The sequence below is a fragment of the Streptomyces sp. NPDC043867 genome, assembly GCF_056435845.1.
On record NZ_JBWKDS010000001.1, the window covers coordinates 345,348 to 403,018 of the forward strand.

The 57,671-nt window shown below is 71.9% G+C and carries 47 protein-coding genes and 1 riboswitch; of the genes, 12 read left to right on the forward strand and 35 right to left on the reverse strand.

The genetic code is table 11. The features are described from left to right. The first annotated feature begins 196 nt into the window (after positions 1 to 196). The 3 genes from AC069T_RS01745 (at position 197) to AC069T_RS01755 (ending at position 2,992) form a co-directional block, all read left to right on the forward strand. Complete coding sequence (locus AC069T_RS01745) at positions 197 to 745, forward strand: DUF6668 family protein (protein WP_478780787.1); 549 nt, start codon at positions 197 to 199, stop codon at positions 743 to 745. A gap of 126 nt (positions 746 to 871) precedes the next feature. Beyond that, positions 872 to 2,263, forward strand: a complete 1,392-nt coding sequence (locus AC069T_RS01750) for an amidase (protein ID WP_478780788.1) — start codon at positions 872 to 874, stop codon at positions 2,261 to 2,263. A 129-nt stretch (positions 2,264 to 2,392) separates the two neighbouring features. Continuing rightward, positions 2,393 to 2,992 (forward strand): flavodoxin family protein, encoded by a 600-nt coding sequence (locus AC069T_RS01755; protein ID WP_478780789.1) that lies wholly within the window; start codon positions 2,393 to 2,395, stop codon positions 2,990 to 2,992. A gap of 60 nt (positions 2,993 to 3,052) precedes the next feature. Here AC069T_RS01755 and AC069T_RS01760 read toward each other — a convergent pair whose 3' ends face one another. From AC069T_RS01760 to AC069T_RS01780, 5 genes are all read right to left on the reverse strand, one after another. Then, positions 3,053 to 3,949, reverse strand: a complete 897-nt coding sequence (locus AC069T_RS01760) for an ABC transporter permease (protein WP_478780790.1) — start codon at positions 3,947 to 3,949, stop codon at positions 3,053 to 3,055. Continuing rightward, the gene (locus AC069T_RS01765) at positions 3,936 to 4,901 is read right to left on the reverse strand and encodes an ABC transporter ATP-binding protein (protein WP_478780791.1); all 966 of its coding nucleotides are present in this window, start codon (positions 4,899 to 4,901) and stop codon (positions 3,936 to 3,938) included. The genes AC069T_RS01760 and AC069T_RS01765 overlap by 14 nt, the downstream gene beginning before the upstream one ends. Before the next feature lie 43 nt (positions 4,902 to 4,944). Then, the gene (locus AC069T_RS01770) at positions 4,945 to 6,177 is read right to left on the reverse strand and encodes a LolA family protein (protein ID WP_478780792.1); all 1,233 of its coding nucleotides are present in this window, start codon (positions 6,175 to 6,177) and stop codon (positions 4,945 to 4,947) included. Positions 6,178 to 6,422: 245 nt separating this feature from the next. Next, a complete protein-coding gene (locus AC069T_RS01775) occupies positions 6,423 to 7,370 on the reverse strand; it encodes a CHRD domain-containing protein (protein WP_478780793.1) in 948 nt (315 codons plus the stop codon). Positions 7,371 to 7,612: 242 nt separating this feature from the next. Then, positions 7,613 to 8,623 carry a polyprenyl synthetase family protein gene (locus AC069T_RS01780; RefSeq protein WP_478780794.1) on the reverse strand — a complete coding sequence of 337 codons (1,011 nt, stop codon included), beginning with the start codon at positions 8,621 to 8,623 and terminating at the stop codon, positions 7,613 to 7,615. A 334-nt stretch (positions 8,624 to 8,957) separates the two neighbouring features. On the opposite strand from AC069T_RS01780, the gene AC069T_RS01785 reads away from it, so the two are divergent. Next, on the forward strand, positions 8,958 to 10,991 hold the full coding sequence (locus AC069T_RS01785) for a CocE/NonD family hydrolase (RefSeq protein ID WP_478780795.1): 2,034 nt from the start codon (positions 8,958 to 8,960) through the stop codon (positions 10,989 to 10,991). Between the two features lie 489 nt (positions 10,992 to 11,480). Continuing rightward, positions 11,481 to 11,640: riboswitch (cyclic di-AMP (ydaO/yuaA leader) on the forward strand. Positions 11,641 to 11,646: 6 nt separating this feature from the next. Further along, positions 11,647 to 12,381 (forward strand): LysM peptidoglycan-binding domain-containing protein, encoded by a 735-nt coding sequence (locus tag AC069T_RS01790; protein ID WP_478780796.1) that lies wholly within the window; start codon positions 11,647 to 11,649, stop codon positions 12,379 to 12,381. Between the two features lie 48 nt (positions 12,382 to 12,429). On the opposite strand, the gene AC069T_RS01795 is transcribed toward AC069T_RS01790, so the two are convergent. Beyond that, positions 12,430 to 13,308 carry an HAD family hydrolase gene (locus AC069T_RS01795; protein ID WP_478780797.1) on the reverse strand — a complete coding sequence of 293 codons (879 nt, stop codon included), beginning with the start codon at positions 13,306 to 13,308 and terminating at the stop codon, positions 12,430 to 12,432. 350 nt (positions 13,309 to 13,658) lie between these two features. Here AC069T_RS01795 and fahA point away from each other — a divergent pair, with 350 nt between their 5' ends. Then, a complete protein-coding gene (gene fahA, locus AC069T_RS01800) occupies positions 13,659 to 14,912 on the forward strand; it encodes a fumarylacetoacetase (protein ID WP_478780798.1) in 1,254 nt (417 codons plus the stop codon). Between the two features lie 44 nt (positions 14,913 to 14,956). Here fahA and recQ read toward each other — a convergent pair whose 3' ends face one another. The 15 genes from recQ to AC069T_RS01875 form a co-directional block, all read right to left on the reverse strand. Beyond that, complete coding sequence (gene recQ / locus AC069T_RS01805) at positions 14,957 to 17,041, reverse strand: DNA helicase RecQ (protein WP_478780841.1); 2,085 nt, start codon at positions 17,039 to 17,041, stop codon at positions 14,957 to 14,959. A 273-nt stretch (positions 17,042 to 17,314) separates the two neighbouring features. Then, the gene (nuoN, locus tag AC069T_RS01810; protein WP_478780799.1) at positions 17,315 to 18,964 is read right to left on the reverse strand and encodes an NADH-quinone oxidoreductase subunit NuoN; all 1,650 of its coding nucleotides are present in this window, start codon (positions 18,962 to 18,964) and stop codon (positions 17,315 to 17,317) included. Beyond that, positions 18,961 to 20,547: an NADH-quinone oxidoreductase subunit M gene (locus AC069T_RS01815; RefSeq protein WP_478780800.1), complete on the reverse strand. Its 1,587-nt coding sequence runs from the start codon at positions 20,545 to 20,547 to the stop codon at positions 18,961 to 18,963. The genes nuoN and AC069T_RS01815 overlap by 4 nt, the downstream gene beginning before the upstream one ends. 6 nt (positions 20,548 to 20,553) lie before the next feature. Next, on the reverse strand, positions 20,554 to 22,509 hold the full coding sequence (gene nuoL, locus AC069T_RS01820; RefSeq protein ID WP_478780801.1) for an NADH-quinone oxidoreductase subunit L: 1,956 nt from the start codon (positions 22,507 to 22,509) through the stop codon (positions 20,554 to 20,556). 14 nt (positions 22,510 to 22,523) lie between these two features. Then, a complete protein-coding gene (nuoK, locus tag AC069T_RS01825) occupies positions 22,524 to 22,823 on the reverse strand; it encodes an NADH-quinone oxidoreductase subunit NuoK (protein ID WP_006133113.1) in 300 nt (99 codons plus the stop codon). Continuing rightward, on the reverse strand, positions 22,820 to 23,635 hold the full coding sequence (locus AC069T_RS01830; RefSeq protein WP_476753521.1) for an NADH-quinone oxidoreductase subunit J: 816 nt from the start codon (positions 23,633 to 23,635) through the stop codon (positions 22,820 to 22,822). Before AC069T_RS01830 ends, nuoK begins: the two co-directional genes overlap by 4 nt. Next, complete coding sequence (nuoI, locus tag AC069T_RS01835) at positions 23,632 to 24,273, reverse strand: NADH-quinone oxidoreductase subunit NuoI (RefSeq protein WP_478780802.1); 642 nt, start codon at positions 24,271 to 24,273, stop codon at positions 23,632 to 23,634. Before nuoI ends, AC069T_RS01830 begins: the two co-directional genes overlap by 4 nt. Continuing rightward, positions 24,266 to 25,642: an NADH-quinone oxidoreductase subunit NuoH gene (nuoH, locus tag AC069T_RS01840; RefSeq protein ID WP_478780803.1), complete on the reverse strand. Its 1,377-nt coding sequence runs from the start codon at positions 25,640 to 25,642 to the stop codon at positions 24,266 to 24,268. Before nuoH ends, nuoI begins: the two co-directional genes overlap by 8 nt. Continuing rightward, positions 25,639 to 28,143 carry an NADH-quinone oxidoreductase subunit G gene (locus tag AC069T_RS01845; RefSeq protein ID WP_478780804.1) on the reverse strand — a complete coding sequence of 835 codons (2,505 nt, stop codon included), beginning with the start codon at positions 28,141 to 28,143 and terminating at the stop codon, positions 25,639 to 25,641. The genes nuoH and AC069T_RS01845 overlap by 4 nt, the downstream gene beginning before the upstream one ends. Continuing rightward, the gene (gene nuoF, locus AC069T_RS01850) at positions 28,140 to 29,516 is read right to left on the reverse strand and encodes an NADH-quinone oxidoreductase subunit NuoF (RefSeq protein ID WP_478780805.1); all 1,377 of its coding nucleotides are present in this window, start codon (positions 29,514 to 29,516) and stop codon (positions 28,140 to 28,142) included. The genes AC069T_RS01845 and nuoF overlap by 4 nt, the downstream gene beginning before the upstream one ends. Beyond that, positions 29,516 to 30,349, reverse strand: coding sequence for an NADH-quinone oxidoreductase subunit NuoE (nuoE, locus tag AC069T_RS01855; protein WP_478780842.1), 834 nt, complete (start codon positions 30,347 to 30,349; stop codon positions 29,516 to 29,518). The genes nuoF and nuoE overlap by 1 nt, the downstream gene beginning before the upstream one ends. Before the next feature lie 29 nt (positions 30,350 to 30,378). Further along, positions 30,379 to 31,719: an NADH-quinone oxidoreductase subunit D gene (locus AC069T_RS01860; protein WP_388788050.1), complete on the reverse strand. Its 1,341-nt coding sequence runs from the start codon at positions 31,717 to 31,719 to the stop codon at positions 30,379 to 30,381. Further along, on the reverse strand, positions 31,716 to 32,462 hold the full coding sequence (locus AC069T_RS01865) for an NADH-quinone oxidoreductase subunit C (RefSeq protein WP_478780806.1): 747 nt from the start codon (positions 32,460 to 32,462) through the stop codon (positions 31,716 to 31,718). The genes AC069T_RS01860 and AC069T_RS01865 overlap by 4 nt, the downstream gene beginning before the upstream one ends. Continuing rightward, positions 32,459 to 33,013, reverse strand: a complete 555-nt coding sequence (locus tag AC069T_RS01870) for a NuoB/complex I 20 kDa subunit family protein (protein ID WP_010041554.1) — start codon at positions 33,011 to 33,013, stop codon at positions 32,459 to 32,461. Before AC069T_RS01870 ends, AC069T_RS01865 begins: the two co-directional genes overlap by 4 nt. Positions 33,014 to 33,026: 13 nt before the next feature. Next, positions 33,027 to 33,386: an NADH-quinone oxidoreductase subunit A gene (locus AC069T_RS01875; RefSeq protein ID WP_007383963.1), complete on the reverse strand. Its 360-nt coding sequence runs from the start codon at positions 33,384 to 33,386 to the stop codon at positions 33,027 to 33,029. Positions 33,387 to 34,102: 716 nt separating this feature from the next. Between AC069T_RS01875 and AC069T_RS01880 the strand changes: the two genes are divergently transcribed. After that, the gene (locus AC069T_RS01880) at positions 34,103 to 34,933 is read left to right on the forward strand and encodes a C40 family peptidase (protein ID WP_478780807.1); all 831 of its coding nucleotides are present in this window, start codon (positions 34,103 to 34,105) and stop codon (positions 34,931 to 34,933) included. A 222-nt stretch (positions 34,934 to 35,155) separates the two neighbouring features. Here AC069T_RS01880 and AC069T_RS01885 read toward each other — a convergent pair whose 3' ends face one another. Continuing rightward, a complete protein-coding gene (locus AC069T_RS01885; protein WP_476753528.1) occupies positions 35,156 to 36,490 on the reverse strand; it encodes a geranylgeranyl reductase family protein in 1,335 nt (444 codons plus the stop codon). Between the two features lie 49 nt (positions 36,491 to 36,539). Between AC069T_RS01885 and AC069T_RS01890 the strand changes: the two genes are divergently transcribed. Beyond that, a complete protein-coding gene (locus AC069T_RS01890; protein ID WP_478780808.1) occupies positions 36,540 to 37,046 on the forward strand; it encodes a GNAT family N-acetyltransferase in 507 nt (168 codons plus the stop codon). A 70-nt stretch (positions 37,047 to 37,116) separates the two neighbouring features. Here the strand turns inward: AC069T_RS01890 and AC069T_RS01895 are convergent, their stop codons facing one another. From AC069T_RS01895 to AC069T_RS01920, 6 genes are all read right to left on the reverse strand, one after another. Beyond that, positions 37,117 to 39,021, reverse strand: coding sequence for a hypothetical protein (locus tag AC069T_RS01895; protein WP_478780843.1), 1,905 nt, complete (start codon positions 39,019 to 39,021; stop codon positions 37,117 to 37,119). After that, a complete protein-coding gene (locus AC069T_RS01900) occupies positions 39,012 to 39,620 on the reverse strand; it encodes a zinc ribbon domain-containing protein (RefSeq protein ID WP_478780809.1) in 609 nt (202 codons plus the stop codon). Before AC069T_RS01900 ends, AC069T_RS01895 begins: the two co-directional genes overlap by 10 nt. A 145-nt stretch (positions 39,621 to 39,765) precedes the next feature. Beyond that, entirely contained in the window at positions 39,766 to 40,461 is a 696-nt protein-coding gene (locus tag AC069T_RS01905) for a demethylmenaquinone methyltransferase (RefSeq protein WP_358850971.1), read from the reverse strand. Between the two features lie 73 nt (positions 40,462 to 40,534). Then, the gene (locus tag AC069T_RS01910; RefSeq protein ID WP_478780810.1) at positions 40,535 to 41,926 is read right to left on the reverse strand and encodes an acyltransferase family protein; all 1,392 of its coding nucleotides are present in this window, start codon (positions 41,924 to 41,926) and stop codon (positions 40,535 to 40,537) included. Next, positions 41,923 to 44,238: a bifunctional polysaccharide deacetylase/glycosyltransferase family 2 protein gene (locus tag AC069T_RS01915; RefSeq protein WP_478780811.1), complete on the reverse strand. Its 2,316-nt coding sequence runs from the start codon at positions 44,236 to 44,238 to the stop codon at positions 41,923 to 41,925. Before AC069T_RS01915 ends, AC069T_RS01910 begins: the two co-directional genes overlap by 4 nt. A gap of 18 nt (positions 44,239 to 44,256) precedes the next feature. Continuing rightward, positions 44,257 to 44,646, reverse strand: coding sequence for a hypothetical protein (locus tag AC069T_RS01920; protein ID WP_478780812.1), 390 nt, complete (start codon positions 44,644 to 44,646; stop codon positions 44,257 to 44,259). 307 nt (positions 44,647 to 44,953) lie between these two features. Here AC069T_RS01920 and AC069T_RS01925 point away from each other — a divergent pair, with 307 nt between their 5' ends. Then, positions 44,954 to 45,985, forward strand: coding sequence for a chitinase (locus AC069T_RS01925; RefSeq protein WP_478780813.1), 1,032 nt, complete (start codon positions 44,954 to 44,956; stop codon positions 45,983 to 45,985). Positions 45,986 to 46,034: 49 nt separating this feature from the next. Here the strand turns inward: AC069T_RS01925 and AC069T_RS01930 are convergent, their stop codons facing one another. From AC069T_RS01930 to AC069T_RS01940, 3 genes are all read right to left on the reverse strand, one after another. After that, positions 46,035 to 46,481 (reverse strand): imidazolonepropionase-like domain-containing protein, encoded by a 447-nt coding sequence (locus AC069T_RS01930; protein WP_478780814.1) that lies wholly within the window; start codon positions 46,479 to 46,481, stop codon positions 46,035 to 46,037. Between the two features lie 7 nt (positions 46,482 to 46,488). Next, entirely contained in the window at positions 46,489 to 47,688 is a 1,200-nt protein-coding gene (gene mqnC / locus AC069T_RS01935) for a cyclic dehypoxanthinyl futalosine synthase (RefSeq protein WP_478780815.1), read from the reverse strand. A gap of 71 nt (positions 47,689 to 47,759) precedes the next feature. Then, positions 47,760 to 48,500, reverse strand: a complete 741-nt coding sequence (locus AC069T_RS01940; protein ID WP_478780816.1) for a prepilin peptidase — start codon at positions 48,498 to 48,500, stop codon at positions 47,760 to 47,762. 224 nt (positions 48,501 to 48,724) lie between these two features. On the opposite strand from AC069T_RS01940, the gene AC069T_RS01945 reads away from it, so the two are divergent. Then, positions 48,725 to 49,195 carry a hypothetical protein gene (locus AC069T_RS01945; RefSeq protein ID WP_478780817.1) on the forward strand — a complete coding sequence of 157 codons (471 nt, stop codon included), beginning with the start codon at positions 48,725 to 48,727 and terminating at the stop codon, positions 49,193 to 49,195. Between the two features lie 13 nt (positions 49,196 to 49,208). Here the strand turns inward: AC069T_RS01945 and AC069T_RS01950 are convergent, their stop codons facing one another. Both AC069T_RS01950 and AC069T_RS01955 read right to left on the reverse strand, forming a co-directional pair. Next, the gene (locus AC069T_RS01950; RefSeq protein WP_478780818.1) at positions 49,209 to 51,014 is read right to left on the reverse strand and encodes a serine/threonine-protein kinase; all 1,806 of its coding nucleotides are present in this window, start codon (positions 51,012 to 51,014) and stop codon (positions 49,209 to 49,211) included. A gap of 66 nt (positions 51,015 to 51,080) precedes the next feature. Then, on the reverse strand, positions 51,081 to 51,929 hold the full coding sequence (locus AC069T_RS01955; RefSeq protein ID WP_478780819.1) for a menaquinone biosynthetic enzyme MqnA/MqnD family protein: 849 nt from the start codon (positions 51,927 to 51,929) through the stop codon (positions 51,081 to 51,083). A gap of 355 nt (positions 51,930 to 52,284) precedes the next feature. Here AC069T_RS01955 and AC069T_RS01960 point away from each other — a divergent pair, with 355 nt between their 5' ends. Beyond that, positions 52,285 to 52,488, forward strand: coding sequence for a cold-shock protein (locus AC069T_RS01960; protein ID WP_006138897.1), 204 nt, complete (start codon positions 52,285 to 52,287; stop codon positions 52,486 to 52,488). A 105-nt stretch (positions 52,489 to 52,593) separates the two neighbouring features. Here AC069T_RS01960 and AC069T_RS01965 read toward each other — a convergent pair whose 3' ends face one another. Next, positions 52,594 to 54,489: an AMP-dependent synthetase/ligase gene (locus tag AC069T_RS01965; protein WP_478780820.1), complete on the reverse strand. Its 1,896-nt coding sequence runs from the start codon at positions 54,487 to 54,489 to the stop codon at positions 52,594 to 52,596. 236 nt (positions 54,490 to 54,725) lie between these two features. Continuing rightward, entirely contained in the window at positions 54,726 to 56,033 is a 1,308-nt protein-coding gene (locus AC069T_RS01970; protein ID WP_478780821.1) for an acetyl-CoA C-acetyltransferase, read from the reverse strand. Between the two features lie 85 nt (positions 56,034 to 56,118). Between AC069T_RS01970 and AC069T_RS01975 the strand changes: the two genes are divergently transcribed. Beyond that, positions 56,119 to 57,435: a 3-oxoacyl-ACP reductase gene (locus AC069T_RS01975; protein WP_478780822.1), complete on the forward strand. Its 1,317-nt coding sequence runs from the start codon at positions 56,119 to 56,121 to the stop codon at positions 57,433 to 57,435. The last annotated feature ends 236 nt before the right edge of the window (positions 57,436 to 57,671 follow it).

The following is a 57,671-nucleotide window of genomic DNA, read 5'->3' on the forward strand; positions in this document are numbered from 1 at the left end:
GCCGGTGCGCGGTTGTGCGCCGTCGGGAACCGGTCGCCTCGAGGCCCGATCGCGTACCTGTGGTTGAGTCTCCCGGCCCACTCCCGTTTCCTGGGTCACCAGGGCGTCACAGGCTCGTCCCAGGACCCCGCGCCGCGACTCCGGGACCACCCCGGGTGACGGGAGGACCGACGGACGACGATGGAGGGGAATGGCGATGCAGGGGATCGCAGGGCAGGGGCCGCAGGGCCCCGAGGTGTGGATACGCGGGCCGGTCGCCGGACCGGACCAGGAGCTGCCGCAGCCCGCCCAAGGCTCCGTCACCGCACGCCGGTTCGCCTGGGTGGCCACTCACGGCGGCGCCGGCGCCAGCACGCTCGCCACCGTCTTCGGCGGCCATGACGCGGGCCGCAACTGGCCGCGGCCCGAGCAGGGCGACCCGGCTTCGCTGCTCCTCGTGGCGCGTACGCATGCCACGGGACTGCGGGCCGTCTCGCACACCCTGGACACGTTCCGGCGCGGAGACGTGCCGCCGGGACTCGACCTCGACGCCGTCGTCCTGGTCGCCGACGCGCCGGGCCGCCTGCCCCGCCAACTCGCCCAGCACGTCAAGGAGCTCGGTGCGACGATCGACGTCTACCAGGTGCCTTGGGTGCCGGCGTGGCGGGTGGGCGACCTCGGCGGGGAACCGCCGCGCGAGTGCGAAGCGCTGGCCCGTCTGACCGGCGCGGCACCCCCGTCCTCCGGCAGACGGGGCCCCCGCTGACCCCCACGGCCCGGAACACCCGAACACCATCGGACCCACCAACCCACCAACCCACCAGCACTCCGGACGAGCAGCCCGATAGGCCCGCAGACCGGCAGACCGAAGGAGTCCGTCCCCCGGCAGCCCATGGAGATCGACACGTACCGGTCCCTGTCGGCCGAGGACATCGCCATGGCCGTACGAGCGCGCACCGTGAGCGCCGTCGAGGTGGTCACGGCCTGCCTCGCGCGGCTGGAGGCGGTGGAGCCGGTGCTGTGCGCGTTCACCGAGGTGTGGGGCACGGAGGCGCTCCGCCGGGCCCGCGAGGTGGACGCCCGGGTCGCCGCGGGCGAGCGGCCGGCCCTCGCGGGGGTCCCGATCGGGGTGAAGGGGCGCCACGGGCTGCGTACGGCGGCCGCGCTGGTCGCCGCCGGGTGCGTACCCGTGGGGGCGACGTCCGTGCCGGGTCCGGGGACGCCCTGGCAGACATGGGGGCTCGGGGCGCACGGGCGGACCGTCAACCCCTGGCGGCCCGACCGGACTCCGGGCGGTTCTTCGGCCGGATCGGCGGCGGCGGTGGCCGCGGGCGTGGTGCCGATGGCGACCGGCAGCGACGGCGCCGGATCCGTCCGCATCCCCGCCGCGTGGTGCGGTGTCCTCGGCCTCAAGACCACCAACGGCCGCCTCCCGTCGGCGGATCGTACGGGGCTCACGGCGGCCGGCGTCCTCACCCGGCACGCGTCCGACCTGGCGGCGTACTGGCGGGTCGTGTCCGGCGCCCCCGCGCAGTCCGGCCCCGAGGACCACACCTCGCCCCCACGCCTCTTTCCGCCGGCCGGCGCGGCAGACCCGCCCCCGCGCCCTTCCCCCGAACGCCGTGCGGCGTATCCGCGCCCCCTCCCGAGAGCCCGCGCCGCGCACCCGCGCCCGCGCACGGATCCGGCCAGCCTTCCGGCCACCGACCCGCCCCGCGGACCGGCGGGAGCCCCCGATGCCCCGGCTGCCGTCACCGCCGTCTGGTCCCCCGGCCTCGGTTTCGGCGGCACCGGCGCGGAGGCGGGCGCCCTCGCGGCCGTCGCGTACGGGGCGGTGGAACGGCTCGTCCGCGCCGGGGTCGTACGGCTCGTGCCCGGGGACGTACGGCTGGTGGATCCCGGTCCCGCCTGGCTGGCGCTGCGCACGCCCGGGGCCGGTCCTGACGTCGCGCGGCCGGTCCGGGAGGAGAACGACCGGCGGCTCGCCGGGGTCTTCGCCCGGGCCGAGCTGCTGCTGACCCCGGTCACCCCGAACGCGCCGCACGGCCACGACGGTCCGGGCGACCGCTACTCCACCGCCCTCACCTGGGCGTTCAACCTCAGCGGTCACCCCGCGACGAGCGTGCCCGCGGGTTTCGGTCCCGACGGCTGCCCGGCCGGCCTCCAGCTGGTGGCCCGGCACGGCGGTGAGCCCCTGCTGCTGGCCGTCGCGCGTGCCGCCGAGAGCCGGGGCGGCCTCCGCTCCCCCGTGCCCCCGGCCGGAGTCACGCTCCCCGACGCCTGACCGTCGACGGCACGCACGGCACGCACCCCCACCTGCCCGTTGCCGCCACTCAGTGACATCATTTCTTGCGCATGCATATACTGCGTACGCATGTAATTGTCGTACGCCGAGCATTCGGAGGGCCGCCCCATGTCCCGCTCCTTCCTCTTCCTTCTGGGCAGCAGCCGCACCGACGGCAACACGGAACTGCTGGCCCGCCGCGCCGCCGAGCAGCTGCCCGCCGACGTGGAGCAGCGCTGGCTGAGCCTCGCCGACCACCCGCTCCCCGACTTCGAGGACCAGCGTCACGACAGCGATCACGTCCGGCCCACCGAGGGCGCGGCGGCCCTGCTCCTCGACGCCACCCTCGCGGCGACCGACATCGTCATCGCCTCGCCGCTGTACTGGTACACGCTGTCCGCACCGGTCAAGCGCTACCTGGACCACTGGTCGGGCTGGCTGCGCACGCCTGGCGTCGACTTCAAGAAGACGCTGACCGGCCGCACCCTGTGGGGTGTCACGGCGCTGGCGCACACGGAGGAGGTGGTGGCCGAGCCACTGGTCGGCGCGCTGAACAACTCGGCGGCGTACCTGGGCATGCGCTTCGGCGGGGTCCTCCTCGGGAACGGCAGCAAGCCCGGTGACGTACTGAACGACTCCGCGGCGCTGGCCCGGGCCAAGACGTTCTTCGCGCGGGAGGCCCCGCTCGCCCGCTTCCCCTACGAGGTGCCCGGGGAAACGGCCGCCTGAGGGCGGGTCCGGCCTACGCCGTGACGCCCTACGCCGTGAAGTCCTGTCCTACGTGATGCCCTACGCCGTGATGTCCTTCGCCGTGAACCGCGCCCAGGCCGCGGAACCGAACACGGCCGCGTACAGGGCCTGCAGTTCGAGATTGCGGACCATGTCGTCCCAGTACACCGGCTCCCGCATGAGGTCGGCGAAGGACAGCCAGTAGTGGGAGAAGAAGTAGGGCTGGAGGGCGTGCAGCTGGGGGATCTGGTCGAGGATCTGGACGGTGACGAGAAGGCCGACCGTCGTCGCCATCGCGGCGATGCCGCTGTTGGTCAGCGTCGAGACGAACAGGCCGAGCGCCGCCGTTCCGGTCAGTGAGGCGGCGACGGCCAGCGCGATGAGCAGGGCCCTGCCGATGCCCTCGGCGAGGCTGATCCGGGTCCCGGAGATCGTCGTCAGCTCCCCGAGCGGGAAGAGGAGGGCGCCCGCCGCGAGCGCCGAGACGGCCACCACGAGGGTCGCGGCCAGGCAGAACGTCAGCACCGTCGCGTACTTGGTGACCAGCAGGCGGGTGCGGCCCGCGGGGGCGACCAGCAGATAGCGCAGGGTGCCCGCGTTCGCCTCGCCGGCGACGGCGTCGCCCGCGACGACACCGACCGCCATCGGCAGGAAGAAGGGGAGCGTCGCGGCGAGCGCCGTGAACACCAGGAACAGGCCGTTGTTGGTGATCTGCGAGATGAACGCCGGGCCCTCACCGCCTCCGCCGCCCGCCGCCGAGCCGTCACCGGTCTCGATCTTGACGGCGACACCGATGAGGACGGGCACGGCCGCCAGCACGGCCAGCAGCGCGATCGTCCGCCAGCGCCGGAAGGTGGTGACCAGCTCGCTGCGGAACAGTCCGAGCGTCCACAGCGGGCCCGGCTTCCGTACGGTGCGGTCGCCGGCCGCAGGGGCCGCCACCTCAGCCCGCGACATCGAAACCCTCTCCCGTCAGCGCCACGAACGCGTCCTCCAGGGACGCCCGCTCCACCCCGAAGCCGCGCACCCGCACGCCCGCCGTGACCAACGCGGCGTTCAGTTCGGCCGGTTCACGCTCCGGCGGCTCCGCGCTCACCCCCGTCTCCGTCACCACGAGATCCGTGACGCCCTGTTCCTTCAGCACCCGCGCCGCCTCGCCGGTGTCGGGGGTGGTCACCACGAGGCGCCCTCGCGCACCCGCCGCCAGCTCCGCCACCGGACCCTGGATGATCAGCCGGCCCCGGGCCATCACGGCCGCGTGCGTGCACACCTGCTCGATCTCGTCGAGGAGGTGCGAGGAGAGGAAGACGGTGGCGCCGTCGGACGCCAGCTCCCGTACCAGGGAGCGGATCTCGCGCATGCCCTGCGGGTCCAGGCCGTTGGTCGGCTCGTCGAGGACGAGCAGCCGCCGGGGCTGCAGGAGCGCGGCGGCGAGTCCCAGCCGCTGCTTCATGCCCAGGGAGTACGCCTTCGCCTTCTTGCCCGCGGCGGCGGTGAGGCCGACCCGGTCGAGCGCGGCCGCGACGCGGGTGCGCCGGGTGCGCGGGTCGGCGGTCGGGTCGGCGGCGTCGTACCGCAGGAGGTTGTCGCGCCCGGACAGGAACCCGTACAGGGCCGGGCCCTCGATGAGGGCGCCCACCTGCGGGAGCACGGCGCGCGCAGCGCGGGGCATCGGCTGCCCCAGCACGCGCGCCGTGCCGGACGTCGGGGCGATCAGGCCCATCAGCATGCGGATGGTGGTGGTCTTGCCCGAGCCGTTCGGCCCGAGGAAGCCGAAGACACTGCCCGCCGGGACGCTCAGATCGAGACGGTCGACGGCGAGCTGTCCGCCGCGGTAGCGCTTGGTGAGCGCGCGGGTGGCGATCACCGCGTCCACCAGCCCGGGCTCCGCGGCGGACGGCTCCTCCATGCGTTCCCTCGATTCGTCGGTCCCCGGCCCGCGGGACGCGGACCTACTTCACGGCGGCGTCGGCCGCCTTGACCAGCGCTTCCTTGGTGACGGCACCGGCGTACACCTGGCCGTCGTCCGTGATCAGCGCGTTGACCAGCCGGGTCGAGAAGACCGTGCCCGAGCCGAACTTCCCGCTGACGTGGTCGCCGAGGGAGTTCAGGAAGCCGGAGACGTCACCGTTGCCGGAGGACTCCGAGGGCATGCCCTGACCGCCCGTGTCGAACCGGGCGATCGTGGTCCAGCCCTCGCCGATGGTCTTCAGCCCGTCGAGGCCCTCGGCGAGGTCCTCGTCGGACTCCGGGGAGGACTGCGGGGAGGACTTCGGCGCGGAATGCGGGCCCTTCGAGCCGGCCCCGGTGTCGCCCTCGGTGACCTTCGCGCCCTTCGGCGGGGTGAAGTCGAAGGTCGACGCGGCCGGCTTCGCGAAGTCGACCTGGGTGAAGCCGGCGTCCACGACCGCCGAGCCGCCGCTCGCCGGGGTGAGCGTGAACTTCAGCGGCGTACCGGTCTTGGCGTCGACGGCGACGGTGATCGCGCCGACCGTGGAACCGGACTGCTTCGGCTTGACGACCAGCCGGTACGCGTCCCGGCCGGCGACCTGCGCGGTGCCGTCGACGGTCACCGACGTGGTCTTGTCGACCGCCTTCAGCGCCTCCTCGGCCAGGTCCTGGGGCGTGGCCGGGACGTCCTCGGGCGCCTCGGACTTCTTCATGCCCTCGGGAGCGGTCGAGTGGTAGACCTCGTTCGACTTGCTGTCGTAGGCCCAGACGTCCGCGCCGTTGTGGATGACGCTGTACTCGGCGGCCTTGTCCAGCAGCGAGACCTTGCCCTTGTCGGGGCCGTCGGCCGCGACGCGCAGGGTGTGCGTGCCGGAGGCCAGCTCCATGAGCTTGGACGACGGGTCGGCGGAGGAGCCGTCGCCCTTGCCGGCCGCCCCCGGGGCGAAGCTGCTCTCCAGACCGCCCAGGTCGGGCAGCCCGAGGTCGGTGCTGATCTTCACCGTGCCGGACAGCCGCTGGGTGTCCGACTTCGCGATCCTCTCGATGAGTTGCTGAGCGGTGATCTTCGGCAGGTCGGGGTCGCCGGAGTCGGCGAGCGCCGGGACGAGCCCGATGGTCGCCGCCGCCACCCCCACCACCGCGACCGGGACGACGTACCGCGCGGCCTTGCGCCGGCCCGCGCTCACGTCGTCGGCCTCGTGGGCCAACGGGTCCTCGGATGCGTACGGTGTCATGTGTGCCTTTACCTCCGTCATCGGCGGCGGCCTTCAGTCACTGTCCTCGTCCACCCCTGCGCCGCCATTCTCACCCGAATTGATGAGGAGTGGTGCTTTCCATCTGACCAAATCCGCCGGGAAGAAGCGTCAGACCCCGGGCTCAACTCCGTGTACTGCTGCGGTATGACACACAGGGGCGGTGTCTCCCCCGACCCGTAGGGGTCGTGTGGGGCGGACACCGCCCGTGGGACCGGGACTCGCTGTCAGCGCTGCACGAACACGTAGTCGGCCCGGTAGGGGACCCGCGTGATCGCGCCCGGTGTGCAGGACCCGGCCGGGGCCACCCCGCCCACCGTGTTGAGGCGCAGGATCTCGGCGGTGCCGGCCAGCAGTCCGCGCGGCTTTCCGGACGGGGTGGCCTTCAGGTCCAGTTCCGGGATGTTCCCGGCGCCGTTCGGCGTCCTGGCGAGCACCGCCCCGGTGACCGCGCTGCCGTCGGGCGCGACCCACTGCGGCGTACCGGAGTCGGGCGCCACGAACGAGTGCGCGATACGGCCGCCGAACACGGCGCTGACGTCCCGTTGGGCGAAGGCGTGGCCGCCGCCCTCGACCGGCTTGCACGCGTAGATCTGCTCGCCCCTGACCACCGTCGCCTGGAAGCTGTCGAACGCGTGGCGGAAGTCGAAGGCGGTGGTGACGCGGTGGAGCTGTCCGCGGAGCGCGCCGCCCGGGAACTCGGCGGTGTGCAGATCGGCGTGGAACGCGCCCGGGTCGTTGGTCAGCCGCTGGAGCAGGGCGGTGTCCTCGACCACGGCGGTGCCGGTGGCGCGGTGCCGCCCGCTCCCGCTCAGCCGCTCGTTGAAGTCCACCCGCACGGCGCCGTGGGTGCCCCTGGCTCCCTCGTGGAGGTGGAGGCGGATCGGCCTGCCGGTGCCGCGCCAGGTCACGGCGACGGACACCCGGTCGCCGTCGACCTCGATGAATTCCAGGGCCGCGCCTTCCTTGTCGCGGATGGCCGGACCGCCCGCCGCCGGCACCTCGCCCGCGCCGCGCAGACTGGCGGCGAGGATCGTGCCGCCGCCCGGCGGGACGGCTCCGCTGTCGGCGACCGCGGGAACGGTTGCGACGGCGAGCGCGGCGGCCGAGGCCACCGCGACACCGGCCAGGGCCAGGCGCCCGCGGCGCGCCGCGCGTGTGAGGTTCGATCCCATGATTCCGTCGTCTCCCCGTGTCCCGGCCGCGCCCCCTGGCGTCGGCCTGCGAACGGGACTACGGAGTGGAAGGAGTTCCGCACTCAAAGTGAGTATGTGACCCACGTCACAGTCGCTCGGGTGCGTCCGGCGCCCAGGTGCTCAGGCGCGTCCGGCGCGCAGGGACGAGCGTGCAGCGTGGAACGAGGGCGCAGCCCGAGGCGCGGGCGGGACCCTCGCCGGCCCGCGGGCGGGCGGGCCGGTCAGCCGGCCCGGTGCACCACCGCGTCGCACAGCTCCAGGAGCGCCGCCTTGGCATCGCACTCCACCAGCGGCGCCAGCGCGGCCCGCGCGTCCTCGGCGTACCGCACGGTGTCCCGGCGGGCCTGCTCCAGCGCGGGATGCGCCCGCAGGCGGGTCAGCGCCTCGGCGTGCCGGGCGTCGTCCGTGAGGTCGGAGTCGAGCAGCTCGCACAGGGCGATGTCCTCGGCGAGCCCAAGGCGCTCCACCCGCTCACGCAGCCGCAGCACCGGCAGCGTGGAGATCCCCTCGCGGAGGTCGGTCCCCGGCGTCTTGCCGGACTCGTGCGAGTCGGACGCGATGTCCAGGACGTCGTCGGCGAGCTGGAAGGCGACGCCGAGCCGCTCGCCGTACTGCGTGAGCACGTCCACGACCGTGTCGTCGGCGCCCGACATCATCGCGCCGAAACGGCAGGCCACGGCGACCAGCGAGCCGGTCTTGCCGCTGAGCACGTCGAGGTAGTGGTCGATCGGGTCGCGCTCGTCACGGGGGCCGGCGGTCTCCAGGATCTGGCCGGTGACCAGGCGCTCGAACGCCTCGGCCTGGACCCGGACGGCCTCCGGGCCGAGGTCCGCCAGGATGTGGGAGGCGCGGGCGAAGAGGAAGTCGCCGGTGAGGACGGCGATCGAGTTGCCCCAGCGGGTGTTGGCGCTGGGCACCCCGCGGCGCACCTCCGCCTCGTCCATCACGTCGTCGTGGTACAGCGTCGCGAGGTGGGTGAGCTCGACGACCACGGCCGAGGGCACGATGCCCGGCGCGTAGGGGTCCCCGAACTGGGCGGCGAGCATCACGAGCAGCGGCCTGAACCGCTTTCCGCCGGCCCGCACGAGGTGCTGGGCGGCCTCCGTGATGAAGGGGACCTCGCTCTTGGTGGCTTCGAGCAAGCCCTCTTCCACGGCCGTCAATCCGGCCTGGACATCGGCTTCGAGAGCCTGGTCCCGCACGCTCAGCCCGAAAGGCCCGACGACGGTCACGAGAGGTTCTCCTGTCTGCTGACGATCACATGGCGAACTCGGTCGATCATTCGGTCGATGACACGGTTTGTCGATGTGTCGCTGCCATCACTCAAGTCAGCGTATCCGGTCACGTTTCGATCACCACGAGCGCCCACCGCCCCCGTCTACGACTTCCCTCCCCCAGCGGGCGCAGTCATGCCCGGGCGATACGGCATCACGGGCGGTATGTTCTTGATCACCTGATACGTCCTGACCTGTACCGAACCCACCGGAAGGCTCTCGTGCCGTGACGCGCCGCCGCCACCCGGCACGCCACGCGGCCCGAGGCACTCCACTCCCCGAGGTCACCGTGATGAGCACGCACATCCGTACGTCGTTCCCCTACGAGACGGCGCACGAGGACGTCCTGATCCCGCTGCCGGACGGGACACGCCTGTACGCGCGCGTGTGGCGGCCGGTCACCGACGAGCCGGTCCCGGCGCTCCTCGAATACCTGCCGTACCGCCTGACGGACTGGACCGCGCCCCGCGACTGGCAGCGCCACCCCTGGTACGCGGGGCACGGCTACGCCTCGGTCCGGGTGGACGTCCGCGGGCACGGCAACTCGGAGGGCCTGCCGGCGGACGAGCACGCGCAGGTGGAGGCGGCCGACGGGGTCGAGGTCGTCCACTGGCTCGCGGCCCAGCCGTGGTGCAGCGGGCGGGTCGGCATGTTCGGCCTCTCGCGGGGCGGCTTCGACTCCCTCCAGGTCGCGGCCCTCGCGCCCGAGCCGCTCAAGGCCGTGGTCGCGGTCTGCTCGACGGACGACCGCTACGACAACGACCGGCACTACCTGGGTGGTTCCGTCCTGGCCTGCGACCTGCACGGCCGGGCGGCGGCCATGCTCGCCTTCGCCTCCCGGCCGCCGGACCCGCGCTACGTCGGTCAGGTGATGTGGCGCGACATGTGGGTGGGACGGCTGGAGGCCGTGACCCCCTTCGTCCACACCTGGCTGGAGCACCAGACGCGGGACGCCTACTGGCGGCGCGGCAGCGTGCGCGAGGACTACGGGTCGGTCAGGGCCGCGGTGCTCGCGGTCGGCGGCTGGCACGACCCGTACCGGGACACCGTCCTGCGCCTGGTCGAACACCTTCCGGCGGACCGCGTACGCGGGCTGATCGGCCCCTGGTCGCACCAGTACCCCGACCGGGGGCTGCCGCCCGGCCCGGCGATCGGCTTCCTCCAGGAGACGCTGCGCTGGTGGGACCACTGGCTGAAACCCGGCCCCGACACCGGTGCCGCCCCGGCCGGGGGCGCCACCGGTGTCCTGTCCGAACCGCTCCTGCGCGCGTACATCAGCGACTCGCACGTCCCGGCCACGGTGTACCCGGCCCTGCCCGGCCGTTGGGTCGGGGAGGACGCCTGGCCCTCGCCGTCGGTTACACCGGTGTCGTACGCGCTGCGGGGTGTGCCCGTGCCGGTGCGCTCACCGCTGCACACCGGGCTGGACGCCGGACGCTTCCTGCCCCTCGGCAACGACGCCGACCTGCCGCCGGACCAGCGGGACGAGGACGCGAAGTCGGCGTGCTTCGAGTTCGAGGTGCGGGAGGAGACCTGGGTGCTGGGGCGGCCGAGGGTCCGTCTGCGGCTGACCTCGCCGGTGCCGCGCGGGCAGGTGATCGCGCGGCTCTGCGACGTGTTCCCGGACGGAGCGTCGACGCTCGTCACGCGCGGCGTACTGAACCTCTCCGCCCGCGAGGGCACGGACCGGGCGGTGGAGTGGCCGCCCGGCGCGACCCGGGACGTGACGTTCGAGCTGAGCGGCATCGGTCACGCCTTCCCGCCGGGGCACCGCATCCGGCTCGCGGTCTCCTCGGCGTACTGGCCCTGGGTCTGGCCCCAGCCGGGCTCGGACGCCGGCTTCACGCTGCACCCGGACGGCAGTTCGCTCGAACTGCCCGTACGCGCACGGGAGTCGGACCCCTCGATCACCTTCGAGGAGCCGGAGGAGTCGGAGCCGCTGGGCGCGGTCGTCCCGGCGACTCTGGACGAACCCCGCCCACAACGGCTGGTCGTGCGCGATGTCGCCGCGGGCACCTGGCGACTGGAGGTGGACCCGGGCCTCGGCGGCACTCGCGTGTACCCCGACGGCCTCGAGGTCACGGAGGACGCCCTGGAGACGTACACGACCGGCCAGCGTGATCCCCTGTCCGCCCGCACCCGCTCGGACTGGTCGATCCGGTTCCACCGGCCGGACACGTCCTGGGACGCGCGCGTGGAGACCCACTCCCAAATCACCTGTGAGGCGGGGGAGTTCATCACCTCGGACGAGGTGATCTGCCGGGACGGGGACGAGGTCGTCTTCCACCGGACGTGGGAGAGGCGCATCCCGCGCACGGCGGGCTAGAGCCCGGCGGGACTCGGCCCGGCCCGGCCCGCGGCGTCTCCCCCTCGGCGGCCCGCCCGGCGACCTGCCCGCCCCCGTCCGGCGACCACCCGCTCCCGCTCCGGCTCCGGCTCCGGCTCCCGGCTCCCGGCTCCCGGCTCCCGGCTCCCGGCAGCCCACCGGGCCACAGCGCCGCCGGGCCACCGCGCCGCCCGACCTCCGGACCGGAGCCAGTAATGCCCGAGTTGCCTGCTTTGAATCCCCTTTCATGGGGCTTGTTGGCGTGAAATGGGTCACGCTCAAATCGATCTTTTGGCCGGTCCGGCCGGACAAGTCTCCCTTTGCTAAAGGCAAGTTGAGTTTCACGTTCCGGTCTAATCGGACCATTTCCCCCCTGGCCAGAGGTAGATCAAATGCCTTGCCAGGGGAAATCGGGCCTTGTTTCGGACATGTGCTCTCGCATACGTTCACGTCGATCCGAGCGGACCCGCCTAATCCTGCCGCGCTCGGTGACCCCACCCACCCACGCACGGCAGGAGCGGGGGACCCAGGTAAGCCGCCGGTCCGGATCACCGGAACGGCTCGGGGTTAAGTCGCATGTCACCGTGCGGCCGGGCACCTCCCAGCCCGAACCCGACAGCTCACCTCGCAGGCATCGGAGAGGAAGAGTTTCGCCATGGCCGTTCGAGGCAAGCACCGTCGTCCCGGAAACAACGCCCTCACCCGCGGGCTCATCGCCGCCGGAACGGGCGGAGCCGCACTCGCGATCCCCCTCGTGGGCGCCACCGTCGCGCAGGCAGCGCAGCCGACGCAGGCCGTCCGGTCCGTGCCGGCCGCGGTCCCGCAGGTCCAGCTCGTCACCTACAAGGTGGCCCTGGGCGACACCCTGGCCAAGATCGCGCGAGAGCACACCAAGAACAGCGACTGGAAGAAGCTGTACGAGGCCAACCGCGCGGTCATCGGCAGCGACCCGTCGCTGATCCGCCCGGGCCTGAAGCTGACGGTCGGCACGAAGACCGTCAAGGGCGCCGCGACCGGCACCACCACGGCCGCCAAGTCCGTCGTCACCCCCGCGTCCGCGAAGACGTACGCGAACAACCTGGACGGCTGGATCAGGGAAGCCCTGGACATCATGTCCCAGAAGGGCATCCCGGGCAGCTACGACGGCATCTACCGCAACATCATGCGCGAGTCGTCGGGCAACCCGCAGGCCATCAACAACTGGGACTCCAACGCGGTGGCCGGCACCCCCTCCAAGGGTCTCCTCCAGGTCATCGACCCGACCTTCGCCGCGTACCACGTGGACGGCACCTCGATGGACCCGTACGACCCCGTCGCGAACATCACGGCGGCCTGCAACTACGCGGCCGACAAGTACGGTTCGATCGACAACGTCTTCGGCGCGTACTGATCACCGTACGGGCCCGCGCGTACTGAATTCCCGCGCGCGGGGCCCCGCCTACCGGGCCCCGTGCAGGACCGTGCCGGGCGCTCCCCGCCCGACGGCGTCCGCCGTTCCCCGGTCCCCAGGGCCGGGGAACAGCCGTTCCAGGACGACCGCGATGCCGTCCTCCTCGTTCGAGAAGGTGATCTCGTCCGCCACCGCCCTGAGTTCGGGATGGGCGTTGGCCATGGCGACACCGTGGGCGGCCCAGTCGAACATGGGGATGTCGTTCGGCATGTCGCCGAAGGCGATCGTGGCCGACGCCGACAGACCGAGGTGCCCGGCGGCGAGCGCGAGGCCCGTCGCCTTGGTCACGCCGCATGGCTGGAGTTCGACGGTGCCGGGTCCCGACATGGTGACGGTCGCCAGGGAACCGACCGTCGCCCTGGCCGCCGACGCCAACTCGTCGTCGGACAGGAAGGGATGGCGGAGCAGCACCTTGCTGATCGGCTTGGCCCAGAGGTCGTCGCGCCGTAGCACCCGCACCGCGGGCAGCGTCGGGTGCGGCATGAGGTAGCCCGGTTCGATGAGCGTGAGCCCGTCCACCCCGTCCTGGTCCACGGCGGCGAAGACCTGCCCGACCTCGGCCTCGATCTTGCCGAGCGCCGTCTCGGCCAGCTCCCGGTCCAGGGTCACCGACCACAGCAGACGGCCGGCCCCGGCGTCGTACAGCTGCGCGCCCTGGCCGCACACCGCGAGCCCTGTGCCGCCGAGTTCGTCGAGCAGCGGGCGCACCCTCGGCGCCGGGCGTCCGGTCACCACGAGATGCCGACCGCCCGCCTCGGCCACCCTCGCCAACGCGGCCCGCGACCGGTCGGAGAGCGTGTCGTCGCCGCGCAGCAGCGTTCCGTCCAGGTCAGTGGCGATGAGTGAATATGCAGTCGGAGCGGCCATGATCCGAAGAATACGGATCCCGCGCCCCAACGGCCCGGCGGGAACCGGACGACGTCCGGTATCCCGGCAGCAACGCCGGCCCCCCGTAAGGGATCACGCGCCGCGCATCACCGGGTCCGTACGAAGCGGCCGTCGTGGGCGCCTGCGCCGGAAGGCGGCAACGCCCCGCCCGACACGGCTCGACGGACATTGCGAACTCTTCGGACGCGGTGCGCGGTCCGTCACGGGACCTGCCTCCGCTCGCCTCTCCCACGTAACGTGTGCCGCGACCACCTGGAACGCGTGGAACACATGGATCGACGCGTGACACACATGGATCACTGGCGAGCACGAAAGCGAGGCAGCACCCGATGCCCCCCTTCGACGTCCCCGAGGGCGACCCCTTCGGTCCGCACAATCTTCCGTACGGCGTGTTCTCCCCAGCGGGTTCCGGCGGCTCCGCGGAGGGGTCAGGCCGTGCTCCGTCCTCCGGTGCGCGACGGGTGGGCGTCCGGCTCGGCGACCGCGTGCTCGACGCGGGCGCCGCGGCACGGGCGCTCGGCTCCCCCTACGAGACGCTGCTCGCGCGGCCGACCCTCAACCCCCTGCTCGCCGCGGGCCGCACCGCCTGGTCGGACGTGCGGCGCGCGCTCACCGCGTGGGTGACGGTCCCGGCGCACCGGGAGACGATCGAGCCGCTGCTGTACCCGCTGTCCGAGGTCACCCTGCACCTGCCCTTCGAGGTGGCGGACTACGTCGACTTCTACGCCTCCGAGAACCACGCCCGCAACGTCGGACAGATCTTCCGCCCGGACGCGGAGGACTCCCTCACCCCCAACTGGAAGCACCTCCCGATCGGTTACCACGGGCGGTCCGGCACGGTCGTCGTGTCGGGGACCGACGTGATCCGTCCGTCGGGCCAGCGCAAGGCACCCGCGGACGCCGCGCCGGTCTTCGGCCCGTCCGTCCGCCTGGACATCGAGGCGGAGGTCGGCTTCGTCGTCGGCGCGCCCTCCGAACAGGGCACCTCCGTCCCCCTGTCGGCGTTCCGCGACCACGTCTTCGGCCTCTGCCTCCTCAACGACTGGTCGGCGCGCGACATCCAGGCCTGGGAGTACGTCCCGCTCGGCCCCTTCCTCGGCAAGTCGTTCGCCACCTCGGTGTCGGCGTGGATCACCCCGCTCGACGCGCTGGAGGACGCGCGGGTGGCGCCGCCGGAGCGCACGCACCCGCTGCTGCCCTACCTGGACGACGCCTCGGAGGACCCCGGCGGCTACGACCTGCGGATCTCCGTCGCGATCAACGGCCATCCGGTCTCCGAGCCGCCGTTCTCCAGCATGTACTGGACGGCGGCGCAGCAGCTGACGCACATGACGGTCAACGGGGCGTCCCTGCGGACCGGCGACCTGTACGGCTCCGGGACGGTGAGCGGTCCCACGGAACGCGAGCGCGGTTCCCTGCTGGAGCTGACCTGGAACGGCCGCGACGCCCTCGAACTCCCCGACGGCACCCGGACGTTCCTGGAGGACGGCGACGAGGTGACCCTCACGGCCTGGGCGCCGGGGCCGGGCGGGACCCGGGTGGGCCTCGGCGAGGTGACCGGCAGGGTCGTACCGAAGAACTGACCCCGGCCGGTCGCGGCGGGGCGCGTCCTGCCCGCCCGCCGCCGCTACATCCAGTCCTCCGGCTCCGGCTCCTCGTCCATCTCGGGCCAGTCCGGGTCGGGGGCACCGGCAAAACCGGAGCGCCGGCCGGAGTCAGGGCCCGGTGCGGAACCGGAGCCCCGGCCGGAGTCCGGGCCGGGCTCCGCACCGGAGTCCGGGCCGGCAGCGGCAGCCGTCGCACCCGGGCCGGGTTCGGCGGCCGGAGCACCGCTCACCGAGGCGAGCGCCGCGAGGACTCCCTCCCCGTACGTCGCCAGCTTCTTCTCGCCGACGCCGCTGATCCCGCCCAGCTCCGCGACCGAGGCCGGCGCCGCGGTGGCGATCTCCCGGAGGGTGGCGTCGTGGAAGATGACGTACGCCGGGACGCCCTGCTCCTTCGCCTGGGCCGCGCGCCAGGAGCGCAGCGCCTCGAAGACGGGGACCAGCTCGGCGGGCAGCTCGGCCACCGCGGCCTTGGACTTCTTCTCCCCCCGGCCGGAACCGGACCGGGACGTGACCGGCTTCGGCGCCTCCTTGCGCAACGGCACCTGGCGCTCGCGCCGCAGCACCGTCCCGCTGGCCTCGGTCAGCACCAGCGTGCCGTAGTCCCCCTCGACCGCGAGCAGGCCCTGGGCCAGCAACTGCCGGACGACACCGCGCCATTCGGACTCCGAGAGCTCCTCGCCGATGCCGAACACGGACAGCTGGTCGTGGTCGAACTGGATCACCTTGGCCGTCCGCCGGCCCAGCAGGATGTCGACGATCTGGACCGCCCCGAACTTCTGCCCCCGCTCCCGCTGCAGCCGGACGATCGTCGAGAGCAGCTTCTGCGCGGCAACCGTGCCGTCCCAGGTCTCCGGCGGGGCCAGGCAGGTGTCGCAGTTGCCGCAGCGGTCCGCCTGGGGGTCCTGGCCGAAGTAGGCGAGGAGCTGGGAGCGCCGGCACTGGACGGTCTCGCAGAGCGCCAGCATCGAGTCCAGGTGGGCGGCCGCCCGGCGGCGGAACGCCTCGTCGCCCTCGCTGCCCTGGATGAGCTTGCGCTGCTGCACCACGTCCTGCAGCCCGTACGCCATCCAGGCCGTGGACGGCAGTCCGTCGCGGCCCGCGCGGCCCGTCTCCTGGTAGTACCCCTCGACGGACTTGGGGAGGTCGAGGTGGGCGACGAACCGCACGTCCGGCTTGTCGATGCCCATGCCGAAGGCGATGGTCGCGACGACGACGAGCCCCTCCTCCCGGAGGAAACGCGACTGGTGCGCCGCGCGGGTGCCCGCGTCGAGCCCCGCGTGATAGGGCACCGCCTCGATCCCGTTGCGCGAGAGGAACTCGGCCGTCTTGTCGACCGAGTTGCGCGAGAGGCAGTAGACGATGCCCGCGTCGCCCGCGTGCTCCTCACGCAGGAAGGACAGCAACTGCTTCTTGGGATCGGCCTTGGGGACGATGCGGTACTGGATGTTGGGCCGGTCGAAGCTCGCCACGAAGTGACGGGCGTCCGGCATGCCCAGACGCTGGGTGATCTCGCGGTGCGTCGCGTGGGTGGCCGTCGCGGTCAGCGCGATGCGGGGGACGTCGGGCCAGCGCTCGCCCAGCAGGGAGAGGGCCAGGTAGTCGGGGCGGAAGTCGTGACCCCACTGGGCCACGCAGTGCGCCTCGTCGATCGCGAAGACGGAGATCTTCGCACGCGACAGCAGATCCAGCGTGCCCTGCAGGCGCAGCCGCTCCGGGGCCAGATAGAGCAGGTCCAGCTCCCCGGCCAGGAACTCCGCCTCGACCACGCGCCGCTCGTCGAAGTCCTGCGTGGAGTTCATGAACCCGGCGCGCACGCCGAGCGCCCGCAGCGCGTCCACCTGGTCCTGCATCAGCGCGATGAGGGGGGAGACGACGACCCCGGTGCCCGGTCTGACGAGGGCCGGGATCTGGTAGCACAGGGACTTGCCGCCGCCGGTCGGCATGAGGACGACGGCGTCACCGCCGTCGACCACGTGGTCGATGACGGCTCCCTGCTCGCCGCGGAAGGCCTCGTACCCGAAGACCCGGTGGAGCGTGGCCAGTGCCTCGCTCGCCGCCGGTCCCGCCGTCACGTCCGCTCCGGTCACCACAGCTGTCCCGCCCATCCCGCTCATCGCCCGTCGTCCCCCGTATGTCGTGCTTCGCCCACGACAGCCACCATAGGGCTCCGCACCGACAGCCCCGGGAGTTGTCCACAGGCTGCGACCGTTCCGTTCCGTTGCGCCACGCACCTGCGTTCCACGAACACCGCGGCGCGGCGCACGCACGGGCGGCCGCGGTCCTCTGTACTTCCGTACGCGCGCGGTCCTGGGCCTCCGTACGCGCGCGGGCCCCGGTCCTCCGAGGGGAGGCCGGGGCCCGGCACGTACGCGGTCGCTCTAGCGGACGAAGACTCCCGCCTGGCCCGCCAGGTCCAGGAAGTACTGGGGCGCCACACCCAGCACCAGCGTGACCGCCACGCCGACCGCGATAGCCGTCGTGGTCAGCGGCGACGGCACGGCGACCGTCGGACCCTCCGGGCGCGGCTCGCTGAAGAACATGAGCACGATCACCCGGATGTAGAAGAAGGCCGCGATCGCCGACGAGATCACACCGACCACGACGAGCGCGCCCGCGCCGCCTTCCGCCGCCGCCTTGAACACGGCGAACTTGCCCGCGAACCCGGATGTCAGCGGGATACCGGCGAAGGCCAGCAGGAAGACCGCGAACACGGCCGCCACCAGCGGGGACCTGCGTCCGAGGCCCGCCCACTTGGACAGGTGCGTGGCCTCGCCGCCCGCGTCCCTGACCAGGGTGACGACCGCGAAGGCGCCGATCGTCACGAACGAGTACGCGCCCAGGTAGAAGAGCACGGAGGAGACACCGTCGGGCGTCGTCGCGATGACACCCGCGAGGATGAAACCCGCGTGCGCGATGGACGAGTACGCGAGGAGCCGCTTGATGTCGGTCTGGGTGATCGCGACGATCGCGCCGCCCAGCATGGTGACGACCGCGACGCCCCACATGACCGGCCGCCAGTCCCAGCGCAGGCCCGGCAGGACCACGTACAGGAGGCGGAGCAGGGCGCCGAACGCGGCCACCTTGGTCGCCGCCGCCATGAAGCCGGTGACCGGGGTGGGCGCGCCCTGGTAGACGTCCGGGGTCCACATGTGGAACGGCACCGCGCCGACCTTGAACAGCAGCCCCATGACGACCATCGCGACGCCGATGAGCAGCAGCGTGTCGTTGCCCATGGTGCCGGCGAGCGCGGGATCGACGTTCTGCACGGTGCCGTCGACGACCTGCGCGACCGTCGCGTACGACACCGAGCCCGCGTAGCCGTACAGCAGGGCGATGCCGAACAGGGTGAACGCGGAGGCGAAGGCGCCGAGCAGGAAGTACTTGACCGCGGCCTCCTGCGACAGGAGCCGCTTGCGGCGGGCCAGGGCGCACAGCAGGTACAGCGGGAGCGAGAAGACCTCCAGGGCGACGAACAGCGTCAGCAGGTCGTTCGCCGCCGGGAAGACCAGCATGCCGCCGATCGCGAAGAGCAGGAGCGGGAACACCTCGGTGGTGGTGAACCCGGCCTTCACGGCGGCCTTCTCGCTGTCGCTGCCGGGCACGGACGCGGCCTGCGCGGCGAAGGAGTCGACGCGGTTGCCGTGCGCCTCGGGGTCGAGCCGCCGCTCGGCGAAGGTGAAGACGCCGAGCAGTCCGGCCAGCAGGATCGTGCCCTGCAGGAAGAGGGCGGGACCGTCGACGGCGATCGCGCCCATGGCGGCGATGTGCGCCTTCGTCGTGCCGTACCCGCCGGCCGCGAGCGCCACGACCGCGGCGAAGGCGGCGGCGAGCGCGACGACGGACAGGAACACCTGCGCGTAGTAGCGGGACTTGCGAGGCACGAACGCCTCGATCAGGACCCCGGCGACAGCCGCCCCGATGACGATCAGGGTGGGGGACAGCTGCCCGTATTCGATCTTCGGCGCGTCGATCTTCGAGATCGGGTCGGCCGCGGTTGTCCACAGGCTGTGGACGGCTACTGCGCTCACTTGGCCGCCTCCACCTCGGGCTTGGGGTCCTTCTTGTGTACATCTGACATGGTCTGCTGCACCGCCGGGTTCACGATGTCGGTGAGCGGCTTCGGGTAGACGCCCAGGAAGATCAGCAGCGCGATCAGCGGGGTGACGACCAGGAGCTCACGCACCCTGAGGTCGGGCATCTCGGCGACCTCCGCCTTCACCGGGCCCGTCATCGTCCGCTGGTAGAGGACGAGCGTGTAGAGCGCGGCGAGGACGATGCCGAAGGTGGCGATGATGCCGATGACCGGGTAGCGCGAGAACGTGCCGACCAGGACCAGGAACTCGCTCACGAAGGGCGCGAGTCCGGGCAGCGAGAGGGTCGCCAGGCCGCCGATCAGAAACGTGCCCGCGAGCACCGGGGCGACCTTCTGCACTCCCCCGTAGTCGGCGATCAGGCGCGAACCGCGCCGCGAGATCAGGAATCCGGCCACCAGCATCAGGGCGGCGGTCGAGATGCCGTGGTTGACCATGTAGAGCGTCGCGCCGGACTGTCCCTGGCTCGTCATCGCGAAGATGCCGAGGATGATGAAGCCGAAGTGCGAGATCGACGCGTACGCCACCAGCCGCTTGATGTCCCGCTGGCCGACCGCGAGCAGCGCCCCGTAGATGATGCTGATCAGCGCCAGGACGAGGATGACGGGCGTCGCCCACTTCGAGGCCTCCGGGAACAGCTGGAGGCAGAAGCGCAGCATCGCGAACGTGCCGACCTTGTCGACCACCGCGGTGATCAGCACGGCGACCGGGGCCGTGGCCTCGCCCATGGCGTTCGGCAGCCAGGTGTGCAGCGGCCACAGCGGCGCCTTCACCGCGAAGGCGAAGAAGAAGCCGAGGAACAGCCACCGTTCGGTGCTCGTCGCCATGTCCAGCGTGCCGGCGGCCCGGGCCTCTGCGATCTCCTGGAGTGAGAAGTTCCCGGCGACCACGTACAGACCGATGACGGCGGCCAGCATGATCAGGCCGCCGACCAGGTTGTAGAGGAGGAACTTCACGGCGGCGTACGAGCGCTGCGTGGCCGCCGCCGCGTCGCCGTGCTCGTGGGCCCGGTCCCCGAAGCCGCCGATGAGGAAGTACATCGGGATCAGCATGGCTTCGAAGAAGATGTAGAAGAGGAAGACGTCGGTGGCCTCGAAGGAGAGGATCACCATCGCCTCGACGGCCAGGATCAGGGCGAAGAAGCCCTGGGTCGGCCGCCAGCGGCTGCTTCCGGTCTCCTGGGGGTCGGCGTCGTGCCAGCCGGCCAGGATCACGAACGGGATCAGCAGGGCGGTCAGCGCGACGAGCGCCACCCCGATGCCGTCCACGCCCAGCTCGTACCTGACGCCGAAGTCGGCGATCCAGGAGTGGGACTCGGTGAGCTGGTACCGGTCGCCGCCGGGTTCGAAACGGACCAGGACGATCGCGGCCAGGACGAGCGTGGCGAGCGAGACGAACAGCGCCAGCCACTTGGCCGCGACGCGACGCGCGGCCGGCACCGCGGCCGTGGCGATCGCCCCGAGGGCCGGGAGCGCCGCCGTCGCTGTCAGCAGGGGAAAGACTGTGTTGGATCCAGACATTCGGTATCAGACCGCCCTCATCAGCAGGGTCGCGGCGATGAGGACCGCCGCACCGCCGAACATCGAGACCGCGTACGAGCGCGCGTAGCCGTTCTGCAGCTTGCGCAGCCGTCCGGAGAGGCCGCCGACCGAAGCCGCCGTGCCGTTGACGACGCCGTCGACCAGGGTGTGGTCGACGTACACCAGGGAGCGCGTGAGGTGCTCCCCGCCGCGCACCAGCACGACGTGGTTGAAGTCGTCCTGGAGCAGGTCGCGCCGGGCCGCCCGGGTGAGCAGGGACCCGCGCGGGGCGACCGCCGGGACGGGCCGGCGGCCGTACTGCGCGTACGCGACGGCTACGCCGACGACGAGCACGGCCATCGTGGCGAGGGTGACCGTGAGGGCACTGACCGGCGAGTCGCCGTGCGAGTGTCCGGTGACCGGCTCCAGCCAGTGCAGGAAGCGGTCGCCGATGCTGAAGAAACCACCGGCGAAGACCGATCCGAAGGCCAGCACGATCATGGGGATCGTCATGGACTTCGGCGACTCGTGCGGGTGCGGCTCGGCGTGCTCGCCGCGCTCCTCGGCGGCGGGCTCCACGCTCGGCTCGGCCGGGGACGGCGTCGGCGCGTCGCGCCAGCGCTCCTCGCCGAAGAACGTCATCAGCATCACGCGCGTCATGTAGTACGCGGTGATGGCCGCGCCCAGCAGGGCCGCGCCGCCGAGGACCCAGCCCTCGGTGCCGCCCTTGGCGAACGCCGCTTCGATGATCTTGTCCTTGGAGAAGAAGCCGGACAGGCCGGGGAAGCCGATGATGGCGAGGTAACCGAGGCCGAACGTGATGAAGGTGACCGGCATGTACTTGCGGAGGCCGCCGTACCTGCGCATGTCGACCTCGTCGTTCATGCCGTGCATGACCGAACCGGCACCGAGGAAGAGGCCGGCCTTGAAGAAGCCGTGCGTCACCAGGTGCATGATCGCCCAGACGTAGCCGATGGGGCCGAGGCCCGCGGCCAGCACCATGTAGCCGATCTGCGACATGGTCGAACCGGCCAGCGCCTTCTTGATGTCGTCCTTCGCGCAACCGACGATCGCACCGAACAGGAGCGTGACGGCACCGACGACGGTGACGACCAGCTGCGCGTCCGGCGCGGCGTTGAAGATCTCTCCGGAGCGGACGATCAGGTACACGCCCGCGGTCACCATGGTCGCGGCGTGGATGAGGGCGGAGACCGGGGTCGGGCCCTCCATCGCGTCGCCGAGCCAGGACTGGAGCGGCACCTGGGCGGACTTGCCGCAGGCGGCGAGCAGCAGCATCAGGCCGATGGCCGTCAGTTTGCCCTCACCGGAGTCGTCCACGCTGTTGAGCACCGGCCCGAAGGCGAAGGTCCCGAAGGTCGTGAACATCAGCATGATGGCGATCGACAGGCCCACGTCGCCGACGCGGTTGACCAGGAAGGCCTTCTTCGCGGCGGTGGCGGCGCTGGGCTTGTGCTGCCAGAAGCCGATCAGCAGGTACGAGGCGAGGCCGACGCCCTCCCAGCCGACGTACAGCAGGAGGTAGTTGTCGGCGAGGACGAGCAGCAGCATCGCCGCGAGGAACAGGTTCAGATAGCCGAAGAAGCGGCGGCGGCGCTCGTCGTGCTCCATGTACCCGATCGAGTACAGGTGGATCAGCGAGCCGACACCGGTGATCAGCAGCACGAACGTCATCGACAGCTGGTCGAGCTGGAAGGCGACGTCCGCCTGGAAGCCCTCCACGGGCACCCAGCTGAACAGGTGCTGGGCCATGGCCCGGTGCTCCTCGTCCTGCCCCAGCATGTCGGCGAAGAGGACCGCGCCGATCACGAAGGAGGCGGCCGCGAGGGCCGTGCCGATCCAGTGCCCGACGGCGTCCAGCCGCCGGCCGCCGCACAGCAGGACGGCCGCACCGAGCAGCGGCGCCGCTACCAGCAGCGCAATCAGATTCTCAGCGTTAGTCACGGTTCAGCGACCCCTTACAGCTTCATCAGGCTGGCGTCGTCGACCGAGGCCGAGTGGCGGGAACGGAACAGCGACACGATGATCGCGAGCCCGACCACGACCTCCGCGGCGGCGACGACCATCGTGAAGAAGGCGATGATCTGGCCGTCGAGATTGCCGTGCAGCCGGGAGAAGGCGACGAACGCGAGGTTGCAGGCGTTGAGCATCAGCTCGACGCACATGAACACCACGATCGCGTTGCGCCTGATGAGCACGCCGGTGGCGCCGATCGTGAACAACAGGGCGGCGAGATACAGGTAGTTGACCGGGTTCACTTGGGCCCCTCCCCTGTCTTCGTGCGCTCCAGGCGCTCTTCGGCACGCTGCTCCAGGGCCTTCAGGTCGTTCAGCGCGTCGGTCGACACGTCCCGGATCTGGCCGCGGTCCCGCAGCGTCTTGTTGACCGTCAGCTCGGACGGGGTGCCGTCGGGCAGCAGGCCCGCGATGTCCACCGCGTTGTGCCGGGCGTAGACACCGGGCGCCGGCAGCGGCGGCAGGTGCTTGCCCGCGCGGACGCGCTCCTCGGACATCTCGCGCTGGGTCCTGGCCCGCTCGGTGCGCTCGCGGTGCGTGAGCACCATGGCGCCGATGGTGGCCGTGATGAGCAGCGCGCCGGTGATCTCGAAGGCGAACACGTACTTCGTGAAGATGAGGGAGGCGAGGCCTTCCACGTTGCCGTTCGCGTTGGCCTCGGCGAGGCCGTTGAAGTCCTTGACGGAGGCGTTCCCGATGCCCGCGAAGAGCAGGATGCCGAAGCCGAGGCCGCACATCAGGGCCAGCCAGCGCTGGCCCTTGATGGTCTCCTTCACGGAGTCCGCCGCGGTGACACCGACGAGCATGACCACGAAGAGGAACAGCATCATGATCGCGCCGGTGTAGACGACGATCTGCACGACGCCCAGGAAGTACGCCCCGTTGGCGAGGTAGAACACCGCCAGGATGATCATGGTCCCGGCGAGACAGAGCGCGCTGTGCACGGCCTTCTTCATGAAGACGGTGCACAGGGCGCCGAGCACGGCGACGGTGCCCAGCACCCAGAACTGGAAGGCCTCTCCGGTGGAGGTGGAGTAGGCGGCGAGAGGCATCATGGGCGGATCACCTTCTCCGACGCCGGCTCCTCCGCGCCGAAGGTGGAGGCGGCCTCCTGCGGCACCTCGCCGCGGGAGACGGCCACCTGGCGCTCCGTACCGGGCGCGGCCTCGGTGACCAGTCCCCGGTAGTAGTCCTGTTCGTCCGTGCCGGGGAAGATCGAGTGCGGGCTGTCGACCATCCCCTCCTCCAGTCCGGCGAGCAGCTGCTCCTTGGTGTAGATGAGGTTGGCGCGGCTGCTGTCGGCCAGCTCGAACTCGTTCGTCATCGTCAGCGCGCGCGTGGGGCACGCCTCGATGCACAGGCCGCACAGGATGCAGCGGGCGTAGTTGATCTGGTAGACGCGGCCGTACCGCTCGCCCGGCGAATAGCGTTCCTCGTCGGTGTTGTCCGCGCCCTCCACGTAGATGGCGTCGGCGGGGCAGGCCCAGGCGCACAGCTCGCAGCCGACGCACTTCTCCAGGCCGTCCGGATGGCGGTTGAGCTGGTGCCGGCCGTGGAACCGCGGAGCGGTGGTCTTCGGCTGCTCCGGATACTGCTCGGTCAGCCGCTTCTTGAACATGGCCTTGAACGTCACGCCGAAGCCGGCGACGGGGTTCTGGAAACCGGGTTTGGTCTCCTTCGGCTCCTCAGCCATCGGACCCCTCCTTTCCGTCACGAGTCCCGCCAAGTGATCCGTCACTCGCAGTATCGGACCCACCACTGACAATCAACTCCCGCTCGCGGCGCGAGCGGCGCCGCGGAACCGGCGGCAGTTCCTGGCCGGGCAGCGGCGGCACGGGGAATCCGCCGGCCATCGGGTCGAAGGCGACGGGCTCGGCCTTCGCCTCCTGCTCCTTGGCGCCCCGGTCGCGGAAGATGTCCACCACGAACGAGAGCAGCAGCAGGACGAGGACACCGCCGCCCACGTACAGGGCGATGTCGGCGAAGTCGTAGTTCTCGTTGCGCAGGGTCCGTACGGTCGCGACGAGCATGAGCCAGACCACGGAGACCGGGATCAGGACCTTCCAGCCGAGCTTCATCAGCTGGTCGTAGCGCACCCGCGGGAGGGTGCCGCGCAGCCAGATGAAGAAGAACAGCAGCAGCTGCACCTTCACCGTGAACCAGAGCATCGGCCACCAGCCGTGGTTGGCGCCCTCCCAGAAGGTGCTGACCGGCCAGGGGGCCCGCCAGCCGCCCAGGAAGAGCGTCGCGGTGACGGCCGAGACCGTCACCATGTTCACGTACTCGGCGAGCATGAACATCGCGAACTTGATCGACGAGTACTCGGTGTTGAAGCCGCCGACCAGGTCGCCCTCGGACTCCGGCATGTCGAACGGGGCCCGGTTGGTCTCACCGATCATCGTCACCACGTAGATCACGAAGGAGACCGGCAGCAGCACGATGAACCAGCGGTCGTGCTGCTGCTCGACGATCGTCGACGTCGACATCGAACCGGAGTACAGGAAGACCGAGGCGAACGCGGCGCCCATGGCGATCTCGTACGAGATCATCTGGGCGCACGAGCGCAGACCGCCGAGCAGCGGATACGTCGACCCGGAGGACCATCCCGCGAGCACGATCCCGTAGATGCCCACCGAGGCGACCGCGAGGATGTAGAGCATCGCGATCGGCAGGTCGGTGAGCTGCATCGTGGTGCGTTGGCCGAAGATCGAGATCTCGTTGCCCGCGGGCCCGAAGGGGATCACCGCGATCGCCATGAACGCCGGGATGGCGGCGACGACGGGCGCGAGGACGTAGACCACCTTGTCCGCGCGTTTGACGACGAGGTCTTCCTTGAGCATCAGCTTGATGCCGTCGGCGAGCGACTGGAGCATGCCCCAGGGGCCGTGCCGGTTGGGGCCGATGCGCAGCTGCATCCAGGCGACGACCTTGCGCTCCCACACGATGGAGAAGAGCACGGTGATCATCAGGAAGGCGAAGCAGAAGACCGCCTTGACGACGACCAGCCACCAGGGGTCGCGGCCGAACATCGACAGGTCTTCAGCGGCGAGGTACGGAGTCATGCCTCCACCTCCTTGGGGGCCTCGGCGGCGAGCGTCGCCGGGCCGATGTGGACGAGTGCGCCGGGCAGCGCCCCGGTGTCGGAGGCGACGCCCCCGCCGGTGGAGTTCAGCGGGAGCCAGACCACACGGTCGGGCATCTCGGTGATCCGCAGCGGGAGTTCGACGACTCCGGAGGGTCCGGTGACGGCGAGGAGACCGCCCTCCGCGACGCCCGCCTCCGCGGCCGTCGCGGCCGACACACGCGCGTGTGCGGCGTGCCGGGTCCCGGCGAGCGCCTCGTCGCCCTCCTGGAGGCGGCCCAGGTCGAGCAGCAGCCGGTGGCCCGCGAGCACGGCCTCCCCGGCGGCGGGCCGCGGCAGCAGGGCCGCCGTCTCCAGCGGGTCCGCGGCCCGCGGCCCGTCCCAGGCGCCGAGCCGGTCCAGCTCGGCGCGCGCGGTGCGCAGGTCCGGCAGGCCGAGGTGGACGTCCATGGCGTCGGCCAGCATCTGCAGGACGCGCGCGTCGGTGGGTGCCAGCCGGCGGGTCATCTGGTCGGGCTTGAGCGCCGCCTCGAAGAGCCGGGCCCTGCCCTCCCAGTTGAGGAACGTGCCCGCCTTCTCGGCGACCGCCGCGACCGGCAGGACGACGTCCGCGTGGTCGGTGACCTCGCTCGGGCGCAGTTCGAGCGACACCAGGAAGCGCACCTCGGCGAGTGCCGCACGCGCGCGTACCGGGTCCGGGAGGTCGTTGACCTCGACGCCGGCCACCAGCAGGGCCTGCAGCTCACCGCCGGCCGCGGCGTCGACGATCTGCCCGGTGTCACGGCCGTGGCGGTGCGGGAGTTCGGCGACGCCCCAGGCGGCCGCGACCTCGTCCCGCGCGCGCGGGTCGGTGGCCGGCCGGCCGCCGGGCAGCAGCGACGGCAGCGCGCCCGCCTCGATCGCGCCGCGCTCCCCGGCCCGGCGCGGGATCCACACCAGCCGGGCGCCGGTCGCGGCGGCGGCCCGGACGGCCGCGGTGAGGCCGCCCGCGACGGCGGCGAGCCGCTCGCCGACCGCGATGACCGCGCCCTCGGTGCGCAGCGCCTCGGCGGCCAGTGCGCCGTCGCCCTCCAGGCCGGAGCCGTCGGCGAGCGCGTCGAGCCACTCGGTCTCGGTGCCGGGCGCGGCGGGCAGCAGCGTGCCGCCCGCCTTCTCCAGGCCGCGGGTGGCGTGCGTGGCGAGCGCGAAGGTCCGCTGGCCGTGTCCCCGCCAGGCCTTGCGCAGCCGCAGGAAGACGCCGGGTGCCTCCTCCTCGGACTCGAAGCCCGCGAGCAGGACGGCGGGTGCCTTCTCCAGCGAGGTGTACGTGACACCCGTGCCGTCGAGGTCCCGCCCGCGTCCGGCGACGCGGGCCGCCAGGAAGTCGGCTTCCTCGCTGCTGTGCACGCGCGCGCGGAAGTCGATGTCGTTCGTGCCGAGGGCCACGCGCGCGAACTTGCTGTACGCGTAGGCGTCCTCGACGGTGAGCCGGCCGCCGGTCAGCACGCCGGCCCGGCCCCGGGCGGCCGACAGTCCGCGTGCCGCCGCCTCCAGCGCCTCCGGCCAGGACGCGGGTTCCAGCTCACCGGAGGCGCCGCGCACCAGGGGGGTGCTGATGCGGTCGGGCCGCTGCGCGTACCGGAATGCGAACCGGCCCTTGTCGCAGATCCACTCCTCGTTGACCTCGGGGTCGTCGGCGGCCAGGCGCCGCATGACCTTGCCGCGCCGGTGGTCGGTGCGCGTCGCGCAGCCGCCGGAGCAGTGCTCGCACACGGACGGCGAGGAGATCAGGTCGAAGGGGCGGGAGCGGAAGCGGTAGGCGGCCGATGTCAGCGCGCCCACCGGGCAGATCTGGATCGTGTTCCCGGAGAAGTACGACTCGAAGGGGTCGCCGTCTCCGGTGCCGACCTGCTGGAGCGCGCCCCGCTCGATCAGCTCGATCATCGGGTCGCCCGCGATCTGGTTGGAGAAGCGGGTGCAGCGCGCGCACAGCACGCACCGCTCGCGGTCGAGCAGCACCTGGGTGGAGATCGGGACCGGCTTCTCGTACGTCCGCTTCCTGCCCTCGAAGCGGGACTCGGTCTGTCCGTGGGACATGGCCTGGTTCTGCAGCGGGCACTCGCCGCCCTTGTCGCAGACCGGGCAGTCCAGCGGGTGGTTGATGAGCAGCAGCTCCATCACCCCGTGCTGGGCCTTCTCGGCGACGGGCGAGGTGAGGTGCGTCTTGACGACCATCCCGTCGGTGCAGGTGATCGTGCAGGACGCCATGGGCTTGCGCTGGCCCTCGACCTCGACGATGCACTGGCGGCAGGCGCCGGCCGGGGCGAGGAGGGGGTGGTCGCAGAACCGGGGGATCTCGATGCCGAGCTGTTCGGCGGCCCGGATGACCAGGGTGCCCTTGGGCACGCTGATCTCCACGCCGTCGATCGTCAGGGAGACCAGGTCCTCCGGCGGGATCGCCGCCTCGCCGCCTCCGGAGGGAGCGCTTGTGGTCACTGTCATGCGTTCACCTCCGTGTGCTTGTCCGCCCAGGCGGTCGACTTGGCCGGGTCGAAGGGGCAGCCCCGGCCGGTGATGTGCTGCTCGTACTCCTCGCGGAAGTACTTGAGCGAGGAGAAGATCGGCGAGGCGGCGCCGTCGCCGAGGGCGCAGAAGGACTTGCCGTTGATGTTGTCGGCGATGTCGTTCAGCTTGTCGAGGTCGGACATGGCGCCCTTGCCGGCCTCGATGTCGCGCAGCAACTGCACGAGCCAGTACGTGCCCTCCCGGCACGGGGTGCACTTGCCGCAGGACTCATGGGCGTAGAACTCGGTCCAGCGGGTGACGGCCCTAACGACGCAGGTGGTCTCGTCGAAGCACTGGAGCGCCTTGGTGCCGAGCATGGAGCCCGCGGCGCCGACGCCCTCGTAGTCCAGGGGGACGTCGAGGTGCTCGTCGGTGAACATCGGGGTCGAGGAGCCGCCCGGTGTCCAGAACTTCAGCCGGTGTCCGGGGCGCATCCCGCCGCTCATGTCGAGGAGCTGGCGCAGGGTGATGCCGAGCGGCGCCTCGTACTGGCCGGGGCTCGCGACGTGGCCGCTGAGCGAGTACAGCGTGAAGCCCGGGGACTTCTCGCTGCCCATCGACCGGAACCACTCCTTGCCCTTGTGCAGGATGGCGGGAACCGACGCGATCGACTCGACGTTGTTCACGACGGTGGGGCACGCGTAGAGGCCCGCGACGGCCGGGAAGGGGGGACGCAGTCGCGGCTGGCCGCGGCGGCCTTCGAGCGAGTCGAGCAGCGCGGTCTCCTCACCGCAGATGTACGCGCCCGCGCCCGCGTGGACGGTGAGTTCGAGGTCGAGTCCGCTGCCCAGGATGTTCTCGCCGAGGTACCCGGCGGCGTATGCCTCGCGGACGGCCTCGTGCAGCCGCCGCAGCACGGGGACGACCTCGCCGCGCAGATAGATGAAGGCGTGCGAGGACCGGATCGCGTAGCAGGCGATGACGATGCCCTCGATGAGGCTGTGCGGGTTCGCGTACAGGAGCGGGATGTCCTTGCAGGTCCCCGGCTCCGACTCGTCGGCGTTGACGACCAGGTAGTGCGGCTTGCCGTCTCCCTGGGGGATGAACTGCCACTTCATCCCGGTGGGGAATCCGGCGCCGCCGCGGCCGCGCAGACCGGAGTCCTTGACGTACGCGATGAGGTCGTCCGGGGACATGGCGAACGCCTTGCGCAGCCCCTCGTACCCGTCGTGCCGGCGGTAGACGTCCAGCGTCCAGGACTTCTCCTCGTCCCAGAAGGCCGAGAGCACGGGGGCGAGGAGCTTCTCGGGGCTGCTCCCGCCGCCTGCCTCGGGCTGGGAGGTGCCTCCGTACTGAGTGGACAAGGTCATCACTCCCCCTCCTCGGCGACAGGACCCGCCGGGTGGGCCGGGTCGGAGGCCGACGTGTCCTGCGGCGCGTCGTGCGAGCTGAGGTGTTCGGTCGGCGACGGCTCGTGCGGGGTTCCGTCCTGGGGTCCGCCGGAGCCGCCGGAGCCCCGCGGGTGCACCACGCGGGCGGCGCCGGTCTCGCCCTTGGCCAGCCGCAGGCCGGTCAGCGACGCGGGGCCCGCGCTGCCGCCGGCCTCCACGGCGCCGTCCCGCTCGTCGGGGAAGCCGGCCAGGATCCGGGCGGTGTCCTTGAACGTGCAGAGGGGGGCGCCGCGGGTGGGCTCGACCTGTGCTCCGGTGCGCAGGTCGTCGACGAGGCGCTTGGCGGAGGCGACGGTCTGGTTGTCGAAGAACTCCCAGTTGACCATCACGACCGGGGCGAAGTCGCAGGCCGCGTTGCACTCGATGTGCTCCAGGGTGACCTTGCCGTCGTCGGTGGTCCCGCCGTTGCCGACGCCCAGGTGGTCCTGGAGGGCCTCGAAGATCGCGTCACCGCCCATCACCGCGCACAGGGTGTTGGTGCAGACGCCCACCTGGTAGTCGCCGCTCGGCTTGCGGCGGTACATGGAGTAGAAGGTGGCGACCGCGGTGACCTCGGCGGTGGTCAGGCCGAGCACGTCGGCGCAGAACCGCTGTCCGGTGCGCGTGACGTGGCCCTCCTCCGACTGCACGAGGTGCAGCAGCGGCAGGAGCGCGGACCGGGAGTCCGGGTAGCGGGCGATGATCTCGCGCGCGTCGGTCTCGAGCCGGGCCCGGACGTCGTCCGGATAGTCGGGGGCGGGCAGTTGCGGCATGCCCAGGCTGACGCCCTCGGGAGTGGTGGTCACCGGTCGACGCCTCCCATCACGGGGTCGATGGACGCGACGGCGACGATGACGTCGGCGACCTGGCCGCCCTCGCACATCGCCGCCATGGCCTGGAGGTTGGTGAAGGACGGGTCGCGGTAGTGGACCCGGTAGGGGCGGGTGCCTCCGTCGGACACGGCGTGCACGCCCAGCTCGCCCCTGGGCGACTCGACGGCCGCGTATGTCTGTCCCGGCGGGACGCGGAAGCCCTCGGTCACCAGCTTGAAGTGGTGGATGAGGGCCTCCATGGAGGAGCCCATGATCTTCTTGATGTGGTCGAGCGAGTTGCCGAGACCGTCGGGGCCGAGCGCGAGCTGGGCGGGCCAGGCGATCTTCTTGTCGGCGACCATGACCGGGCCGGGCTGGAGCCGGTCCAGGCACTGCTCGACGATCCGCAGGGACTGGCGCATCTCCTCGAGGCGGATCAGGAACCGCCCGTAGGAGTCGCAGGTGTCGGCGGTCGGGACCTCGAAGTCGTAGGTCTCGTAGCCGCAGTACGGCTGCGCCTTGCGCTGGTCGTGCGGCAGGCCCGCCGAGCGCAGCACCGGGCCGGTGACGCCGAGGGCCATGCAGCCGGCCAGGTCGAGATAGCCGACGTCCTGCATACGGGCCTTGAAGATGGGGTTCCCGGTGGCGAGCTTGTCGTACTCGGGAAGGTTCTTGTGCATCTTCTTCACGAACTCGCGGATCTGGTCCACCGCGCCGGGCGGCAGGTCCTGGGCGAGTCCGCCGGGGCGGATGTACGCGTGGTTCATCCGCAGGCCGGTGATCAGCTCGTAGATGTCGAGGATGAGTTCGCGGTCACGGAAGCCGTAGATCATGATCGTGGTCGCGCCCAGCTCCATGCCGCCGGTGGCGATGCACACCAGGTGGGAGGAGATCCGGTTCAGCTCCATCAGGAGCACCCGGATGACCGAGGCGCGGTCGGGGATCTGGTCCTCGATGCCGAGGAGCTTCTCGACCGCCAGGCAGTACGCCGTCTCGTTGAAGAACGGCGTCAGGTAGTCCATGCGCGTCACGAACGTGGTGCCCTGCGTCCACGTGCGGTACTCGAGGTTCTTCTCGATGCCGGTGTGCAGGTAGCCGATGCCGCAGCGGGCCTCGGTGACCGTCTCGCCGTCGATCTCCAGGATGAGCCGGAGCACGCCGTGCGTGGAGGGGTGCTGCGGCCCCATGTTGACGATGATGCGCTCGTCGTCGGACTTGGCCGCGGCCCGGGCGATCTCGTCCCAGTCCCCGCCGGTGACCGTGTAGACGGTCCCCTCGGTGGTTTCGCGGGGGGAGGCGGCTGATGCCCCGGAAGGGGTCTGCGTGCTCACGAGTACGACCTCCGCTGGTCCGGAGCCGGGATCTGGGCGCCCTTGTACTCGACGGGGATGCCGCCGAGGGGATAGTCCTTGCGCTGCGGGAAGCCCGGCCAGTCGTCCGGCATCATGATCCGCGTCAGCGCCGGGTGACCGTCGAAGACCAGCCCGAAGAAGTCGTACGTCTCGCGCTCGTGCCAGTCGTTCGTCGGGTAGACGGAGACCAGCGAGGGGACGTGCGGATCGGCGTCCGGGGCGCTGACTTCGAGGCGGATCAGCCGGTTGTGGGTGATCGAGCGCAGGTGGTAGACGACGTGCAGCTCGCGGCCCCTGTCCTCGGGGTAGTGCACGCCGGAGACGCCGGTGCACAGCTCGAAGCGCAGGGCCGGGTCGTCGCGCAGGGTCCGGGCCACGCGCACCAGGTGCTCGCGCTCGATGTGGAAGGTCAGCTCACCCCGGTCGACGACCGTCCTGCCGATCGCGTTCTCGGGGACGAGTCCCTGTTCCTCCAGGGCGCCCTCCAGCTCGTCTGCGACCTCGTCGAACCAGCCACCGTAGGGGCGGGAGGCCGGGCCGGGCAGCCGGATCGAGCGGACCAGCCCGCCGTAGCCGGAGGTGTCGCCCCCGTTGTTCGCGCCGAACATGCCGCGCTGGACGCGGATCTCCTCGCCCTGGTCGCCGCGCTGGCCGGGCAGGTTGGACGCACCGAGGTCCTTCTCCGGGTTCACGCCGTTGCCGGCGCCGTTCGCGTCGCTCACCTCAGCAGGCCCTTCATCTCGATGGTGGGAAGCGCCTTCAGTGCCGCTTCCTCCGCCTCGCGGGCCGCCTCCTCGGCGTTCACGCCGAGCTTGGAGGTCTGGATCTTCTGGTGGAGCTTGAGAATCGCGTCCATCAGCATCTCGGGCCGCGGCGGGCAGCCGGGCAGATAGATGTCGACCGGGACGATGTGGTCGACGCCCTGCACGATGGCGTAGTTGTTGAACATGCCGCCCGACGAGGCGCAGACCCCCATGGAGATCACCCACTTCGGGTTGGGCATCTGGTCGTAGACCTGCCGCAGCACCGGCGCCATCTTCTGGCTGACCCGTCCGGCGACGATCATCAGGTCGGCCTGGCGCGGTGATCCGCGGAAGACCTCCATGCCGAAGCGGGCCAGGTCGTAGCGGCCCGCGCCGGTCGTCATCATCTCGATGGCGCAGCAGGCGAGTCCGAACGTGGCCGGGAAGACGGACGACTTGCGCACCCAGCCGGCGGCCTGCTCGACGGTGGTCAGCAGGAAGCCGCTCGGCAGCTTTTCTTCGAGTCCCATGGCTTAAGGCCCCTCAGTCCCATTCCAAGCCGCCGCGCCGCCATACGTACGCGTACGCGACAAAGACGGTGAGCACGAAGAGCAGCATCTCCACGAGCCCGAAAACACCCAGGGCGTCGAAGGTGACGGCCCAGGGGTAGAGGAAGACGATCTCGATGTCGAAGACGATGAAGAGCATCGCCGTCAGGTAGTACTTGATGGGGAAGCGCCCGCCGCCGGCCGGCGTGGGGGTCGGCTCGATGCCGCACTCGTATGCCTCGAGCTTGGCGCGGTTGTACCGCTTCGGACCGATCAGCGTGGCCATGACCACGGAGAAGATCGCAAAGCCTGCCCCGAGGGCTCCCAGTACGAGGATGGGCGCATACGCGTTCACCGCTCCTCGCTCCTCTCAGTCGGCACTGACTGCTGGCGGTTGCGTCGGGCGAGCCTCCCGCCCCACCTGTCCCACGAACCCCGTGCGTCCCCGACGAAGATCGCGTACATGTGAAGCAGGTCACAAGCCCAACTGCCCCGCATCTTATGCCTGCCGGTCTGTGATCTGCGACACGGGGGTCACCAAGTACTTTGTGATCTCCACCACCAGGCGAAGGATCATGAAGTCGGATGAGCGGTGATCTTCGTACGCGAAGCAGTCGAGCGATCACCAAGAGGTGACATTTTCACTCGTCACCGCTGGTCGGAGCGTTGGCGCATTATCAAGCCACGGGCGCGGCGGGCAAATTGGCGCTGGACCAGATCCCTTGATAGAGGGGCCCGTTCACACATCAGGGGGACCGGGGCGGACGGATGTGGACACGTGCACCCGTTCACGAGCCGGAGGCCGTCGCGACTCCCGCGCGGGACGCGCTCGCCGGGGCCGCCGTTCCGTGACGTGCGCCACACCGGAGGAGGCTCCGGAAAAGCGGGGCTTGGCCACTGGCCTCAACCAGTGGTAGGCGCGGGGCAATTCGGGCGTAATTCGGATAACCCATGATCACAGCCGTGATCAACTTCGCCCGCAATGCCCGTTACGGCGCCAATAGGCGGCGACGCGCCCGAGATTCGAGCTCCCATTGAACAACTGTGGCGCACCACACGTTTCTTGAAGGTATGGAGGAGCCCCTGGTACCGGTTGTACCCATGTCCCACACCGCTCACATACGCAGCCACCGGAAGCCCCGCCGCAACGCGTCGAGTCTCGCGATGCGCGCCGGAGTTGCCGGTGGCGTTCTCAGCACCCTGGCCGTGGCCGGGGCGTCGGGTGCGGCGCAGGCCGCCGAGCCCGTGACGCAGACCCTCGAACTGCCGACCCTGACGGCCGATCTGGCCACCCAGGTCGCGCAGTCCGCGGACGCCACCCAGCAGGCCGCGGCGAACTACGAGCTGCAGGCGGAGCGCGACGCGGCCGCAGCCAAGGCGGCCAAGCAGGCCAAGGCCGACCTGGCCGAGGCCAAGAAGAAGGCGGAGGCCAAGAAGAAGGCGGAGGCCGAGCGCAAGGCCGCCGCCACCCAGGCCGCCTCGCGGTCGGCCCAGCGCACCACCCTCGCGGCGCCCGCGACCGCGGACGCCCCCGTTCCGGCGGCCAGTGGCAGTGTCGGCACGGTCATCGCCTTCCTCAAGGCGCAGGTCGGCGACGCCTACGTCATGGGCGGCACCGGCCCCAACGCCTGGGACTGCTCCGGGCTCGTCCAGGCCGCGTTCAAGCAGGTCGGCGTCGACCTGCCGCGCGTCTCGGAGGCCCAGTCGACCGCCGGTACGCCCGTCCCGCTCTCCAGCGTGCAGGTGGGGGACATCCTGTACTGGGGTTCGGCCGGCTCGGCGTACCACGTCGGTGTGTACATCGGCAACGGCCAGTACCTGGACGCCGCCAACCCCTCCAAGGGCGTGGTGATCCAGGATCTTTCGGGCTACCCGGCCACCGGAGCGGTGCGGGTGCTGTAACCCGAGGACGCGTGCGTCGAGGGCCACCTTCCGGGCGGGAAGGTGGCCCTCGCGCGCGTCCGCCCCGCCCGGCACAGCCGCCCCATGGGTCTCAGACGACCCTCAGCGGGCCCTCAGCCGCTCCCGGAGCCGACGAAGGGGACGGCTGCCCTCCCGGGCGTACACCGTCCCCTGGGCCCTGCGGGCGGCCCGCGCCCGCGGCCGCCCCGGCTCAGCCCTCCGTCACGCCTTCGGCGCGACCTTCGACAGGCCGTTGATGATCCGGTCCATCGCGTCGCCGCCCGTGGGGTCGGTGAGGTTGGCCAGCATCTTGAGCGTGAACTTCATCAGCATCGGGTGGCTGAGGCCGCGCTGGGTCGCGATCTTCATGACCTTCGGGTTGCCGATGAGCTTCACGAAGGCGCGGCCGAGGGTGTAGTAGCCGCCGTAGGTGTCCTTCAGGACGCGCGGGTAGCGCTGGAGCGCCAGTTCGCGCTGGGCCGGGGTCGACCGCGCGTGCGCCTGGACGATGACGTCGGCGGCGATCTGGCCGGACTCCATGGCGTAGGCGATGCCCTCGCCGTTGAACGGGTTCACCAGGCCGCCCGCGTCACCGACGAGCAGCAGGCCCTTGGTGTAGTGGGGCTGGCGGTTGAAGGCCATGGGGAGGGCGGCGCCGCGGATCGGGCCGGTCATGTTCTCCGGGGTGTAGCCCCAGTCCTCCGGCATCGAGGCGCACCACGCCTTCAGGACCTCGCGCCAGTCCAGCTCCTTGAAGGAGTCGGAGGTGTTCAGGACGCCGAGGCCCACGTTGGAGGTGCCGTCGCCCATGCCGAAGATCCAGCCGTAGCCCGGCAGCAGGCGGTCCTCGGCGCCCCGGCGGTCCCACAGCTCCAGCCAGGACTCCAGGTAGTCGTCCTCGTGCCGGGGGCTGGTGAAGTACGTACGGACGGCGACGCCCATCGGGCGGTCCTCGCGGCGGTGCAGGCCCATCGCGAGGGACAGCCGGGTGGAGTTGCCGTCGGCCGCGACGACCAGCGGTGCGTGGAAGGTGACCTCGCGCTTCTCCTCGCCGAGCCTGGCGTGCACGCCCGTGATGCGGCCCGTGCGGTCGTCGAGGACCGGGGCGCCGACGTTGCAGCGCTCGTACAGCCGCGCTCCCGCCTTCTGCGCCTGCCGGGCCAGCTGCTCGTCGAAGTCGTCCCGCTTGCGGACGAGTCCGTAGTCGGGGAAGGAGGCGAGATCCGGCCAGTCGAGCTGGAGCCGGACCCCGCCGCCGATGATGCGCAGGCCCTTGTTCCGCAGCCAGCCGGCCTCTTCCGAGATGTCGATGCCCATCGACACGAGCTGCTTGGTGGCACGCGGGGTCAGACCGTCGCCGCACACCTTCTCCCGCGGGAACGCGGTCTTCTCGAGCAGCAGGACGTCGAGTCCGGCCTTCGCCAGGTGGTACGCGGTCGCGGAACCGGCTGGCCCGGCCCCGACGACGATGACATCGGCGGTGTTTTCGGAGAGGGGCTCGGTCACGGCGGGTTCTCCCCAAGGTTCGGAATCTGCGTGCTGACGGGCATGGGACATGGGCAGTCTATGCAGCGGTACCGATCACCCGGATGAAGGGCTGCCCCCCGTGAACCGAGCTCTCCCCGCAGTGCAGCTGCGCGTGCCCACCGACGAGGACGCCTTCGCCTGGCACCGGATCTTCGCCGACCCGGAGGTGATGGAGTTCCACGGAGGCGCAGCGGCCGAACTGTCGGTGTACGAGGAGCTCACCGCGCGCCAGCGCCGGCACGACGCCGAACACGGCTTCTGTCTGTGGACGGTGACCGGCGCCGACGGCGAGGTGCTCGGCTTCACCGGCGCCCAGCCGTGGCCGCACCCGTGGGGACCGGCGGGGGAGATCGAGATCGGCTGGCGCCTCGGCCGGCGGCACTGGGGGCAGGGGTACGTCACCGCCGCGGCGCGCACCACGCTCGACCGGCTGCGCGCGGCGGGCGTACCGGGCGTGGTCGCCCTGGTCCACGCCCGCAACGAGCGGTCCATCGCGGTGACCGGACGCCTGGGCATGCGTCTCGCCGAGCGGTTCACGACCCCGCAATCGCGGCAGGAGGGCCACTGCTACCGGCTGGCCCTGTGACGGACACCGTGCGGTGACCGCCACCGCGCGGTGCGCGAACGGGACGGACCGGGCGTCCCGTTCGCGGCGCTCAGGCGAGTTCCCAGGACTCCAGGGCGACCCGGAAGGTCTCCGCGAGGTCGCCCTCCCACAGCTCGTCGTGGCCGACGATCATGATCGCGTACTCGGTGCCGTCGTCGGCGACGTAGCCCTGGTCCTTCGCGTGGACCGTCCGGCCGGACTCGTCCGTGTACGTGTACTCCCAGACCGCGCCCGCGCGCCCCTGGAAGGTGTTCCGCTCCAGCTTGATCCGGTGGTAGCCGGTGTCCTTCCGCTTCGCCGTCTTCTCCAGGGTCACGAAGTTGTCGTACGAGGTGTAGCCGGCGTTCGCGATCACGCCGACCTGGAGGTGCTCGAGGCCGGTCGATCCCGCGTACGTCACCTGCGTGCCGTTCTTGACGCCCTCGCGCGCCCACACGTCCGGGACGGCGAAGGAGAAGCCCATCGGGTCGGCCAGCCGGTGGTAGCCGTCGGGGAGTCCGGAGGCCGCCGCGGCCCCTTCCGTGGGTTCGCCGGACGGCTCCGGGTCGTCGGTGACTCCCGGGGACGGATTCCGGCCGTCGGCCGTCGGTGAGGATGCGGGCGTGGGCGTCGCCCTGGTCCGCGCCTTGTTCGACGATCCGTCCGACTCCATGTCCTGCCAGACCAGCACGCCGGCCGCGGCCCCGCCCCCGACGGCGAACGCGGCCACGAGCGTGACCACCCAGACGATTGCCCGGCTCCGGGGCTTCGCGGTGACGGCCGGGGCGGCGGGGCCGTACGCGGGAGCGAGGGCGGGGGCGTACGGCGGTGCGGGGACGGGGGTGGAGTCCGGAGGGGCGGCGGGAGCGTGCGCGGGGGCGGCCGGTGCCTCGTGTCCGAGCCGCACGGTGTGGGAGTCGCCGGCGGCGGAGACGTGCGGCCGGGGAGCCGGATGTCCGGCGGGGGTGTTCGGCATCGGCGGGACCGGCGGTGCGATCACCGCCGTCCGCGCCCCGGCCATCTGGAGGAGATACGGCGCGAGGAAGGCCGCGGCGAAGATCCACACCAGCCCGAGGAGCAGCGCGTCCGGGACGCTCACCCCGATGCCGAAGCTGCCGGTGAGGGCGTCCCCGGAGCCGGAGCCGAACCCGTGGCCGGACCCGTCGGACGGGCCGCCCGCCACCTCGAAGCGAAAGCCGCCGATCCCGGCCAGCAGCAGGAACAGCCCGGAGAAGATCCCCGCAGCCAGCAGCTGCTCGCGCCGGTCGGCCGAGCGCCGTGCGGCCGGCAGCCCGAGGGTGAGCGCGCAGACCAGGCCGAGGGCCAGCGCACCCACGACCGCCCAGGAGTTGGCGGCGTCGCCGAGTTCGGAGAGGCCGAAGGCCTGGTGCTCGTACCCGCCGCCGTAGGGCGTGCTTCCGCGGGCCTCCACCTCGACGGGTGCGCCCCAGGACAGGCCGAGGGCCAGCACCGCCAGGTTGGGCAGCAGGAGCAGCACGATCAGGAAGGGCGACACACCGGAAGCGTCCAGGTCGGAGGTGTCACCGCGATCGTCGCCCAGCGCGTAGAGGACGAGGACGACGAGGGAGCAGAGCACCAGGACGACGGCGAGCGCGCGCAGCGCGGTGCCCGTCGCCCGTACGCACGCCCGCGCGCCCGGCCGGGCGGCGAGCCACTGGCTCAGGCCGTCGCGGTGCAGCACCCCGCAGGCGACGGCGAGGCCGAGCAGCAGTGCGCCGAGCGCGGCGAGCCAGGGCGAGGCCGAGATCTCGACCTCGCCCGCGACGGTCGGCTGCGCGAACAGCCCCGTCACGAACACGGCGCCGGTCATCAGCAGCGCGACCCGCACGGCCGCTTCGAGGCCCGCGGTCGTGCCGTGCGGTGCCCGCGGGGCGGACCGGGTGCGCAGCATCCGTACGCCGGCGTAGCACGCGGCGATCCACAGCGCGGTGACGGTCAGCGGGATCAGCGACAGCTGTCCGCCGCCGCCGAACTCGGAGGCGAAGCCGCCGCCGTCCCCCCCCCCCCGAACACCGAGCCGGACGCCTCCTTCACCTCGAAGCCGCCGCCGAGCGCCTGGAGCAGCACGGCCAGGGCGATCCGCATCCGGTCGGCGAAGCCGACGACCACCTCGTCGTCCTGCCCGTAGGACGGGATCGCGAGCGCCACGGCCGTGACCAGCAGCAGTCCGACCGGCCAGAGCGCGGCCTTCGCGGCCCCGGCCCAGTCGCCCCGGAAGGTGCGGCCGAGGAAGGCGCCGAAGGGGGACGGCCCGGCGGGCACGGGCGCGTGGACGGGCGGGGGCGGCGGCCCCGGCGGCAGGGCTCCCGGCGGCGGAGTGCCGGGCGCGGTCACCGCCGCCGGGGCGGGCGGAGCGGGCGGCGGCTGCGGGGGCCTCCCCGGCAGGGCCGGCGGCCCCGGTGCGGCGCCGGGGGCGGCCGGGCCCTGCGGAGCCGAGGCCGGTGCTGGCGGGGCCTCGGCGGAGGGCGCCGGGACCCGTTCCCGGCCGCACGTCATGCAGAAGCGCGCCTCGTCGGGGGCGGGGGCTCCGCAGTGCGGGCAGTACGACGCCATGGGAACGCTCCGTCAGTGAGAGAACTCGTGCCGTGACCGGACGAAGTCAGGCGTAAGGAACGGACACGAGTTTCCCATTGACCGGTTCCGGACAACGCCCCCTTCGTACGGGTGAATTGGCGCGCTGCCGGCCGGCCGGGCGTGTTCAGCCCTGCTTGCGGCCCCGGTGCAGCGCCACGACGCCGCCGGTCAGGTTCCGCCAGGCGACCTTCGACCAGCCCGCCTTCTGCAGGCGTTCGGCGAGGGCGGGCTGGTCGGGCCAGGCGCGGATGGACTCGGCGAGATAGACGTACGCGTCGGGGTTGGAGGACACCGAGCGGGCGACCGGCGGCAGCGCCCGCATCAGGTACTCGGTGTACACCGTCCGGAAGGGCGCCCAGGTGGGGTGCGAGAACTCGCAGATCACGACCCGGCCGCCGGGCTTGGTGACCCGGTACAGCTCGCTCAGTGCCGCGTCCGTGTCCTGCACGTTGCGCAGCCCGAAGGAGATCGTCACCGCGTCGAAGGTGTCGTCCTTGAAGGGCAGCTTCGTCGCGTCGCCCGCCGTCAGCGGCAGCCAGGGATTGCGCCGCTTGCCGACCTGGAGCATGCCGAGCGAGAAGTCGCAGGGCACCACGTAGGCGCCGGTGCGGGCGAAGGGGAGGGAGGAGGTGGCGGTGCCTGCGGCCAGGTCCAGGATCTTCTGGGCGGGCCGGGCGTCGACCGCCTTCGCGACCTCCTTGCGCCAGAGCCGGGCCTGGCCGAGTGACAGCACGTCGTTCGTCAGGTCGTACCGTTCCGCCACGTCGTCGAACATCGAGGCGACTTCGTGCGGCTGCTTGTCCAGGGATGCGCGGGTCACGGTCCCATTGTGGCAGTACGGGCCGGGCGCGTGCCGGGCGCCCGGCCCCGTACACCGGCGGAGGGGCCGCCGCTCAGGGCAGCAGCTTCGGTTTCTTCTTCGCCGCCACGTCCTCCACCCACCCCGCGAGCGGGAGCGCGATCCAGATCAGCACCCAGCCGACGGCGAACAGGAACCACTGGCTCTCCAGCGGCAGATACGCCTCGAAGGCGGGCACCTTCCAGAACTGGTCGATCAGCGGGACCGCCAGCACCAGCGCGATCTCGTGCCAGAGATAGATCGTCACCGCCCGCCCGTTGAAGACCGTCACGATCCGGTCGAGCCGCTTGAACCGGGCGAGCCGGGCGAAGTCGACGCCGTAGTACGCCTTGAAGTACATCAGCAGGGTCACGAACCCGGCCGACCAGAAGGCCTGGGCGAGCGGGATGTCGTCGAGGTCGTACGTACCGGTCTCCGCCCGGTGCGCGAGGGCGTACCAGCCGCCGTACGCGAGGGCTGCCAGCGACAGCAGGACCACCGCTGCCGGTTTCAGCCGCTGGAGGACGCCCTCGCGGTGCGCGAAGCCGGCCAGCCAGCAGAACAGGTAGGTGGCGAGGTCCGTCAGCGCGGAGCCGAACCGGTCGTCCGGCGGCTGCCAGGCGTACTGGAACACGACGATCGGCGCGAGGGACAGGAGCAGCACCGCGACGGGCGCCGTGCGGAAGATCCGCAGCAGCACCGGCGACAGGAGGACGAACCAGAGGTACGTGCGCAGGTACCAGAGGATCTCCCAGGCCTGCTGCCCCCAGGCGTTGCCCGGCGGGTCGCCGAGGGGCACCACCCAGAACACGATCTGCCAGCCCGGCATCCAGCCGTGGACGAGCATCGCCACCACGACGAACGCGCCCCAGAACCAGAACGGCGGCAGCAGCCGGCGCACCCGGCTCCTGACGACCTGGAGCGCGGGCCGTTCCAGGGACTTGGCCATCAGGGTGCCGGCGAGCGCGAACATCACGCCCATGGACGGGAACACCATGCCCGCCCAGGCCCAGCCGAAGGTGTGGTACGTCACGACGCGGACCAGCGCGACGGCGCGCAGTGTGTCGAAGTACCGGTCCCGGCCGCCGGCCGCCGGTCCGGACGCCCGGGTTTCCGCGGGCGGGGCCGCGACCGGGCCGGGCTCCGGCGGCGCGGTGGCCGGCCCGGGCGCCGGCTCCCCGGGAGCGGGATGCCCCGAGTACCCCGGCTCCTGCGGGTACTCCCAAGGCCCCTGCCCGTACGCATCCGGCGGCAGGGGCTGCGCGTACACATCCGGCGGCACAGCGTGCGCGTACGCATCCGGCGGTGCGGGCTGCGCGTGCGGCTCGGGCGACGCGTACTGATCCGGTGGTGCGGGCTGCGCGTACGGCTCGGGCGACGCGTACGGCCCGGGCTGCGGGTACCCGTGGTCGTACCCGTGGCCCTGCTGCTCCGGGCCCCGGCTCATCGGCCCGCTCCCGTCGGGGTGCCGACCTCACCGGTGCGCTTGAGCTTCTGCCAGCGGAGGCGGCCGCCGGTGAGGGCGGTGACACAGGAGTGGATCAGGACCAGATACATCATCTGGCGGTACGCGAGCTGCTGGAGGGGCAGCATCGCGAGGTAGCGGTACTTCTCCCGGTCCAGCCGGAACGCGTACGCCGCGCAGACGAGTTGGACGGCGAGGACGGCCAGCCAGGCGAGCAGCGCCGCCCAGAAGTCCACGAAGAGCATCGAGTAGACGGTGAACACGTCGATGAGCGGGGCGAAGACCGGCGTGAAGACCTGGAAGAGCACGACCAGCGGCATGCCCACGCGGCCGAAGCGGCCCGAAGGCCCCTTGTCCGTGAGGGACTTGCGGTGCTTCCACAGCGCCTGCATGGTGCCGTAGCTCCAGCGGTAGCGCTGGCTCCACAGCTGCTTGAGCGAGCCGGGCGCCTCCGTCCACGCCCTGGCGTGCTCCTGGTAGACGACCCGCCAGCCCGCCCGGTGCATCGCGATGGTGATGTCGGTGTCCTCGGCGAGCGTGTCCTCGCTCATGCCACCGACCTCGAGCACCGCGTCCCGGCGGAACGCGCCGATCGCGCCCGGGATGGTGGGCATGCAGCGCAGCAGGTCGTACATGCGGCGGTCGAGGTTGAAGCCCATCACGTACTCGATGTGCTGCCAGGCGCCGATCAGGGTGTCGCGGTTGCCGACCTTGGCGTTGCCGGCGACGGCGCCGATCTCCGGGTCGGCGAACGGCTGCACGAGCTGGTGCACGGCGTCCGGCTCGAAGACGGTGTCGCCGTCCATCATCACGACGATGTCGTGACGGGCGTTGCGCACACCGTTGTTGAGCGCGGCCGGCTTGCCCGCGTTCTCCTGCCGGATGACGCGGACGTTCGGCATGCCGAGCGACTCGGCGATCTCGGAGGTGTTGTCCGTCGAGCCGTCGTCGACGACGACGATCTCGACCGGATGGGTGCTTCTCGCCAGTGATTTCAGGGTGTTGGCGATGCACTCCTTCTCGTTGTAGGCGGGCACGATCACGGTCACCGGCCGGGTGACCGCAGGACCCCAGCTGAACTTCCCGCCCCTGCCGCGCTTCCTGTTGCGCTGCCGGTGATGGCGGCGGGCGAGGACGAGCATCAGGCCGAAACGGCCGAGGACGGCGACGCCCACGACGGCCAGGAACCAGGCGAGGCCGGGCACCACCCACTCGGCCACCGCGACCGCCGCGACGAGGGCCCTGCCCTCGTAGAGCACGGCGCCGGAGGCCGTGCGGTGGGCCGCCTGTTCCGCGTTCGCGGCGGCCGCTCCGCCCGCGCCCGGGTTCTGCTGCCCCTGCGGAGCGCCGGACGGCTGCGGTCCGGTCCCGGCCGCGCCGGTCTGCCCGGTGTCCTTCTGCGCGTTCTGCCGGGCGAGTTCGGCCCGGGCGCCGCTGACCGTGGTGAAGGTGTAGCCCTTCGCCTTCATCTTCTTGATGTACGTGTCCAGCGCCTCGACCGTCTGCGCGCGGTCGCCGCCCGCGTCGTGCATGAGGACGACGGCGCCCTTGTTCTTCTTCGGCGTCGCCCACTGGACGATCTTCGAGACGCCCGGCTTCTTCCAGTCGTCGCTGTCGGTGTCGACGAAGACGCTGGTGTAGCCCAGGCCGCCGACCTCCTTGTAGACGGGCCAGCTGTAGTTGTCGACGGCGTTGATCTCCGAGGAGTACGGGGCGCGGAACAGGGTCGTGGTGATCCCGGCCGCGCCCGCCAGCGCGAGCTGCGTCTGCTGGAGCTCGCGCCGGAGCCGGGCGGTGCTCTGGTAGGAGAGGTCGACGTGGGTGAAGGTGTGGATGCCGACCTCGTTGCCCTGGTCGACGAGGTCGTTCACGACACCCGGGTAGCGGGTGACCATCGAGCCGACCACGAAGAACGTGCCCTCGACGTCGTTGTCCTGGAGCACCTTCATGATCTCGGGCGTCCAGGTCGGGGTCGGGCCGTCGTCGAAGGTGAGCGCGATGGTCTTCTCCGGCATCGACCGGGTCGTCGCCCTGCCGCCGTCGAAGGTGAGCAGGGGTCCGCCGTCGAGGATCTTCTGGGGGACCTTGTCGTAGGCCGCGCCGTCGCGCACCCGTGCGTCGTTGCCGATCTCGGAGCGCAGATAGCCGTCGAGCAGCATCACGCTGATGAGGCCCAGCAGGATCAGCAGGGCGAGGATCACGCGGGGTTTCTGGAGGGCCGCGGCCTTTCCGGCCGCCCGCTCCATCCTGGTGGGGGCGCGTCGGCGACCGCGCGAGGACGTCGTCGTAGTCATGAGGGTGGGTGTGTTCCGTCAGTTGGCGCCGGTGGAGGCGGACACGGTGGGGGACGGGGACGCGCCGGTGGCGGTGGGCGTCGCCCCGCCGGGCAGCGCGGGCGGGGTGCCGAGGCCGCCCTCGGGGCTGGCGCCGCCAGGGCCGGAGTTCTGGGTGCCGGCCGGGCCGCCGCCGAAGGGCAGCAGCGAGGACGGGGTCAGCGAGGTGCCCCAGCCCATGAAGGCCATGCCGAGCACGACCGCGTACCCGAGACAGACGACACCGACGAGCATGCCGAGCCGGCGCAGCAGGCGTGCTCTGCGCCCGGAGCTGTCGACGAACACGGGGCCCTCGGCGGGCCCGTCGCCGCTCCTGCGGCGGCGGGCACGCGAGGAAGTGCGGTTTTCGATGGCGGACTCGGATTGCATTCCCCGGACATTAGAACTTCTTTATGTGCCGAGAACTCGGTTTCTCATGTGAGGACCCCATGAGAACGCGCCGACCCTGTCCTTTCCCTGAGAGAACGCCGGCCCGCCCGTCGCGGAAACCGCAACTACGTATGCGCCATTCGTCCCGACTTCCTGACCGATTGACCCGATTCGCGAACCGCAGGGCCGTCGTGTCTGTGGATCCGCTGTATTCAGGATTCACGGTCCGGTGTGCCACATTCCTTCCGCGGGAACTCAATTCTGTTTCCCTTCCGAGACGGACATCACGAGAGCGGGTGCACGGGTAATGCGGAGTTTCCTGAAGCGGGGTGCCGGACTCGTCTGCCTGGCTGCGCTGGCCTGCGCCGGCTGTTCCTCGGGCGGGGACGGCACGTCGGACGCGCCGCCGGGAGCCGGTACGCCGACGGTCTCCTCCACCGCGCGGGCACGGACGTCGGGCACCGCCTACGAGCCGTACGTCAGCGCCACGACCGCCGCGGCCGGCCTGGACACCGCCGGCTCGCCGTCGACGTACAACCTGGCGTTCGTGATCTCCGACGGCAGCGACTGCACGCCGAAGTGGAACGGGACGCACGCCCTCGGCGACTCGGCGGTGAAGTCCCGCATCTCCGCCCTCACGGACACCGGTGCGGCGGTCCGCGTCTCCTTCGGCGGCGCCTCCGGCAAGGAGCTGGCGGCCACCTGCGACAGCGCCGCCGAACTGGCCGACGCCTACGGCGCCGCGCTGGACGCGGCCGGGACCACCCGGGCCGACTTCGACATCGAGGGCGACGAGCTGACGGACTCCGCCTCGGTCGCCCTGCGCTCCGAGGCCATCGCGCTGCTCCAGAGGGAACGCACCGGCCTGGAGGTCTCCTTCACCCTGCCGGTGATGCCCTCCGGCCTGGACGCCGACGGGCTGGCACTCCTGGAGTCCGCGAACGACCACGCCGTGAAGGTCTCCACCGTCAACATCATGACGATGAACTACGGCAGTTCGTACACCGGTGACATGGGCGACTACGCCAGGACGTCGGCCGAGGCCGCGCACGACCAGCTGGCGGACGTCTTCGGTCTCTCGTCGAAGGCGGCCTGGCAGGGACTCGCGCTCACCTCGATGATCGGCGTCAACGACGTCGACAACGAGACGTTCACCCTCGCCGACGCGGCCGAGGTCCGCTCGTTCGCCGAGAAGAAGGGCGTCGCGTGGGTGTCCATGTGGTCCACCTTCCGCGACCAGAGCTGCGAGGACGGCGGCTCGGCGTCCGGCGACGCGGCCACCGACTGCAGTGGCGTGAAACAGAGTCCGGGCGCCTTCGCCGAGGCCTTCACCGGCTGAGCGGGCGGTGCGGGCGGTGCGGGCCTGGCGGTGCCGCCGGCGGCACCGCTCAGCGGCGCCGGTGGACCAGGCGGCCCGCGCAGACGGTGGCCACGCAGACGCCGTCCGGGGTGAACACGGCCAGGTCGGCCCGTCCGGTCTCGCGGACGGTGCCGGGCCGCGCGTGCGGGAGCACGACGACGTCGTTGCGGGCCGCGGCGGCCCGCAGGTCCGCGCTGTCGGCGTACTCCACGAGGACCGCGGTGCCGCCCGACTTCAGCACCGCGTGGATCCGCTCACGGGGCGAGGGCGCCTCGGGCAGCGGACCCTCGTGCACGAGCGCGGGCCCGAGCACCCCGGGCCACCGCCGCACCCGCGCCCCCGGGAAGCGCTCCAGGAGCTCCCCGAGCGGACCCGCCCCGGCGACGCGGTCGCCCTCGACGGCGACCGCGCCGTCCCGCACGGGCTCCGCGTCCGGACCGGTGCGCAGCTCGTCCGCGGCGTGGATCGTCAGCACCGGCGCGTCAGTTGGAGGCGAGCAGCTTCAGCTCGGGGTGAGCCGTGCCGCCCTCGATCGCGGTGGACGAGATGTGCGAGACGACGCGCTCGTCGACGGGGTCGTCCGCCGGGTCGTCGTGCACCACGATGTGCTCGTACGTCGTCGTCCGCTGCGCCGGGACGCGGTCCGCCTTGCGGATCAGGTCGATGATCTCCATGCGGTTGGAGCGGTGCCTGGCACCCGCGGAGGAGACCACGTTCTCCTCCAGCATGATCGAGCCGAGGTCGTCGGCGCCGTAGTGCAGCGACAGCTGGCCGACCTCCTTGCCGGTGGTGAGCCAGGAGCCCTGGATGTGCGCGACGTTGTCGAGGAACAGCCGGGCGATGGCGATCATCCGCAGGTACTCGAAGAGCGTGGCCTGCGTCTGGCCCTTCAGGTGGTTGTTCTCGGGCTGGTAGGTGTACGGGATGAACGCGCGGAAGCCGCCGGTGCGGTCCTGCACGTCACGGATCATCCGCAGGTGCTCGATGCGCTCGGCGTTCGTCTCGCCCGTGCCCATGAGCATGGTGGAGGTGGACTCGACGCCCAGGTTGTGGGCTGCCTCCATGATCTCCAGCCAGCGCTCGCCGCTCTCCTTCAGCGGGGCGATGGCCTTGCGCGGGCGCGCCGGGAGCAGCTCCGCGCCGGCGCCCGCGAAGGAGTCCAGGCCGGCGGCGTGGATGCGCTGGATGGCCTCCTCCACCGGCACCTTGGAGATGCGGGCCATGTGCTCGACCTCGGAGGCGCCGAGGGAGTGGATGACCAGCTGCGGGAACGCCTGCTTGATCGCGCCGAAGTGCTTCTCGTAGTACTCGACGCCGTAGTCCGGGTGGTGCCCGCCCTGGAACATGATCTGCGTGCCGCCGAGCTCGACCGTCTCCGCGCAGCGGCGCAGGATGTCGTCGAGGTCGCGCGTCCAGCCCTTGGCGGTGTCCTTGGGGGCCGCGTAGAACGCGCAGAACCTGCACGCCGTGACGCACACGTTCGTGTAGTTGATGTTGCGTTCGATGATGTACGTCGCGATGTGCTCGGTGCCCGCGTACCGGCGGCGGCGCACCGCGTCGGCGGCGGCGCCCAGCGCGTGCAGCGGGGCGTCGCGGTAGAGGTCGAGTGCCTCTTCGGGGGTGATCCGCCCACCCTCGGCGGCACGGTCGAGGACGGACTGGAGGTCGGCCTTCTCGGTCACCGGGTGTGTCCCTTTCGTAAGGGTGTGGACAGACCCGACCACCCTACGCCAGCCCCCTCGGGAGCCCGACGTCAGGCCGCGTACGCCCCGATCAGCAGGCCCACGAAGGCTCCCGCGATCAGGAACGGGCCGAAGGGCATCGACGTCCTGCGTCCGGCGCGCCGCACGACCACGAGCGCCAGCCCGTACAGCCCCCCGAACAGGAACCCGGCGAACGTCCCGAGGAACAGCACGCTCCACCCGTACCAGCCGAGCACAGCGCCGAGTCCCAGCGCGAGCTTCACGTCCCCGAACCCCATGCCCTGGGGGCTGATGAGGAAGAGCACGAAGTACGCGCCGCCGAGCACGAGCGAGCCGGACAGCGCGGTCGGCCAGTCGCCCGCGTGTCCGGGGGCCAGGGCGGCCCCGCCGAGCAGGGCGAGCGCGGCGCCCGCGAGCGGCAGGGTGAGCGCGTCGGGCAGCCGCTGCACGCGGAAGTCCACGACGGCCAGCAGCACGGCGAGCGGGGCGAGGAGCAGCCAGACGACCAGTTCCGGCCGGATCCCGGTGGCCGGCGCGAGAGCGGCGCAGACGAGGGCGGTGACGAGGCAGACGGCGGGGGTGCCGGGCCCGTACCGGTCGCCTTCCGGGCAGCGCGCCCGGCCGATCCAGCCGCCCGCGGCACCGGTGATCGCGTGTCCGGCGGGGCAGCGGTCCCGCCGGGGCTCGTCCGGGTCGACGGCGAGACGGTAGGCGGCCCGCGGCACCAGCAGCCCGGCGGCCGCACCCCACCCGGCGGCGACGGCGGTCAGCACCCCCACGTCGAGATCCACGCACACACCCTACGCAGGCGGGCCGCCCGGCGGCAGTGAGAAGGTGTTCACCTACGTGGGGCGGCAGTTGACACGGTGAGGGGGCGGCCGGCGTGAGCGGATCGGCCAGGCCGAAGCGGCGCAGGGCGGCGGCGCCGGGGCTGCGGTACCGCCATTCCCCCGGGCGCGGGACCCGGGCGCCGGTACGCACGAGCCGGCGGGACACGGCCTTCGGCTGTCTCGTCGTGGCGGCCGTCGCAGCGGCGCTGATCGCCTTCGCCCTCGCGGTGTCCTCGTGGGGGCGGGCGGTCTGGGGCGGCGCCGCTCCCGGCTGGCCCGGCGGCGGCTACGGATTCGCGGTCACCGTCGGTGCGGCGCTGCCCTGGGCGGCGGCTGCCGCGGTCGCGCCGCTGACGCGCGTGAACTGGCGCCGCGACAAGGCCCGTTCGCTGGCCCGGGTCTCGGCATCCCTGCCCGGCGCGGCGGGGACGGTACTGCTGCTGCTCGTCGTCTTCGGGTCGCTGACACCCAAGAGACGTCACCGCTACGGCAGTTGCGGCACCGAGGGCGGCCCCTGCTGGGTCCAGGCGCAGTATCCGTACGTCTGGGCCGTGGGCCTGGCCGCGACGCTCGCCGGCGCGGCCCTGCTCGTCGCCGTACTCGTCCGGTACCTCCCGCGGAGGAACCCCGGCGGCTCCCCGTCGTCACCTGCCTGACCCGGGAGGTCCCTCACTCGACCTTGGACATCCGGGCGGTCGGGTTGCCCGCCGCCTGGTTGTCCGTCTCGTAGGACAGGTCGTCCCCGACCGGTGTCAGGCGCACCTCGTGTCTGCCCGTCGTGCACTGCGAGCCGTTGCTCTTCCTCGCCACGCTGGTGGCGACGAGCTGCTTCGGTGTGACCTTCCTCAGGATCAGGACGTCGTCGCAGACACCGCCGATCTGGTCGGTCTGCCGGAACGTGCCGAACTCCTCACCGGGCTCCGCCCGGCGGACGGTGACGCGGATCGTGCCGGCGGCGAGGGCGCCGTCGAGCGCGAGGGCCTTCCCCTCCCAGGTGCCGAGGTAGGAGGCGGGGATGCCGGACGCGTCGCTCCCGGCGTCGGGCGCGCTCCCCGAGGCCGACGGGCTCCCGCCCGCCGTGTCGTTCCCGCCCGGGCCGCCGCCCTGCATCAGCTGGAACAGGAACGCGGAGCCCACCGTCACCGCGGCCAGCGCCCCGGCGACCGCCAGGGCGACCGTGCAACTCAGCTTCCGGCCGCGCCCGTTCGCGCCCGGCGCGGAGGCCGCGGCCACGCTCACGGACAGCCTGCCCGGTGTCGGCCCGGCGGCCGCCCCGTCCGGGCGCGCGTCCTGGGGCGACGCGGCGCCTTCGGCTCCCGCGGTGTGCTCCGGCCGCGACCGAGGGACACGCGGCACGGCCGGACGGGCGGGCGCCGGCATCACGGGCGCCGGCCCGAACACCCCCTTCGGCGGCGGTCCGAACGCCCCCTCTCCCGCCGGACCTGCGCCGTCAAAGGGCCCGGCGTCCCGGACGGACCCCGTTTGCGCCGACAGTCCCGGCCCCGCGCCGGACACCGCTCCCGACGTACCGGGCACCGACGGGCTGGTGAAGCCCACGAGCCCCGAGGGCGCCGTCCCCGCGGCCTCCAGGTTCAGCAGCTGGACGGCGCTGCGGCTGACCTGTTCCACGAGCGGTCCCGGCAGCCAGCCCGCCGCCACCAGCCGGGCCGCCCCGTGCGGGGCCAGCCGCCCGGCGACCTCCCGCGGGGCGGGGCGGTCGCCGGGGTCCTTCGCCAGACAGCGGGCCGCCAGTTCCCGCAGTTCGCCCGCCATTTCGCCGAGCACCGGCTCCTCGTGCACCACCTTGTAGAGGAGGGAGGCGGACGAGTCGCCGGGGAAGGGCGGCTGCCCGGTCGCGGCGTACGCCAGTACCGCGCCCAGGGAGAAGACGTCCGCGGCGGCCGTGACCCGCCTGCCGAGGATCTGTTCGGGCGACATGTAGCCGGGCGAACCGACCGACACCCCCGTCGAGGTCAGGGAGGCCGTGCCGTCCGTGGCCCGGGCGATGCCGAAGTCGATCAGCAGCGGGCCGTCGAGGGTCAGCAGGACGTTGGACGGTTTGACGTCGCGGTGGACGAGGTCCAGGGCGTGCACCGCTTCGAGCGCCTCGGCCAGGCCCGCGCCGAGGACCCGTACGGAGTGCTCCGGCAGCGCGCCGCGCTCCGCGACCGCGCCCGCCAGCGAGGGCCCCGCCGCGTACCCGGTGGCCACCCAGGGCACGGGTGCCTCCGGGTCGGCGTCCAGTACCGGGGCCGTCCAGGCGCCCCCGACCCGGCGCGCGGCGTCCACCTCGCGCCGGAAACGGGCGCGGAACTCCTCGTCGAGCGCGAAGTGCGGGTGCACCATCTTGACCGCGACCGTGCGGCCGCCCGCGCTGCGGCCCAGATAGACCCGGCCCATACCGCCCGAGCCGAGCCGTCCGAGCAGCCGGTAGGGCCCCACGACGGTGGGCTCGCCCACATCCAGCGGCCGCATGGCCCCCACCCCTCCCCCGTACGCTGTGCGTTCCCCAGCAGGGTAGTGCCGCCGGGCCCGGGAGCCTCAGGGCTTCAGCAGCTCCACCGTCACGTCCGCCGGGAACCCGGTCGTGGGTCCGACCCGGCGGGCGAACTCCGCGACGGCCTCCAGCTGCGGGCCGCCGAAGCGGAAGTCGAGCGTCGTGAAGTACTCCTCCAGGACCCGCTCGTCGAAGGCCTCCCAGCGGGCCGCCTGCTCGGCGACCTTGCCGACCTCGTCGAGAGAGAGGTCCCGGGAGGCGAGGAAGGCCTCGTGGACCTTGCGGGTGACGGCGGGCTCACGCTCCAGGTAGTCGCGCCGGGCCGCCCACACCGCGAAGACGAACGGCAGGCCCGTCCACTCCTTCCACAGGGCGCCCAGGTCGTGCACCTCCAGGCCGAATTTCGGGCCGTCGAGGAGGTTGGCGCGCAGCGCCGCGTCGCCGATGAGGACGGCGGCGTCGGCCTCCTGCATCATGAGGCTGAGATCGGGCGGGCACGTGTAGTACGACGGCTGCACGCCGACCTTCTCGGCCAGCAGCAGCTGGGCGAGGCGGACGGACGTGCGCGAGGTGGAACCGAGGGCGACCCGCGCGCCGTCCAGTTGCTCCAGCGGGACCTGCGAGACGATCACGCACGACATCACCGGGCCGTCGCAGCCGACCGCGATGTCGGGGAAGGCGACCAGTTCGTCGGCGTGCCGGAGGAATTCGACGAGCGTGATCGGCCCGATGTCGAGGTCGCCCCGCACCAGCTTCTCGCTGAGCTTCTCCGGGGTGTCCTTCGTGAGCTCGAAGTCGAGGAGCGTGCCCGTTCTCGCGAGCCCCCAGTACAGGGGCAGGCAGTTCAGGAACTGGATGTGGCCGACGCGCGGCCGGGTGCGAGAATTGTCCACATCGCGAGGCTAGCCCCCATGCGGTACGGTGCAGGCTCCGGGTCCCCGAGTGGTGTGTGAAACCCTCCCGACCTCTTGTGTCAACCCTCGCGACAGCGAGTCGGCACCGCGACGTCAACCCAGACCGGACGGCGGTCAAACATCCGGGTGACGTGATCTTCACCTCTGTTGCTTTCGGCTGCCTGCGTGCTAGGCTCGCCGCACGTTGCAGTTTGGTTTCCCTTGCAGTACAGAGCCTGCGGAGCATGTGACCGCGGGCTCTCGTCTTATTCAGATAAATGCAGTTGTTAACACGCAGTTGTTTACACCTTGCAGGTTCTGGAGCAGGGCAACCCTTTGGGCCCAAGGAGGGCTTATGGCTACCGGAACCGTGAAGTGGTTCAACGCCGAAAAGGGCTTTGGCTTCATTGCCCAAGAAGGCGGCGGCCCGGACGTCTTCGTCCACTACTCCGCCATCAATGCGAACGGCTTCCGTTCTCTCGAAGAGAACCAGGCCGTTTCCTTCGACGTCACGCAGGGCCCGAAGGGTCCGCAGGCGGAGAACGTCACCCCGATGTAAGCCTTCGGCTCCCAGAGCCGATGCTTTGATCCGGAACGAAGAGCAGTACCCAAGGAGCCCCGCACCGGCCTGGTGCGGGGCTCCTGCCTCTGTCCGGCCCGCCGGTCACTGCGCGTACATCGCCTCCACCTGCCGGGAGAAGTCCCGCAGGATCGCCTCGCGGCGCAGTTTCATCGACGGCGTCAGATGTCCGGCCTCCTCCGTGAACGCGCCGGGCAGGACGGCGTAGCGGCGGATCGACTCCGGGCGGGAGACGAGTTTGTTGGCCTCGTCGACCGCGCGCTGGAGCACGGCGTGCAGGTCCGGGTCGTCCAGCAGGAGTTCCGGCGGGACGCTGTGCTTGCCGTTCATCCGGCGCCAGTGGGTGATGCCCTCGGGGTCCAGGGTGATGAGGGCGGTGACGTAGGGGCGGCGGTCGCCGAGGACCAGGCACTGGGCGATCAGGGGATGCGCGCGCAGCCAGTCCTGGAGCGGGGCCGGAGCCACGTTCTTGCCGCCGGCCGTGATCAGGATCTCCTTCTTGCGGCCGGTGATCGTCAGATAGCCGTCGTCGTCCAGCTCGCCGAGGTCGCCCGTGGCGAACCAGCCGTCCGGAGCCGCGGGGACGACCCCGCCCGCGTGCGGGTCCCAGTAGCCCCGGAACAGCTGCCCGCCGCTCAGCAGCACCTCGCCGTCGCCCGCGATGCGCACCCGGGTGCCGGGCATCGGCCGGCCGACGGTGCCGAGCCGGGGTTTGAGCGGCGGGGTCACGGTGGCGGCCGCGGTGCTCTCGGTCAGGCCGTAGCCCTCGTAGATCTCGATGCCGGCACCGGCGTAGAAGGCGGCCAGGCGGCGGCCGAGCGGGGAGCCGCCGCAGATCGCGTGCCGGACCCGGCCGCCGAGGGCGTTGCGGATGCGGCGGTAGACGAGCGGGTCGTACAGGGCGCGGGCCGCGCGCAGGCTCCGGTTGGGGCCGGGACCCGTGCCGTGCTGCCGGGCCTCGAGGGCCTCGCCGTAGCGGCACGCGATGCCCGCCGCCCGGTCGAAGGAGGAGCCGCGGCCCAGCTTCTCGGCGGTCGCGCGGCCGGTGTTGAAGACCTTCTCCAGGACGTACGGGATGGCCAGCAGGAAGGTGGGCCGGAAGCTCGCCAGGTCGGCGAGGAGATCCTCCGTGCGCAGGCTCGGGGCGTGGCCCAGTCTCACCCGCGCCCGCAGGCAGGCGATCGCGACCATCCGGCCGAAGACGTGCGAGAGGGGCAGGAAGAGCAGGGTGGAGGCGGCCTCCGAGGACTTCGCCTTGAAGATGGGGTGGAGCATCTCGATCGCGTTGTCGATCTCGGCGAAGAAGTTGCCGTGGGTGAGGACGCAGCCCTTGGGGCGGCCGGTGGTGCCCGAGGTGTAGATGAGGGTGGCGAGGGTGTCGGGCCCCAGCACCCCCCGGCGTACGGCGACCTCCTGGTCCGGCACGTCCCGGCCCCGTTCGGCGAGCCGCTCCAGGTGGTCCTTCTCGAAGACCCACATGTGCCGCAGGTCGGGTATCCGGTCGCGCTCGGGGCCGAGGGCGGCGGCCTGGGTGACGGACTCCACGGCGAGGGCGACGGCCCCCGAGTCCTGGAGGATCCACCGGGTCTGGAAGGCGGAGGAGGTCGGGTAGACGGGGACGGTGACCAGGCCGGCCGCCCAGGCGGCGAAGTCGAGGAGCGTCCACTCGTACGTCGTCCGCGCCATGATGGCGATGCGGTCGCCCGGTGCCAGACCCTCGGCTATCAGGCCCTTCGCGACCGCGAGCACCTGGGCCGCGAAGTCGGCCGCGCTCACGTCGCGCCAGCCGCCGTCCGCGTCCTTGCGGCTGAGGACGGCGTCCCCGGGGGCCGCGCTCGCGTTGTCGAACGGGATGTCCGCGAGCGAGCCGTGGGTGACGGGGGCCACGAGCGGCGGCAGGGACACCTCGCGCACGACGCCGTCCAGCCGCCTGATCTCCGGTTCCGGCAGCGGGGACGGGGACGCGTACGGGCTGGACACGGGGCGGCTCCTTGACTGCGGGGACCCGGGCCGGGCGAGGGTCGTGCGTTTTCATACGGCGCTGAGGGGCGGGGAGTTCAGGCGGGCGGGGCGGCGTCGGCCCCCGGGTGAGACGGGGATCGTACGGGGCCCGCGTGTGGGGTGTGTGGGGCTCCGGGGCGGGCGACGTGCGGGTTACCGCCGGTAGGTGTGGGCGGCCGGAGACGGCGGAAGGGTCTCCGGCCGGCTCCGGGGCGTCACGGGCGCTCCAGGATCGCCGTCACCCCCTGGCCGCCGGCCGCGCAGACGGAGATCAGACCGCGGCCCGGGGTGCCCCGTTCCGCCAGGAGGGCGGCGAGGGTCGCGACGATGCGGGCACCGGTCGCGGCGAAGGGGTGGCCGGTGGCCAGCGACGAGCCGGCGACGTTGAGGCGGGCGCGGTCCACGGGGGCGAGCCCGCGTTTCTCCCAGGCGGCCAGCGTCGCGAGGACCTGGGAGGCGAACGCCTCGTGGATCTCGACGAAGTCGAAGTCCTCGATGCCGAGCCCGGCCCGCTCCAGCATGCGCGGCACCGCGTACGCGGGGGCCATCAGCAGTCCGTCCGCGCCGCCCGCCACGTCACCCGCGGCGAAGTCGACCGCGGCACTCTCGTACGCCGTCAGGTACGCCAGCGGCTCCAGTTGACGCGCCGCCGCCCACTCCTCGCTCGCCAGCAGCACGACGGCCGCGCCGTCCGTGAGGGGTGTCGAGTTGCCCGCCGTCATCGTCGGACCGGGAGCGCCGGTGCCGAACACCGGCTTCAGGGTGGCGAGTTTCTCGACCGTGGACCCAGGCCGCAGGTTCTGGTCGCGGGCGAGGCCCCGGAACGGCACCACCAGGTCCTGGAAGAGGCCGCGTTCGTACGCCGCCGCCAGCCGCCGGTGGCTCGTCGCGGCGAGTTCGTCCTGCGCCTCGCGGGTCACCCCCCAGGCGCGGGCGGTGACGGCGGCGTGCTCACCCATCGACAGGCCGGTGCGCGGCTCGGCGTTGCGGGGGATGTCCGGGACGAGGTGGGCGGGCCGGATCCGGGCCAGCGCCTTCAGCCGCGCCCTCGCCGACTTCGCGCGCCGCGCCTGAAGGAGGATGCGGCGCAGCCCGTCGTTGACGCCGAGAGGTGCGTCGCTCGTCGTGTCGGCGCCGCCCGCGACGGCGGACTCCGTCTGACCGAGGGTGATCTTGTTGGCGGCGGCGATCACCGCCTGGAGACCGGTGCCGCAGGCCTGCTGGATGTCGTACGCGGGGGTGCGGGCGTCCAGGGCCGAGCCGAGCACGGTCTCGCGGGCGAGGTTGAAGTCGCGGCTGTGCTTGAGGACGGCGCCGGCGACCAACTCCCCCACCGCGCCGGGCTCCTGGAGTGCGAACCGCTCCGCCAGGCCGTCGACGGCCGCGGTCAGCATCTCCTGGTTGGAGGCCGTCGCGTACGGGCCGTCGGAGCGGGCGAAGGGGATGCGGCAACCGCCGATCACCGCGACGGGGCGCGGGGTCGCCGCACCGGGGTGCGCCGTTGCCGGACTGAGGGGGCTCATCTCGACCTTCTCCTGACCCTGCCGTAGCCTTACCATCGGTAACCTTACTCTGGAGTAAAGTAACGTCCCCGCTGGGAGTTGGACAATGGCCGACCGCTATCTGGGTTTCGCCGGCACCGCGCCGGGCCGCTTCCTGACCCGCAGGCTCGGACTGCCGCAGCCCGCCGCACTGCACCGCTGGTCGGCCGGACGGCCCACGCTGGAGGGGCCGTTGCTGCATCTGACAGCGGGCAAACCGGCGCTCGACCTGGCAGACGTGCCGGCCCGCACGGGTCTGCGGGTGGGGACCGGCGCCGAACGGCCCGCTGCCGTGCTCCTCGACGCCACCGGTGTCACCGACGTCGGCACGCTCGCCGAGGTCCACGCGGCACTGCACCCCGTGGTCCGCTCGGTCGCCGCCAGTGGACGGATCGTGGTCCTCGGAGCACCGCTCGACCCCGCCGACCACCATCAGGCCGCCGCCCAGCAGGCGCTGGAGGGGTTCGTGCGCTCGCTGGGCAAGGAGATCGGCCGGGGCCGCACGGTCACGCTGGTCCGCGTCCACGGCACGGCGACCGCCCCCGCCCTCGAATCGACGCTCCGCTTCCTCCTGTCCCCCAGGTCCGCCTACGTCAGCGGACAGGTGATCGAGGTCGGCGCGGGCGAGGTGACCGCGCCCGACGACTGGACGCGGCCCCTCGCCGGACGGACCGCGCTCGTCACGGGAGCCGCGCGCGGCATCGGCGAGGCGGTCGCCGCGACCCTGGCCCGCGACGGGGCCACGGTGGTGTGCCTGGACGTGCCCTCGGCGCGGGCGGAACTGACCTCGGTCGCGGAGCGGCTCGGCGGGAGGGCGCTCGCGCTCGACATCACGGCCGGTGACGCGGTCGCCCGGATCGCGGACGCGCTGCCCGACGGGCTCGGTGTCCTCGTCCACAACGCGGGGATCACCAGGGACCGGCGGCTCGCCAACATGCCCGCCGAGCGCTGGAGTTCGGTGCTCGACGTGAACCTCGCGAGTGTGCTCCGCACGACGGACGCGCTACTGGCCGCCGGGGTGCTGCGCGACGGCGGCCGGATCGTGGCCACGGCGTCCATCGCGGGGATCGCCGGGAACGCGGGTCAGACGAACTACGCCGCGAGCAAGGCGGGGATCGTCGGGCTGGTGCGGTCGCTGGCGCCGCGTGCCCTTGCCGAGCACGGGGTCACGGTGAACGCGGTCGCCCCCGGGTTCATCGAGACCCGGATGACGGCCGCCGTTCCCCTTCTGATCCGCGAGGCGGGCCGCCGGATGAACTCCCTCGGCCAGGGGGGACTTCCGGTGGACGTCGCCGAGGCGACGGGCTATCTCGCCCATCCCGCGTCCGGCGGGGTGAACGGGCAGGTGCTCCGGGTGTGCGGGCAGAGCCTGCTCGGAGCGTAGGACTGACGCGCCCGGCCGGGACCCCGAACCCGGGGTCGGCCGGGTGCGCCGGGGTGGACGCACTCCCCCTGTGCGCCGACACCTGGCGCCCCGACTGAGGCCGGGTGAAACGGCGCCGCCCTGGCGCCGACGGGCTGCCCGCACCTGGAGTGGCCCGGGCCCGCCGGCCACGCCTGCCCGCACCGCAATCCGCACGGTCCGCACCCGTCCTCCCGCAGAAGGGGTCGTGCCGGTAC

Bases quoted from the DNA above. Each gene is read 5' to 3' on its own strand.
- AC069T_RS01770 (WP_478780792.1), bottom strand. From the start codon at position 6,177: ATGACACCGTACGCATCCGAGGACCCGTTGGCCCACGAGGCCGACGAC.
- AC069T_RS01795 (WP_478780797.1), bottom strand. From the start codon at position 13,308: ATGGCCGCTCCGACTGCATATTCACTCATCGCCACTGACCTGGACGGA.
- AC069T_RS01785 (WP_478780795.1), top strand. From the start codon at position 8,958: ATGAGCACGCACATCCGTACGTCGTTCCCCTACGAGACGGCGCACGAG.
- AC069T_RS01790 (WP_478780796.1), top strand. From the start codon at position 11,647: ATGGCCGTTCGAGGCAAGCACCGTCGTCCCGGAAACAACGCCCTCACC.
- AC069T_RS01815 (WP_478780800.1), bottom strand. From the start codon at position 20,547: ATGTCTGGATCCAACACAGTCTTTCCCCTGCTGACAGCGACGGCGGCG.
- AC069T_RS01775 (WP_478780793.1), bottom strand. From the start codon at position 7,370: ATGGGATCGAACCTCACACGCGCGGCGCGCCGCGGGCGCCTGGCCCTG.
- AC069T_RS01830 (WP_476753521.1), bottom strand. From the start codon at position 23,635: ATGATGCCTCTCGCCGCCTACTCCACCTCCACCGGAGAGGCCTTCCAG.
- AC069T_RS01880 (WP_478780807.1), top strand. From the start codon at position 34,103: ATGGAGGAGCCCCTGGTACCGGTTGTACCCATGTCCCACACCGCTCAC.
- nuoI (WP_478780802.1), bottom strand. From the start codon at position 24,273: ATGGCTGAGGAGCCGAAGGAGACCAAACCCGGTTTCCAGAACCCCGTC.
- AC069T_RS01960 (WP_006138897.1), top strand. From the start codon at position 52,285: ATGGCTACCGGAACCGTGAAGTGGTTCAACGCCGAAAAGGGCTTTGGC.
- nuoH (WP_478780803.1), bottom strand. From the start codon at position 25,642: ATGACTCCGTACCTCGCCGCTGAAGACCTGTCGATGTTCGGCCGCGAC.
- AC069T_RS01920 (WP_478780812.1), bottom strand. From the start codon at position 44,646: ATGCAATCCGAGTCCGCCATCGAAAACCGCACTTCCTCGCGTGCCCGC.
- AC069T_RS01885 (WP_476753528.1), bottom strand. From the start codon at position 36,490: ATGTCCCATGCCCGTCAGCACGCAGATTCCGAACCTTGGGGAGAACCC.
- recQ (WP_478780841.1), bottom strand. From the start codon at position 17,041: ATGGGCGGGACAGCTGTGGTGACCGGAGCGGACGTGACGGCGGGACCG.
- nuoE (WP_478780842.1), bottom strand. From the start codon at position 30,349: ATGCCGCAACTGCCCGCCCCCGACTATCCGGACGACGTCCGGGCCCGG.
- AC069T_RS01900 (WP_478780809.1), bottom strand. From the start codon at position 39,620: ATGGCGTCGTACTGCCCGCACTGCGGAGCCCCCGCCCCCGACGAGGCG.
- AC069T_RS01970 (WP_478780821.1), bottom strand. From the start codon at position 56,033: ATGAGCCCCCTCAGTCCGGCAACGGCGCACCCCGGTGCGGCGACCCCG.
- AC069T_RS01925 (WP_478780813.1), top strand. From the start codon at position 44,954: ATGCGGAGTTTCCTGAAGCGGGGTGCCGGACTCGTCTGCCTGGCTGCG.
- AC069T_RS01750 (WP_478780788.1), top strand. From the start codon at position 872: ATGGAGATCGACACGTACCGGTCCCTGTCGGCCGAGGACATCGCCATG.
- AC069T_RS01760 (WP_478780790.1), bottom strand. From the start codon at position 3,949: ATGTCGCGGGCTGAGGTGGCGGCCCCTGCGGCCGGCGACCGCACCGTA.
- AC069T_RS01755 (WP_478780789.1), top strand. From the start codon at position 2,393: ATGTCCCGCTCCTTCCTCTTCCTTCTGGGCAGCAGCCGCACCGACGGC.
- AC069T_RS01870 (WP_010041554.1), bottom strand. From the start codon at position 33,013: ATGGGACTCGAAGAAAAGCTGCCGAGCGGCTTCCTGCTGACCACCGTC.
- AC069T_RS01765 (WP_478780791.1), bottom strand. From the start codon at position 4,901: ATGGAGGAGCCGTCCGCCGCGGAGCCCGGGCTGGTGGACGCGGTGATC.
- AC069T_RS01975 (WP_478780822.1), top strand. From the start codon at position 56,119: ATGGCCGACCGCTATCTGGGTTTCGCCGGCACCGCGCCGGGCCGCTTC.
- nuoF (WP_478780805.1), bottom strand. From the start codon at position 29,516: ATGACCTTGTCCACTCAGTACGGAGGCACCTCCCAGCCCGAGGCAGGC.
- AC069T_RS01915 (WP_478780811.1), bottom strand. From the start codon at position 44,238: ATGACTACGACGACGTCCTCGCGCGGTCGCCGACGCGCCCCCACCAGG.
- AC069T_RS01845 (WP_478780804.1), bottom strand. From the start codon at position 28,143: ATGACAGTGACCACAAGCGCTCCCTCCGGAGGCGGCGAGGCGGCGATC.
- AC069T_RS01745 (WP_478780787.1), top strand. From the start codon at position 197: ATGCAGGGGATCGCAGGGCAGGGGCCGCAGGGCCCCGAGGTGTGGATA.
- AC069T_RS01950 (WP_478780818.1), bottom strand. From the start codon at position 51,014: ATGCGGCCGCTGGATGTGGGCGAGCCCACCGTCGTGGGGCCCTACCGG.
- fahA (WP_478780798.1), top strand. From the start codon at position 13,659: ATGCCCCCCTTCGACGTCCCCGAGGGCGACCCCTTCGGTCCGCACAAT.
- AC069T_RS01910 (WP_478780810.1), bottom strand. From the start codon at position 41,926: ATGAGCCGGGGCCCGGAGCAGCAGGGCCACGGGTACGACCACGGGTAC.